Genomic DNA, 57,671 nt, shown 5'->3' with positions numbered 1-57,671 from the left:
AATTAGTATATTTGCCTTATGACTATAGATAACACAACATCCAGAAAGATACATCAAGGTAGAAATATAAAACGTTTTCGTGAAATATTAGGTATAAAACAGGAAGCGTTGGCTTATGATATGGGAGTTTCTCAATCTTCCATATCCGATTATGAATCTAAAGAAATACTGGACGATAAAGTGTTAGAAAAAATAGCTGGATTCTTAAAAGTTCCCACGGAGGCTATTAAAAATTTTGATGAGGAACAAGCGGTGAATATTATCGCAAATACTTATTCTTTTCAAGATTTTAAAGATAATGCTGTTGCTTCAGGATTTAATTATCAACCAAGCTTCAACCCTGTGGATAAAATGGTGGAGCTTTATGAACGTATGCTCCAACAACAAAAGGAAATGATTGATAAGTTGGAGAAGTTGATTGAAAAAAAGTAAAAAACTTTTATTAGAAAGCTAAAAAAAGAAAGCCAACTTATGAAAGATATTTTGGATAGGATGAAATGATTGATTTTACTATGTAGAAAATGGTTTCTAAAATAGATTACACGTAAAAAGGGTTCAAAAAAGAACCCTTTAAAATTACTGTTTTTCTTGCACTATTATTTCCCAATCACCCACAGCATTTACATCTAAATAATAATCTCCTTCCGATTTATAGATTATACTTTCACTTTCTTCTTTTTTATTTGCAGCCATTATTTCCGGTATTTCTCCTTTCTCAAGAATATCAACTCCTTTATCAACTACATATACCGTAAATATTTCCGTTTCTGATCCGGGTGAATATTTGTAAACAAATTTAGCCTCATTTCCTGTTAAATGGAAAACTTCTGATTTTTTTTTCCCATTCCCTTTAAATACAAAAATATCCTTATAAACAAGATTTTTTTGTAGCTCTGTTTGTTTAGTTGATTGGTTTGTCGATTGTTTAATGGCATTTTTAAAAAGAAATAATATTCCAATAACCATTCCTATAAATATGAATATAAATACTATTGCTACGATTGTATAGCTATTATTTTTTTTAACAACTGGTTGGTTTTGATTCATTTTTTAATATTTTAAATAATTGCAAATAAAAAAAGGTGCAGCTTTAATTCTTTCGCCGCTCTTGGGATACCACTCCCATTCCGACACAAAAGATTATCTGCACCAAAAATTGGTGAAACATAATATAGTGTATCGGAAAGTTTGCGATTTAATGTGGTATTTTGAGCGGCAACTTAGATTATTTCAATTTTTTATTTTTACATAGGCAGTGTATTTTTAAATGTTTTTTACAAATATAGAATTTATTGTAATTTATCTTATACTGTATATTCAATAGTTGTTTTTAGTTTTGATGGAAACCTGATAATTATTTCATTTTTTTTGTATTTCTATGGTACGAAAATATTGACTTTTAGGTAAATCATATTATCATCTTATTTAAGCAAGTAAAAGCGTTCGTGTTTATTTCATTGAAATACTTTGATGCTTGTTCTTTTATCCATACATTATAAAAATCTCCAAGTAAAAATTAGGATATAAGTTTAACATCCGGTATTATTAAAATTCAATAGTTAATGTATTTTCTAAGTTTTGAAGTAAAACATTAAATCTTGTAGCTTAATTACTATTTCTTATATTGTATCTAAAAACAAATTCATCTACATATTTTTAAAGTTGTTTTTTTTAATGTAAAATGATATTTTAATATAGATAAGAAACATATTTACATATTCCTCTAAAATATGCTTTACAAATTAGGATTATAAATCAATTTTATTTCTTTATCCTAACCAATTATCAGTATAAATAGATGCAGAGTTTTTTAACTGTTTTTATAAATTCTAGCTTAAAGTGTCTTTAATTATTTTAGCTACTAAATTGCCTTTTCTTTGAATCATTCCCAAGATTGGAGTTTTACCTTTTGTACTTTTCCTTTGTGAATTTTACAACTTTTTTATTTGAATGTTTGTTTTTATTTTTTCCACCTATAAAGGTTTTATCATCTAACTAATTATAATAATTAGAAATACCAAAACTAGCTTTAATTCTAATTAGCAGAAACCAAGCTTTTTGTAAGTTATATTAATATTTATTAGATAGTTGCAGAGAAGCCCCCCTTTTATAAGAAGTAATTAACCATATTGTTAAAAAACATTTTTATAAAGCTATTTTTAGTGCTATCAAACAAAGAATTGATTTTTACGTTAAAATACTTTCCAGTATTTTTGCATCTATTTATTATTTTTACATTTATAAGTTTTTGAAAATGTATCAAAATGACTTATATATAACTCCATTAGCCCAGCGTATATCTTCAAATTAATACAGAGTGTTCAGCAGAAAATGTAAATGTAGTTTATAAGATCTATAATTGAAATAAATTCTTTATTTATCATTATCTTATTATTTTTAATATAATAAATACAAGAATTTAATTATACTAATTAAAATATTTTTAGCATAAATTAGTATATATAGTCATCTAAAATTTAATATTTTCAAGATAATCGTAAACAATATGTGTAGGTAATCCCATTATAGTAAAAAATGATCCGGATATTTTATCAATTTTAGCTATACCAATCCAATCTTGTATACCGTATGAGCCTGATTTATCAAAAGGTTTAAAATTTTCAATGTAATATTCAATCTCATTATCACTCATTTTCATAAAATGAACTTCTGTATAATCAGTAAATACTTGAAAATCATTTTTTGTTTTAAAACCTACTGAAGTATAAACTTTATGGGAATTTCCTGATAACTCGGATAACATTTGTTTTGCTTGTTCGAAATTTTTAGGTTTTTCCAAAGCATGATTATTCATCCAAACAATCGTATCAGCTGTTATAACAACTGTTTTATCTTCAACTTCTCCATAGTATTTTGATTTCTGTTCAGCTAAGTATTCTGTTATTTGATTTTCTTTCAATTGCGAAGAATATGTTTCATCCATATCTAAGTGTATGGTATCGAAAGTATAATTTAAACTTCTTAAAAGTTCTTGCCTTCGAGGCGATTGAGAGGCTAAAATAATTTTAAATGTATTATTCATAGAATTTTAAAATTGTATAAAAAAATTAAAAGACTATCTCTATGAAGATAGTCTTTTAATAAAAAATTATTGCGATAAAGTTGTATATTTTATAAATCTATAGCTTCCCCGTACGCAGCTTCTGTAGCCCCTTTAAATGCTTCAGAAATAGTTGGATGAGGATGTATAGTAGTTAAAATTTCATGAGAGGTAGCTTCCAATCTTCTTACAGCAACTGCTTCAGCAATCATATCTGTAACACCGTTACCTACCATATGGCAACCTAAAAGTTCTCCATATTTAGCATCATATATTACTTTTATAAAACCATCTGTATCCCCGTTTGCAGTAGCTTTACCAGAGGCTACAAATGGAAATTTACCTACTTTAATTTCATAACCCGCTTCTTTTGCCTTTTTCTCTGTCATACCTACAGAAGCAATTTCCGGAGAACAATAAGTACATCCCGGAATATTTCCATAATCAATAGGCTCAACATTTAAACCTTTTATTTTCTCTACACATAAAATTCCTTCAGCAGAAGCTACATGAGCTAAAGCAGGTCCGGGAATTACATCTCCAATGGCATAATATCCTGGAATATTTGTTTTATAAAAATTATCAACAAGTATTCTCCCTTTATCGGTAACAATACCTACTTCTTCTAATCCTATATTTTCAATATTTGCTGTAATACCTACTGCAGATAAAATAATATCAGCTTCAAGTGTTACTTCTCCTTTAGGAGTTTTTACAAATGCTTTAACACCGTTACCTGTAGTGTCGACCCTTTCAACAGAAGAGTTAACCATAACATCTATACCATGTTTTTTTATTGATTTCTCAACGTGCTTAGATACTTCTTCATCTTCAACAGGTACAATATTTGGTAAAAATTCAACAACCGTAACTTTAGCCCCCATAGTTGCATAAAAATAAGCAAATTCAATACCTATCGCACCAGATCCAACAACAATCATGGATTTAGGCATTGTAGGAAGTGTAAGAGCTTCTCTATATCCAATTACTTTTTTACCGTCTTGAGGTAAATTAGGCAAAACCCTTGAACGAGCACCGGTTGCTATAATAATATGTGAAGCCGAATACTCCGTTTTTTTTTCGTTTTTATCAGTAACTTCTATTTTTTTTCCGGGTTTGACTTTGGCATTTCCATTTATAACATCGATTTTATTTTTTTTCATAAGAAAACCGACTCCTTTATTCATTTTATCAGCAACTCCCCTACTTCGTTTTACAACATTAGTAAAATCAAAAGATGTTTCGGTTTTATTTAATCCAAATTCTTCTGCATGGTTTATTTCTTCATATACATGTGCACTTTTAATAAGAGCTTTAGTTGGTATACATCCCCAGTTCAAACAGATTCCTCCTAGATTTTCTCGCTCTACTACAGCGGTTTTAAAACCTAGTTGAGCGGCTCTAATAGCAGCAACATATCCACCTGGTCCGCTACCTATAACTATAATATCATAATTCATTGTACAGATAATTTTGTTAGCAAAAATACTATTTTTTTTCCAAAAAGAATATTAATAAACAATGATGCAAAAAAGAATATAATAATTGTTTAAAATTATAATAAATATTTATAATTTAGCAGCCATATATAAATTTAATATTATAATTTAATTAAAAGTAACTATGGAAGAAAAAAATCAAGTTAACAATGTAGGAAATAAACTTTCCGAAGATCAGGCTAAAATTGCTAAGGAAAAAAAATTACTTGCAGCTATTCTCGCATTTTTCATGGGAAGTTTAGGAGTTCACAAATTTATTTTAGGATATAAAAAGGAGGGTTTTATTATGCTTGGTATTACATTAGGTACTTTATTTTTGGGATCAATTATCACAGGACCTATTGCCTTTATTGAAGCAATTATATACCTAACCAAATCAGATGAAGATTTTTATAACACTTACATTAAAGGTCATAAAGGATGGTTCTAATCTACATTTTAATATAAATCCATTCTTTTGAATAATTTTTAAAAAGTCTTTTTTTATTTTAGAAATTTCTTAATTCTTATTTTTTTAAACAAATCTTTAAATTTATTAAAAGACTTTTTAATATACAATTTTACTGCCGTAGGACTTTATTTGCTCAGTATTCAATTGTTTAAAGTTATTTATAAATATTTTTAATTTAGCAGCTATATAAAAAATTTAATCTTATAATTTAATTAAAGTAACTATGGAAGAAAAAAATCAAGTTAACAATATAGGAAATAAACTTTCCGAAGATCAGCTTAAAATTGCTAGGGAAAAAAAACTGCTAGCAGGTATTTTCGCATTTTTTTTTGGAGGTTTTGGAGTTCACAAATTTATTTTAGGATATAATAAGGAGGGTTTTATTACGCTCGCTATTACAATATGTACTTGTTTTCTTGGAGCAAGTATCACAGGAACTATTGCCCTTATTGAAGGAGTTTTATACCTAACCAAATCAGATGAAGATTTTTATAACACCTACATTAAAGGTCATAAAGGATGGTTCTAATCTACATTTTAATATAAACCTATTCTTTTGAATAATTTTTTAAAATTTTTAAAGAGTCTTTTTTTATTTTAGAAATTTCTTTATTCTTATCTTTTTTAAACAAATCTTTAAATTTATTAAAAGACTTTTTATATACAATTCCGCCGCCGTAGGATTGATTATTTGCACCAGTATTAGATATAATAGATGTTTCTAATCCAAAGGTGGACGGTTTTGAGAAACTATTAATTATTAATGATTTATCATTATTTTTTGATATATCGTAATTAATTTTTGCTCCATACGTCCAAACATCAGCAGCACTTTTTTGCTCTAAAGGCATATTAACAGATCCAACAATGGATAATCTTTGATTCAGTTTAAAGGTCGGATCTAGAGATATTCTATCACTGGTTCTATCTACTCTAGACCCGGCATTAAAATTAGCATCCAATGAAAATACACCGCTTATATTATTTATAGCTGAAGTTAGCTGTTTAAGCACTACATCATAAGCCGATGAAGCATAACTGCTTCCTCCCATTTTGTCGGATAAAAAGCTTCCAAAAACTACAATACCGGCTACTTGATTATATTTTTCTCCTTCATTATTATTCAACTTAGTATTAAGTTGATCTTTAACAGAAGAAGAGGCTTCGGCTTGTATATCAAATGCTAAGCTAGGTTTGGATAAATATCCTGTTAATAAGGCTGATACAGTTACATTTGTTGCAGGAACTGTAGATATCCCCAAATAATCTCCAATATTACTAACCAATCTTGTATAAGAAGCACGTATATTTAAATCTGCTTCCGTTGGACCTCTATTTTCCCATCTTATTGTACTTCCTGGAATAATAGTAAAATCTTTATTAACAAACATATTATAATAATATTTACTATCTCCGGTAATTGTATAAGTTCCGTCCATAGTAATTACTCCGGCTTTTGACATATCGAATTTAATATGTTTAGCATCCCCTCTTACAACTATTTTATCTCCGGTTTCTTGACTGATAATGAGATTTACAACAGATTTGTTATCTGCCGAAACATCTGCACGTATCGACAATCCCGTAGGAGGTTTTGAATCAATTTCTTCGTCTTGCTTATGTTGTTCGGGTATAAACTTTATATATTGAATATCTGTTGCATGTGTAGTACTACTACTATTAATGGTTAAACTACTTCCTTCAAGAGCCATAGCGGTTGCTGAGATGTCAATACCTTTATCAGTAGTTCCTGTGATAGAAAAATTCCCCGAGGCAAAAATAGTTCCGTAAAACAAATCGTTTTCTTTCATAGTTGTATTAAGAACTAAAAGCTTTTCTGAGGTAAAATCAAGGTTCATTCCCCATTCAGAAAAATTCTTGGTCATTAAAGGCCCAAAGACTAATCCTTTGGTTTTTCTTTGAGTATCCATTAATTCAATATTATCAAATAAAAATACTCCATCAGAAATTTGCAAATCCTGATCCTTAGTTAATTGATAATCAACACCTAAAAAATTAACCATAAATCCTACTTTAGACATAGTTAACATTCCTTGATATTTTAGATCTGACACATCACCGGTAATTTGCACATTTCCTGACGCTGTTCCCCTAAAGTTTGAAAAAATACTTTGTAAAAATGTACCTATAGGAGCTATATTCATTTTATTAGCATTCAGGTCAATTTTTAATTGTGACGGTTTGCCATTTTGGTTGAGAATATATCCTTGAGCTAAGAAACGATCTTCGCCTGAATCTTCTAATTTGCTTTGTAACAAATATCGATTAGTTTTCGCATCATAAATAGCCCTCATAGCAAGATTTCCTAAGGTTTGTCCATTAAACTTTAATTTATCAACATAAAGATCAACCAATGGCTTAAGTTCTTTCGAATTTTTGAGAATTTTGGCCGAACCATTTGCAATCCCTTCAAAAGACATATCTTTAAGCAAACTATGTGGCAATATCTTTTCTAAATTAACATCTTTTAAATTTAAATCAAAATTATAATCATTATTAGTAATATAATCGCCAGATAACAATATTTCAGAATTTTCGGAAGTTAACTCAATTTTTTGTAAGGTTAATTTATTAGTTAATAAATTATATTTTGCTATTGCCTCATCGGATTTAAAATTGGGATTTAGTTTCCATTTTGCTTGTACTAAATTAATATTGGATGGTTTAAATCCTATTATTAAATCATTTCCTATTTGAGTTTGATATAAATTTAAATTAAAATTTGTTTGTTTTTCTTTATATTTTCCATAATAAAAATTAGTGGATGCATATAAAGAATCATTTCTATTAAATCCTGTAAAATTTATTCGGTCAATTACTGTATTATTAATACGCAATGTTGATAAAGATCCCATAAATTGTTTTAAAGAATCTTCTGTATTTAGAAAGATATTCGGATTTGTAATCTTAATATTTTTATAATAAATGTATTCCGAAATCATCTGCGCTTGCAACTTGTTACCATTTCCAATATATCTACCCGTTATAGTAGTTCCTGGAGATAAATTAACATCCATCATTAATAAATCAAATAAATCTTTTTGAATATCCAGTATAAAAGAAAATTCTTGATTATCAAAACGTTTTTTAGTTTTGAAATTAGAAACTAGATTACCAATTCCTTTTTTTAACATGTCCGGAATGTCTTCTAATTTATATTTTCCATAGATATTAGCAGTAATCATGTTTGGCGAAAATATATCTAAGTTTCTATTTCCATCTTCAAAACTAGTTTTTATTTGAATATCGTTATAATTTGTTTGTTTACCATTATCATCGAGCACTATTGAATTGATATTAATTTGTCCTATTAAATCATCAATAGAACTAAATTCAATATCGACTTTAACTATTCCCTTAAACGATTTATTTTTATTAACTTGAGAAGCAAAATATCCTAAATTTAATGATTGAATATTTGCGTCGAAAGTAGTTTTTATATTTTTTTTCGAGAAATTTACTTTTCCGTCAAAGTTAAAATGAGCCAGTGAATCATTAGTATTAATTTTACCTTCAAAAACTTTATCTCTTAGATTACCAACAGCTGAAATACTACTTATAGATTTACCATTAATATCAAGACTGTTGATACTTAAATCAAATTGGGTATTCATTTGATCTAAATCAAATCCACTTCCGTCAAACTGAATGTTTGCCGTGATAGGTCCAACTGTAGTTGATTTAATAAATGGAGCTAAATTTAAATGATAGGTTTCAATTTTTCCTTTATATTTCGGATTTTTAGAAGTATAGTCAAATAATTGTGCATCTGCAAAAAGCTCCCCCAATGAACTTATCATATTTCCATGTAAAGTAAGATCTTTTTTATCAATGGAAAAAGATCCGTTATAATTCATTACACCAAATTCAGAAACAATTTCAGGAATTTTTACTTTGATAAATTTAGGAAGCCAAGATTTCAAAGATGTGTATGAAGTTTGAAGGTGAGTTTCTTTTATTTTAATTAAAAAAGATCGAGAAGCATCTGTCGTAACCAAATTTTTTAAAAGTAAATTCGGAGATGAATAAAAGGTTTTATCAACCGATAAAATTGGATTGGTTAAAGTTAAATTATTAAGAGTTCCATTAACTTTGGATGACATATATAATAAAGAATTGGAGTCCCAATCTTTTACGAAATAGCGAATATCTTTACCCGAAATTTTACTTGCTGTCTTCAGATCCATATTCCAGATAACTTGATCTTCAAAATTGTTCATTCCATTTTCTTTTGTATAATTAAAGAATAAAGAACCCAAAAGTAAAGATGAATCCGTTTCAAGTATTAAATTGCTAAATGATAATTCAGTCTCAGAATAATGTACTAAAGCAGAAAATTGACGAATTGTATAATTTTCTTTATGTCTCTTAGCTTTAAAATTAAATTGTTGAACTTGTACCTTTACATCCGAATTAAAAATATCAACTGAAGAAATTTTTAAATTTAACTCAGAAGTATCCAGCCAAACCTGGTCTTCAACAGGTAAATTCTGATTAACGATTGAAAATTTACCTCCTATAATATCTACTCTACCTTTTAATTTAAAATCTTTTTTCTTAGAAGATTTATCAGACTTGAAATTATCAATAAATATTGAAAAATTATCACGAGTTTCATTTTTATATGTGATAACCCTAATTATTGGATCGTTAAAACGCAATTGATCAATTTTTATATCATCAATTCCTTTTATTACTAAATTTTCAACTAAAGAAATTGTATTTACATACCCTTTTAATTCTTTAACGGTAACTAATTCATTATCATGATGATCCTTTATTACGACATTGTGAAGTATCAAATTTCCAAAATAATCTACTTCTATATTTTCAGAAGAAATTTTCGTTTTAAATTCTTTATTTAAATATACTAAAGCCTCTTTTGCTATTTTATCTTTCACATAGGGTAAATTGATAATTAATAGAAAAGATAACAGTATAAAAAACAAAATACATAATGTGTAGGAGATTGCTTTGAATGACTTAAAAAATATTTTTTTAATTAGTAACTTTGCCATAAATGAAAACACCCATTATTTTAGGAATAGAATCGTCATGTGATGATACTTCAGCTGCCATAATTCAAGGAAAAAAAATACTTTCCAATGTGGTATCCACACAAAAAATACACCAAAATTATGGAGGTGTAGTTCCGGAATTGGCATCCCGTGCACATTTACAGAATATTGTACCCGTCATACATCAAGCAATTCAAAAAGCAAATATAAATAAAAAAGCAATTGATGCGATATCTTTTACAAGGGGGCCAGGATTATTAGGCTCGCTGCTTGTAGGAACCAGTTTTGCTAAGTCGCTATCCATGTCATTAAATATACCTCTTATTGAGGTAAATCATATGCAAGGACATATATTTGCTCATTTCATTGAAGATGAATTGAATAATAATATAAGTTTTCCCTTTATATGTCTTACTGTTAGCGGTGGTCATACACAAATTGTTAAAGTAAGTAATTATTTTGAAATGGAAGTTTTGGGAGAAACCTTAGATGATGCTGCAGGTGAAGCTTTTGATAAGATTGGAAAATTAATAGGATTGGAATATCCGGCAGGTCCTATGATAGATAAACTATCTAAAGAAGGTAATCCTAATAAATTTAGATTTCCTTTACCAAAATTAGACGGAATTAAATTTTCTTTCAGTGGAATAAAAACTTCTGTCCTTTATTTTTTACAAAAAGAATTAGCTAAGAATCCGAATTTTATAAAATTAAATCAAAACGATATATGTGCTTCAGTCCAAAAAACTATAATTGTAGCCTTAATAGATAAATTAAAACTTGCCATACAAAAAACAGGAATTAAAAATGTAGCCATTGCCGGGGGGGTTTCTGCAAATTTAGAATTGAGAAAAGAAATAAAGAAATTAGAGTCTGAGTTAGCATGTAAAACTTTTATACCCAAGTTTGAGTATACTACAGATAATGCTGCAATGATTGCCGTTGTGGGAAGTATTAAATATGAACACAATCAATTTACCGATCTTAAGACTATAGCAACGGCTAGATATAAAATTTAAGATCATGAAAGTTAAAAATTTTTATAATTGTCTATTTATTATTATAAATTTATTGATACTAAACTCATGTAAAGAGAATTCCTTACTTTTTAAAGATACTTTTCGTACAAATAAAAATGGTTGGGACACTTTAACTTCAAAAGAAATAAATACAAAGATTGAAAGTGGATATTTGTTGATGAGTAGCAAATTAAAGAATGTTGTTAATTATTCTTTAATTCCTATTTCTGAACTTAATCAAAATGTTGAAATTACTACCTCAATACAAATAAATAATCTTTATGATAAAGATGGGGTCGCAGGAATTATTTTATTTGCAGATCAACAAAAATTCCCAGAAAATTATTTGTTATTTGGCATCAATTCAGAAAATGAAGTTTTAGTTTCTTATGAAAGTAAAAAAGAAGGTATGTCACAAATTTTTTATAAGCAGAAAATACAAAAATATAAAAAAAAGGAAAAGAATAGTTTTTCAATCGTAACAGACAAAAGTTCTATTCAATTCCTTTTAAACGATAAAATTGTAACTACCATCTCAAAAAGGAATGATTTGGGCATCTATTTTGGATATTTAGTACTTAATTCAAGTATTTCCGTAGATAATCTTGAAGTTAAAAAACATTAATCCTTAAATACATTAAATCTCTATTTCTAAACATTTCAATTTTTATACCATTTTTGACGGATAAATTAAAATTTCACTATATTTTATATTTTATAGAAACAATTATAATTAATTGGTGTGATATGACTGATAATATTGCAATGCTTTAGGCATTATCCTATTTAAATCAGCAATTCTATTTTCAGGATTGGGGTGTGTTGATAAAAATTCAGGGGTATTGCTGCCGCCTGTGGACTCAATCATTCTTTGCCAAAATATTGGGGCCTGCCTCGGATCATATCCTGCCATAGCCATTATATATAAGCCCATTTCATCCGCATCAGTTTCTTGTTTACGACCATATCTTAATAGAGTGATGCCACTTGCTACCGGATAATATTGATTAATCACTTGACGCAATGCTTGATTATTTGTCACTCCTCCTAAAACTTGTCCTCCTAATTCAGAGATATAAGACTGAGATATTTTTTCAGCCCCATGCCCCGCTAATGCATGAGCAATTTCATGTCCCAATACAACAGCTAAACCTGTATCGTCCTTACATATAGATAATATACCTGTATAAACAGCAACTTTTCCACCGGGCATACACCAAGCATTAGCAGTTTTAGGATCATCAATCAAAACAAACTGCCATTGATATCCATCTAGAGCGGAGGTCTTTCCGATAGATTTATAATAAGTTTCAGCTGCTTTTCTAATTCTATTACCAACTTCTTCCACTTGTTTTGCTTGAGGAGTTCCAGTAATTATTTTATTAGATGATAAAACTTCTTGATATTGCTGAAATGATGAAGGTAGCAATTGAGAGTTAGATACAAAATTGAGCGATTTTCTTCCGGTTAAAGGATTCGTAGCACAAGCCACTGTTAATAAAGATACTAAAGATAGTAATAAACATTTTTTTGAATTCATAAACTCTGTAATAATTTTTGAAATATAGTAAATTTATTAATTAATGTTCTTAAATTTGCAATGAAAGATTATAATTTAGTAAAATCAAAAAATATGCCTTATTTATTCACATCCGAATCGGTTTCGGAAGGCCATCCAGATAAAGTAGCTGATCAGATATCAGATTCCATATTAGATAATTTTTTAGCTTTTGATCCAGATTCTAAAGTAGCTTGTGAAACTTTAGTTACCACAGGACAAGTTATTTTAGCAGGAGAAATTAAATCCAATACTTATATCGATGTTCAGCAAATTACAAGAAATATTATAAAAAAAATTGGCTATACTAAAAGTGAATATAAGTTTGAAGCTGAATCTTGTGGTATTCTATCCGCATTGCATGAACAATCTCAAGATATCAACCGTGGGGTAGATAAACAAAATAAGGAGGAACAAGGTGCCGGCGATCAGGGAATGATGTTCGGGTATGCAACGAATGAAACAGATAATTATATGCCTTTGGCATTAGATATCTCACATAGTATCTTAAAAGTGCTCGCCAGAATAAGAAAAGAAGGGCAAATTATGACCTATCTACGTCCGGATGCAAAATCTCAAGTTACTATCGAATATGATGATAACAATAAACCTATACGTATCGATACGATAGTTCTTTCTACACAACATGATATGTTCGATCAAGATGAAAAAGTAGTTTTGGAAAAGATTGCTGAAGATATCATTAATATTGTTATTCCTGAAGTTAAGGCTGAAGCTAAAGAAGAAATAAAAGCATTATTTGACGAAAATATCACTTACCATATAAATCCTACAGGCAAATTCGAAATTGGAGGTCCTCATGGAGATACCGGTTTAACCGGCCGTAAAATAATTGTAGATACTTATGGCGGAAAAGGGGCTCATGGCGGAGGGGCTTTTTCAGGAAAAGACCCTTCAAAAGTAGACCGTTCTGCTGCCTATGCTACCCGTCATATAGCCAAAAATCTAGTAGCAGCCGGTGTCGCTGATGAAGTTTTAGTTCAAGTCTCTTATGCAATTGGAATTACTGAACCGTGTGGTGTATATATTAATACATTTGGAAGTTCAAAAGTTAACCTTTCAGATGGAGATATAGCATTAAAAGTTGAAAAGTTATTTGATTTAAGACCTTATGCTATAGAAAAAAGACTAAAATTAAGAAACCCTATCTACGCAGAAACTGCAGCTTATGGCCATATGGGTAGAAAAAATGAAACAGTTATTAAAAAATTTGAGAGAAATCGAGAAAACGGTAAATTAGAAACTAAAGAAATTGAAGTAGAGTTATTTACTTGGGAAAAATTAGATTATTTGGACAAAATTAAGGAAGCTTTTAACCTTTAACTAAAATAGTCATGTCAAAAATACTGGCAATCGATTATGGCGAAAAAAGAACCGGATTAGCAGAAACTGATGATATGCAAATTATTGCCAGTGGCTTGGCAGGAATTATGACCTCTCAATTAATACCGTTTTTAGAAAAATATATTTCAGAAAATTCAGTTGAAAAAATAATTATAGGTTTACCTATACGATTAAATGGCGAACTTTCTGAAATTGAAAATTCAATAAAAAAATTTATTAAAAATATTAATTCTCTTTTTCCAACCATACCTGTTGAAAGAGTTGATGAAAGATTTACATCTAAAATCGCTTCTCATTATATTAGTCAAAGTGGAAAAAATAAAAAAAATAGAGAAAATAAGCATTTATTGGATGAAGTAAGTGCTACATTAATTTTGCAAACCTATTTAGATAAAAAATGAAATTATGATTTTACCTATTTATGGCTACGGGCATCCCGTATTAAGAAAAAAAACGATTGAAATCGATAAAGATTATCCCGATTTGGATCAGTTGATAACTAATATGTATGAAACCATGTATCAAGCACATGGTATTGGATTAGCAGCACCGCAAGTAGGGCTTAATATACGTTTATTTATTATAGATGCAACTCCACTTGCTGAAGATGAAGAATATCTGGATATAAAAGATGAATTAGCTATATGTAAAAAGGTATTTATTAATCCTAAAATATTAAGTAGAGATGGAGAGCTTTGGAAATTTAATGAAGGTTGCTTAAGTATTCCTGATATTAGGGAAGATATTAAAAGATTAGAAAATATAACTATTGAATATTTTGACGAAAACTGGAATAAAAAAACTGAAAATTTTAGTGATGTTCGGGCAAGAATTATACAACATGAATACGATCACATAGAAGGTATTTTGTTTACAGATTTATTATCGCCACTTAAGAAAAAATTAATTAAAGGTAAGTTGGCTAATATAAGTAAAGGAAAAGTGGATACAGAATACAGAATGAAATTTTCAACACATTAAATTAAATAAATTAAAAATATAATTATATTATTGATATGGATCTTACTAAAATCATTGCAATTACTGGGAAATCTGGGTTATTTGAATTGTTAAGTCAAACCAAGGGAGGTTTCATTGTTAAAGATTTAGTTGCTCAAAAAAAATTATCTATAAATGCAAATAGTCAAGTAAGCTTATTGCAAAATATTTCAATTTATACTCATGACTCTGAAGTTTCTTTAATTTCAGTTTTAGTTTCAATTTCAAAAAAACACGAATATAAAGAAATTGAATTTGATAAAAACGATATTGACACTTTAAGATCATTAATGAAAGAAGCCCAACCTGATTATGCAGAAGATAGAGTGTACAATTCTGATCTTAAAAAACTTTTTACCTGGTATAATATTCTTGTTAAAAATGGAAATATTTCCAAAGAAAGTGTGAAAACCTATGAGGATAATTTAGCTAAGTCTGATAATAAATTGTCAGATGAAAATAAGAAAGTTGAACAAGATAATGAAATTAATGAACCTATTAAAGACAAAGACTTAGAAGAAGGTTCAATAGCCACTAAAGCTAAAAAAACAACTAAAAAAAAGTCTGACAGTAAGAAAACAGAACAGTAAAAAATTAACTTTTAAATAATATTATTTATAAAGGTATCATTTTTTGATACCTTTTTTATTAAAAATATAAGTATAAAAAAATCTTTAAGTTTATTTTACTTAAAGATTTTTTATTACTAACATCTAAATTAGTTACATAAACATGTCTTTAATTTTTTCAAAGAATGTTTTATCATTTTTTGAAGGTTTTGGAGAGAAATGTTCATTATCTAACATAGATTCAAAAAATTCTTTTTGTTCCTTAGATAATTTATGAGGGTTAGGAGTCCATACATTGATATGGATAAATAAATCTCCATATCCATAACCTTGAACTTTAGGCAATCCTTTATCTTTTAATCTTAATATCTTTCCTGACTGCGTTCCCGAATCAACAGTAATTTTAACCTTTCCTGTAACCGTTGGAACTTCTTTTTTAGTTCCTAAAACAGCTTCTGGTATAGAGATATATAATTCATAATGTAGATTGTCTCCCTCTCTTTTCAAATTTTCATCTTCAATCTCTTCAATCACGACAATTAGGTCTCCGGGAATACCGCCAAAAGGTGCATCATTCCCTTTACCTCTTACTTGTAGTTGTACGCCTTCTCTTACACCGGCAGGTATCTTAATGGAAACCTCCTCCTCTACTTTTATTAGTCCATGATTGTTAGCTCCTGGAGGTATATGATCCGCTACTTTACCGGTTCCGCCACAAGTATTACATACGGATTGAGTTTGCATTTGACCAAAAGGAGTATTCATTATTCTTCTGGTTTGTCCAGTACCTTTACAAGTAGGACAACTTTTAGAGGTGGCTCCCGGCGCTAATTTGAATCTTTTTACCTTAACTGTTTTTTCTATTCCATTTATAATTTCTTTTAAGGTAAGCGATAAACGTATACGTAAATTAGTACCTTGAATTTGTTGAGGCCTTGAAGAAAATCCACCAAAACCGCCACCAAACGCTCCTCCGAAAATATCACCGAAATGAGAAAAAATATCTTCCATATTCATACCTCCACCAAATCCTCCACTGGCTGCTCCACCTACTCCAGCATGTCCATATTGATCATATCTTGCTCTTTTCTGAGGATCACTTAATACTTCATAAGCTTCTGCAGCTTCTTTGAATTTTTCTTCAGCTTCTTTATCACCAGGGTTCTTATCCGGATGATATTGGAGTGCTTTCTTTCTATAGGCTTTTTTTAATTCAACTTCGGTAACACTCTTCGAAACCTCCAATACTTCGTAATAATCTCTTTTAGACATAAATATAAACCTCTCTTAGTTCTTAATTTCCTATAACAACTTTTGCGTATCTAATTACTTTTTCATGTAATAAGTACCCTTTCTGAACAACATCTATAATTTTACCTTTTAAACTTTCCTCAGGCGAAGGTACTTGAGTAATAGCCTCATGAAAATCAATATTAAAATCATCACCGGCTTTAACATCAATAGTAGTTAATCCTCTATCTTTTAAGGTATTAAATAATTTATTATAAATTAGTTTTACTCCTTCTAAGACAGGCAGATCATCCTCTTTTTTCTCAAGTTCAGTAATAGCTCTATCAAAATCATCTAAAACTGGAAGTAATGACTCTAATATATCTTTATCTGAATATTTAATAAGATCTTGTCTTTCTTTAATTACTCTTTTTTTATAATTATCAAATTCAGCAAATAAACGGATATATCTATCTTTTTCCTTTTCAAGCTTTTCTTCTAAATCAGATTGAGCACTAGCTTCTGACATATTTTCAGAATCTGATACATTTTCTTGATTGTTATCTTGATCTTGTGGCTCTTCAATTAATTCGTTTTCTTCGTTGTCATTATGATTCGACATGATTATATTCTTTAATGGTTACTGATATTTATCAATTTTACTGCCACTTTACAAATACTGTCAAATCGACCTGTTTTCAAATAGATAATTAAATACTTCTTATTAAATTTGCATAAAAAGTAAGCTTTATAGAATGTTGAATAGTTTCGATGTTTTTTCAATTAATTCAGAGGTTGAATTTAATTCTCTCTCCATTCAAATATTTAAATATCAGTATACAAATAATCCTATTTATCGGAAATTTGTTGATTTACTATCTCTTAATTATAAAGAAATTGATAATTACAAGAAAATTCCTTTCTTACCTATCGAATTTTTTAAAACCAATAAGGTAGTTGATGATAATTTTTCTCCAGCATTTTATTTTCAAAGTAGCGGGACAACTTCTGAAAATCTTTCAAAACACTATATAGTTAATGAAAATATTTATAAAAAAAGTATTTTAGAATCTTTTTCTTTGTTTTTTGGAGATCCTTCCGAATATATATATTTAGGATTGCTTCCATCATATCTTGAAAGAAACAATTCTTCTCTCATTTATATGGTTAATCATTTAATGGAACAATCTAAAAAAGAGGAAAACGGTTATTATTTACATAATTTTGATGATCTTTATTTAGTATTAAATCGTCTTGAAAGCGAAGGTAAAAAAGTTATACTTTTTGGTGTTTCTTACGCGTTATTGGATTTTGCAAAGTCTTACCCTTTACATTTAAATCATACACTTATTATTGAAACAGGTGGAATGAAAGGCAGGAAAAAAGAAATTACTAAAGATGAACTTTTATCTGAACTGAAATATGCTTTTCATACAAAAAAAATATTTTCAGAATATAGCATGACAGAATTACTTTCTCAGGCCTATTCTTTGAGTAATAATTTTTATAGATGTCCTCCATGGATGAAAATTTTAATTAGAGATGTGGATGATCCTTTTGAATATGTAGAAAATCATAGAACCGGCGGCGTTAATATAATTGATTTAGCAAATATTCACAGTTGTTCATTTATTTCTACTCAAGATCTTGGTAAAACCCTAGAAAATGAATGTTTTCAAATATTAGGTAGAATGGATAATTCCGATATAAGAGGATGCAGCTTATTGTTATTATAGTTTTTAATATTTAACTTATTTTTATAACTATTAATTTTATTATTATTCGAAAAATATTTAATTTAAAAAAATTATTTTTTGAAAGACTTTAGTGTAATATGTCCTATTACAGAAAATTATTTAATTATATAGTTATTGGTTTTATCCTTTTATTTCTTTGGTTTATTTTACATACCATAGCAATAATTATTGATGGTAACCAAGAAGATACTAGAGATGCAGATGTAGGAGTAATTTTTGGTACAAAAAACAAAAAAGACGGGTCTATGCCCATGTCACTAATACGTAGGTTAAATATTGGGTTAAAATTATATAATGAAGGTCAAGTACAAAAATTGATTGTTTCAGGTGGTCTAGCCTATAAAAATTTTTGTGAAGCCGATCTTATGCAAGAATATTTATTGGAACATGGAGTATTATTATCTGATATAATTTTAGATAATAAAGCTGTGAATACGGAAGAAAATGTGGAAAATTCATTAAAAATTATGAAAGCTAATAATTATAGAAAATTAATTATAATTTCACAATATTATCATATTTCTCGAATTAAGCTCATGTATTATAAATTAGGATTTTATAATTTAGGTTCAGCCAGTTCTCATCATTATAGTAAAAGACATCATTATATTTCACTAGTTAGAGAATTTTTTGCCTATTATTATTATTACTTTTTTAAATAAATTTTTATAAAAAATGTAAATTAAAAATCCTTAATGATTTTATGAATACAAAATTTATTGAAAAAGTAATTGATGATGTAATTGATAAAAATAAGGAATTATCAAAACTAACAATTATCATCCCGGGTAAAAGACCTATCATATTTTTTAAAAGATATCTTATAAAAAAAGGATATGATGGTTTTTTACCTACTTTTTTTACAATTGAAGATTTTATATATAAATTTTCTACTTTAGTCAAAATCGAGCCGATACCGCTTTGGTTAGAAGCCTTTAAAATACAAAAAAAATTTATTAATCCGAACGAAAAGTTGGAAGATTTCTTAAAATGGATACCTACCCTACTTAAGGACTTTAATGATATTGATATTTTTTCTGAAAATCCGCATAAAGTATTAAAACATTTATCTTCAATTGAAAGAATTGAAAATTGGGGCCAAAAACTGGATTCCGATAACGATAAAAAATTATATTATAAAAATCTTAAATTTTGGGAAAATAATTTAACTCTTTACAATGAATTAGTTGCAGCACTTGAACAAAAAGGATTAGGAACTCATGGAATGATACTTAGTTCAGTATTAAAAAATTTAAACACTTTAGATATTCCTAATAATCAAATTTACGTTTTTGTTGGTTTTAATGCTTTAACCCCTAAAGAAGAAAAATTTATAAAACATTTTGTTTCCCATTTCCAAACTTATATTTACTGGGATGCCGATAGTTATTATGTGAATGATATTAATCAAGAAGCCGGAAACTTTTTAAGGAAATATAAAAATTGGAATTATTATGCTACTCGAGATTTTAAATGGGTAGAAAATGATTTTAATAATTCTAAAAATATACAAGTTGTTAGTACCTCACAAGAGGTAGCGCAAGCTAAATATATCGGATCAATCTTAGAAACCATATCAGAAAATGATTTACAGAATACTGCACTTGTATTATGCGATGAAGCAATTTTACCTGCCATTTTAGAAAGTATCCCAAAAAATATTAATCAAATTAATATAACTATGGGATATCCGCTAAAAAATTCATTTTTAGCTTCATTTTTCAAACAAATATTTCGTTTACATATATTTAGAGAAAAAAATAAAACTAAAGGATATTATTATTATGATATTTTGTCTATTCTTCAAAATCCTTTGCTAAACATTACACCAGATGTAAAAGAATTCATTTCCGTAATTAAAAAGAATAATCTTATTTACATCTCCGAAACACTTATTTATGAACGATTAGCTAATAATTATTACAATTTTATATTTAAAACATACGCAAACCCTGTCGACTTAGTACATAAACTATATGAATTTTGTAATGAACAATTTTGGAAAACCGATTCAGATAATCAAATCCTTAAAGAAACCTACTTAAAGTTTAAAAATCTTTTTTCAATTTTGTTAACGCAATTATCTCAAGATGTTTTAATTGATAGTTATTCCCTTCTTCATTCATTTTATCAGCATATAATTACCAATGAAAAAATCGATTTCGTTGGAGAACCCCTTGCAGGTCTTCAAATTATGGGGGTATTAGAAACACGTTTATTGAGTTTTAAGAACGTGATTATGTCTGGTGTAAATGAGGGTATTTTACCGGGAGGAAAAAATGATAATTCATTTATTCCTTTTGATGTGAAAAAAAATTATAATATAAATACATTCTTAGAAAATGATTCCATATATTCTTATCATTTTTATAGATTAATACAACATGCACAAAATGTAACTTTAGTATATAATAATTTTACTGAAGGAATTAATTCGGGTGAAAAAAGTCGATTTATTAGTCAACTAGAATTTGAAACAAAACACAAATTAAAAGAGTCTATTGCATCCTACGGAGGCAATTTAAAACAATCTAAAGAATTAATAATTGAAAAGACTCCTGCTTTAATAGAGTCCATAAATAATTGGTTAAAAAATCCCATTTCACCTACACATTTAACAAGCTATCATTATAATCCCATAAATTTTTATTTTCAAAAAATTTTGAAAATTAAAGAGCAGCAAGATATGGAAGAGGAAATTTCTGCTTTAAATTATGGAAATTTGATTCATCACACATTAGAATCCATATATTCACCGCTGCAAGGAAATAAGCTATGCGAAAATGATTTAGTTTTGGCATTAAAAAATTATTCCGTCAATTTGAATCAATATATTGAAAAAGAATTAAATCCGGATCTATTTAAAAAAGGACAGAATTATTTACAAAAACAACTTGCAAAAAAAACCATTGAAAAAATATTATTACGTGATCTAACCGATATTAAGAACGGTAATGAAATCATTTTAAAAGAAATAGAAAAAGAATTAGTTTCAAGTATTGATATTCCGAGCTTAGGTACCCTTTCATTAAAAGGTTTTGTAGATCGGTGGGATTTATTTAATAATGAAGATCGGATCATAGATTATAAAACTACTTCCATTAGTACTTTAAAATTTAAATCCGATAAATTTGAGAATATACAAGAAGATAAAAATTTTAAATTTTATATTCAGTTAGTTTTCTATGCTTATATGATTTTAAATGAAAAATTGACAGATACCGTAAAAGTAGGAATTTGGAGTTTTAAAAAACCATTTCGAGGTTTAGAAATTTTACAAATAGATTCCGTAGAAAATTTAACGGAGTCTCATACAAAAGCTTTATTTGAAGAAATTAGTAAACTAATTTTAGAAATTGCTGACCCAACCCTTCCATTTGTTGAAAAATATTCAGGTTATAAATTATAATAAAAAATAATATTATTTTCAATTTAATAAACTAATTTTGATTCTATAACTATCCGAAAATGACCGAAAAATTAAAAGATATAAAAAAACAATTTCCGATCTTGGAACAGCAAGTAAATGGTAAAACCTTGGTTTATCTAGATAATGCTGCTACTACACAAAAACCCATTTCTGTAATTAATGCTGAAGAACAATATTATAAAACGATAAATTCTAATGTGCATAGAGGGATACATACACTTAGTCAATTGGCTACCGTAGAAATGGAAGAATCTAGAAAGTCTGTGCAGGAGTTTTTAAATGCTAAAAAAGATTATGAAATTATATTTACTAAAGGTACAACAGATAGTATAAACCTTGTGGCTAACGGAATTGAAAATTTAGTGAATGAAGGCGATGAAATTATCATTTCTAATTTAGAGCATCATTCTAATATTGTTCCTTGGCAATTTTTAGCAGAAAGAAAAAAATTAAGAATTAAGGTAATCCCGGTTGATGATAATGGAGATTTGATAATGGATGAATTTGATCGATTGCTTTCTGATAAAACGAGGATTGTTTCAATAAATCATATTTCCAATGCTTTAGGAGTTGTTAATCCTATTGAGGAAATTATAACAAAAGCTCATAAAGCAGGAGCCTATGTATTAATAGACGGGGCACAAGCTGTCTCTCATAGAAAAATAGATGTTCAAGCATTGGATGTAGATTTTTATGTTTTTTCTTCACATAAGCTATATGGACCTACCGGTGTAGGTATTTTATATGGAAAGGAAAATTTATTGGATTCTATGAAACCTTATCAAGGTGGAGGAGAAATGATCAAAGAAGTCACATTTGAAAAAACTACCTATGCCGATTTACCTTTTAAGTTTGAAGCCGGAACTCCTAATATTGCAGGAAATATTGTACTAAAAAATGCAATTGAATTTATTCAAGCCATCGGTTACAAGACTATAAGCAAACATGAAGATACTATTTTAAAATATGCAAAGGACAAATTATCACAGATTGATGATATAATTATATATGCACAGAAAGCAAAATATTGCTCAGGAGCTTTATCATTTAATCTTAATTTAGATAATGTACATTCTTCAGATGTTGGTTTTATTTTAGATAAACAAGGAATAGCTGTAAGAACCGGGCATCATTGTGCACAGCCAATTATGAAACGTTTTGGTATAAAAGGTACGGTTCGTGCTTCATTTGCTGTATATACTATGAAAGAAGATATTGACAAATTAATTGAAGGTGTTTATTTAACTCAAAAAATGTTAAAATAAAAATAATTAAAAACTCAATAAATTGGAAAGAATTATTGAGTTTTTAAAAGATGATATTTTTCAATATTATTTAGTTTGAATAAATTATAATAGTATAACTATTAATTTATTAAATATTTAATTTTAACAGATTTAATCATTAAATTAATAAAAATGGTATTTAGAATTCTTACCAACTACCACTAGCACCTCCACCACCGAAGCTGCCCCCGCCTCCAAATCCTCCAAATCCTCCACCTCGGGAACCACTGCTACTACCACCCCCAAAAATACTTCCTCCAATAAATCCTCCTAATCCGCCCCAAAAATCATCATCATTATTTCTTCGTTTACCATTACGATCATAATACGTATTGTTTTTATTATTTTTATGCATTAAAATATATAAAAGTATTATAAAAAATATAAAAATAGCAATAACTATTCCGGAAGTTGTCTCATCATCATCACCTTTATTGTCAGCCTTAAATTTTCCTTGCAGAACATTTATAATTTGATCTGTTCCGGAATTAATAGCTTCATAAAAATTATTTAGCTTTAAGTAAGGAATCATATATTGATGTATAATCGTGCTGGATGTATAATCTGTTAATGCATCTTCTACTCCTCTACCGGTTTGTATGGTTAGCTTATGATCATCTGTTACTATTAATAATAAAACTCCGTTATTTTTATACTTTTGACCTATTTGCCATTTTGCTCCCCATTTTGCTCCCACATAATTTATATCATCCCCACCTAATGTCTTAATTAAACAAACAACAATTTCAGTTGAAGTTGAATCACTGTATGAAATTAATTTATTATTTAAGGCATTTCGTTGATCATCTGTAAGAATATTTGCATAGTCGTTAACGGGATAAATTAATTGAGGTTTTTCTGGTATTTTAAATTCAGTTTGACCATATAGGAAAATGTTTACAAATAAACCGAATATTAATAATATAAACTTAACGGGATATTTCATTGGGTAATTCATTTTCTATACTTTTTCCATCAGTTGGAAAAAATTTTTTCAATTTTATTCCTGTTTTTAAAATGGCATTAATTACTCCTTCTTTATATTTTTCCTCTTTGAATGAAATAATTATTTCTTTTATTAATTCATCCCAAAAATTTTGATGTACATGTGAATGAATGCTAACATCACCAATTATTGCAATCTTTTTCTTATTTTCTGAGACATAAAATAAAACCGCATTTCTATCTTTGGTTTTTTCCATACCAAGTTTATTAAATATTGATTGAGCAGTAGCCAAGGCATCTCCGGTTAAATTTTGATCTAAATGAACTCGAATTTCTCCTGTTGACATCGATTCTGCTTGTTTAATTGCATCAATGATCAACTCTTCGTCTTGAGGTGAAAATAACATTGGGGAATTAATATTTCTAATTATTTACCATTTAACAATTGATCAACATTAGGAGCTTTTTCTGCACCTGCATCTGCTTTGAATGTACCTTTTTCTTTAAAATTCCTAAAATTAGCTACAATACTTGCAGGGAATTTTTGAATATAGTTATTATAAGTTGTAACAGATTGGTTAAAATTATCTCTGTCTATTTTTATTCTATTTTCAGTACCTTCTAATTGATTTTGTAATCCTAAAATATTTTGATTAGCTTTTAAATCCGGATATTTTTCTATAGATACTAATAATCTACCTAATGCAGATCCTAATCCAGATTGAGCTTTTTGAAATTCAGCTAATTTTTCTGGAGATAAATTTGATGGATCAATCTGAACTGAGGTTGCTTTTGCTCTTGCTTCAATAACAGAGGTTAAAGTTTCCTTTTCATAATTGGTTGCTTTATTAACAGTTGCAACTAATCCGGGAATTAAATCCGATCTTCTTTGATATGAACTTTCAACTGCTCCCCATTTTAAATTAACATCGTTATTCAATTCAATCATATTATTATTAATGCTTACCCCCCATGCGAATATTCCAATAATAATAATTATTATTAAACCTAGAATTCCTCCTCCGATTAAACATCCTTTTTTCATAATTTCAATTTCAATTTTTTATTTATAAATAATTTATTTTATTATTAGTTAACAAATATTATTCCTAAAAAGTAAGGGAAGATATATCAATACTTCCCCTTATTTTATATATATACTACTTTTAATATCTTTTTATAATGCTGCTTCTATTTTTCTCATTTCTTCCAATTTATCTTTCATTTGTAGTACCCTGTAAGCTTCTTTTAATGCCTGTATTATTCCCTTATCTTTATTGTCGTATCCGTATGCTTTTTCTAAATAAGGCAAAGCTTGTTTAAACATATCTTTTCTTTTTTCTAATAAAGCATCATACTTTTGTTGATCTGCTTTGGTAGAACCTAAAGCTCTCATTTTTTCAACAATCTCTTTATCAGGAGATAATAATAAAGCGGCTAAATTTAGATAGGCTGCAGCATAATCCGGTTTTATACGTAAGGCTTGGTTATAATTTTCTTTTGCTTGAACCATCGTTTGTGGATCCTTACTGTATAATACTCCTAAATTGTAGTAAGAAACATAATCATTAGGATTCTTTTGAACAGATTCTTTTAATTTAGTAATATATTTATCTGTTTGTCCTGTTTGATAATACAATTCTCCAATTTGAGAATTCAAATTAGTATTATTAGGCAGTTTTTTCAATCCTTTTTCTGCGAGAGCCAATGCCTCATTATATTTCTTATCGGAAATTAATATGGAAATCGCATAGTTATATAAATCTGCTTCAACTGAAGGAGATTCTTCTTTTTTAAAATCAGAAAATTCAGAACTTGGTGTGGATTTAAACAAATTATATTGTTCTTCGCTTAAGGAAACTCTTTTTCCATTTTGTAAAGCCGTATAAGTGATTGTCTCACCGGTATAACCATCATTAAGCAGTTCTAAATATAATTCTAAAGCTTTGGTATTTTTTTCAGCTGCATGATAAGATATGGCAGAATAATATTTGAAAATATTATCGGCATTTCCTGCAGCTTTAGTTAAATAATAAGATTCCAAAAAATCATCACCCGCTTTTACATATTGTTTAGTATTATATTCTGAGGTTGCTTTGTTAGAAATTTCTTGTCTTTTTTGTTCTAAAACAGGAATAATTTTCTGTAAATAATTGGTTCCCGATTTAGTTTCTTTTAAACCAGAAAAGCCTTCCGAACTCAATTTTTCTACTTCTGCTTTTGTAAGAACAAAGGCTTTTTCTTTAGTATTTTTATTCTTTAAAGAATATATAGGTCCCTTTTCATACATCGCTAATTTAGAAAAAATTTTAGCGGATTCTAATGTCTTCCCTTGTTCTAATAAAGAATTTCCTTTTACGTATAAATATTTGGCATAAGTATCCGGATCTAAACTGGTAATCTTTTCATCAACAGTTGTCTCTACTTGTTGAATTAATGTTTGAGCTTTAGATTTATTACCCCCTTCGAATGCGTTAAAAGCATCTTTTATTTCTTTTTCTTGACTGAAGGAAATAAGACTCATTAATAAAAATAAGGAAACTGATATTTTTTTCATATAAAGGTTTTTATTCCTGGGTTTCTGTGTTATCATTTTCTTCTGATCCGTCTAAATTGTTTTCCGAATCATCAGAATTAATTGAATTTTCGTTATTTTTTTCTATCTCTGAAGCGGAAACACTCTCGATGTTATTTTCATTTTCATCATATTCTTCCTCATCTACGCCTTCTTCTTTTTCGATTTTAGTGATAGCTGCAATTTCGTCGTTCTTTTTAAGGTTAATGAGTTTAACGCCTTGCGTATTTCTACTCATAACTCTTAATTCTTCTACAGACATTCTAATAGCCACACCCGATTTATTTATAATCATTAAATCATTATCGTCTGTTACTTTCTGAACAGCTATCAGATTTCCTGTCTTTTCAGTAATATTTAAGGTAATGACTCCTTTTCCTCCTCTGTTAGTGATACGATAGGCATCTGCATGGGTACGTTTTCCATAACCTTGTTCAGATACCACTAAAATTGTATCATTTTCCGGATCTGAAATAATCACCATTCCAATTACTTCGTCGTCTTTATCTCCAAGCGTAATACCTCTTACTCCGGAAGCATTTCTACCAATAGGTCTTAATTTTTCCTGTGGAAATCGAATGGCTTTTCCGTATTTGGTAGCAATCATTATTTCATCATTATCTGAAGTTAAATTGGCACTTATCAAGGTATCTCCTTCTTTAACATTAATTGCATTGATTCCATTCGCACGAGGTCTTGAATAAGCTTCTAATGTTGTTTTTTTGATCGTTCCTTTTTGAGTAACCATGACTAAAAATGTATTGCTTGTATATTCCTCATTTTTTAAATCATGGGTTAATATGTAGGCTTTTATTTTATCATCAGATTCAATATTAATTAAATTCTGAATAGGTCTTCCTTTTGCAGTTTTAGAACCCTCCGGCACTTCGAATACCCTCAACCAGAAACATTTACCTTTTTCTGTAAAGAAAAGTATATACTGATGTGCCGTAGCGGATACTACGTATTCAAGGAAATCTTCATCTCTTGTTGAAGCAGCTCTGTTTCCGACACCACCTCTAGATTGAGTTTTATATTCGGAAAGAGATGTTCTTTTAATATATCCCATTTTCGAAATCGTTAACACTACTTTCTCATCTGGAATAATATCTTCAATACTCATTTCTCCCCCCGCAAAATTAATCTCTGTCTTTCTTTCGTCCCCGTACTTTTGTTTGATCTCTTCTAACTCTTCTTTTATAATGGTATATCTTAATCCTTCATCATTTAATATAGTTTTAAGATATTCTATTTCTTTCATAATAGAGTTATACTCATCACGGATTTTATCCAATTCCATACCGGTTAAGCGAGCTAATCTAAGATCTAGAATAGCTTGGGCTTGAATTTCCGTTAAATCAAATTCTTGTATTAAGCCTGTTTTAGCCTCGCTAGGACTTGAGCTTTCTCTAATTATTTTTATAGCTAAATCTAAAGAATCTTGTGTAGCTATTACTTTCATAAATCCTTCTAAAATATGAGCTCTTTCCTGAGCTTTCTTTAGAAGATATTGAGTCCTTCTTACTACAACATCATGTCTATGTTCGACAAAATGGTGAATGATGTCTTTTAAGTTTAGCTGTACCGGTCTACCGTTGACAAGTGCAATATTATTTACACTAAATGAAGTTTGTAAAGCAGTATATTTATATAAAAGATTTAGAACAACATTTGGAATAGCATCATGCTTAAGTTCATATACTATTCTCATTCCAGTTCTATCAGATTCATCTCTAATTTCGGATATGCCGTGTAATTTGTCTTCTTTTATCAATTCGGCAGTACGAGCAATCATATCTGCTTTATTAACTTGATACGGAATTTCGGTAACAACAATAGCTTCTCTACCATGAACTTCTTCGAAATTAGCTTTTCCGCGAAGTACAATTCTTCCTCTTCCTGTTTCAAATGCAGCTCTTACTCCTTCGTATCCATATATGATACCTCCGGTAGGAAAATCAGGAGCTTTGATGTGCTGCATGAGCTCATCAATAGTTATATTTCTATTATCAATATAGGCACATATAGCGCTTATGGATTCGGTGAGATTATGAGGGGCCATATTAGTAGCCATACCAACAGCAATACCTGAAGCTCCATTTACCAACAAAATAGGTATACGAGTAGGCATAACTTTGGGTTCTTCCAAGGTATCGTCAAAGTTAGGCTGAGTATCAACGGTATCTTTATCTATATCAGATAAGATCTCTTCTGAGATCTTTTTTAAACGTGCTTCTGTATATCTCATAGCAGCCGGAGGATCTCCATCCACGGAACCGTAATTTCCTTGTCCGTCTACTAATTGATATCTCATGGACCATTCTTGAGCAAGTCTTACCATAGTATCATATACAGAAGAGTCTCCATGTGGGTGATATTTCCCCATTACTTCTCCCACAATTCTTGCAGATTTTTTGTAAGAACTATTTGCAGTAACTCCTAATTCATACATTCCATATAAAACCCTTCTATGAACGGGTTTTAGGCCATCCCTCACATCGGGCAGAGCTCTGGAAACTATCACAGACATTGAATAATCAATGTAAGATGATTTCATCTCATCTTCAATGTTAATAGGAATTAATTTTTCCCCTTCTCCTATCATAAATGTACTTATTTATTTTTTTCTTTAGTATAAGACCGTAAAGATAATGAATTTTTATCGAACGTGCAATTTGACTCCTTTAGTTAAAGGATCACGCGTTTTTTATCTTGTGAATTTTTATTTTGATTTAAATTTTTTATATAAAAAAGTCTTCTTTAACTATTATTTCTTCTGTTTGAAGTGTTTTTGGTACATCAATTATTCTTTGATTAGAACTGCCTCTAAAAGGCAAATTTTCATTATATAAATTGTTCATATATTTTCCATCTACCAGTACATCTAGAAAAGGTAAAATTTGTGATAATTTTTGGGATTTATTGATTTGTTCAAATGTAAATCCGGTATAACACCAAATATTTTTATGTGTAAAAGTTTTTATTTTTTTTGCTAATTCCGTAAATTCATTTACCTGTATTAAAGGGTCTCCTCCCGTAAAGGTAACATTGGCAAATTCCGAAGCGGAAACAATATCAAGCAACTCTTCAATGGAAAATTCCTGTCCGTTTTCATAATTCCATGATTGTGGATTGTGACATTCTAAACATTTATGAATGCATCCGGCAGCATAAATTGAAGTTCTAAATCCCGGTCCATCCACCGTGGTGTCATAAAGGATATCTAAAACTGATATTTTAGTCATGGATGATCCGATCATTTAATTCTGCCAACTTAGCAAAGTTCCACCTGTCAGTTGTTCCAACCAAATATCCCGTAATCCTTTGTAGACGGTCTATATGTGTACTTCCGCATTTTGGACATTCGTCGAGTTGTGAGGAAGCATTTTCATATCCGCATTGTAAACATCTGTTTCGTGTGTGGTTAACAGAAGAATATCCCATATTATATTTATCCATCATATCTACAACTGTCATAATTGATTGTGGATTGTGTGTGGCATCTCCATCAATTTCAACATAAAAAATATGTCCACCTCTGGTTAATTCATGATAGGGTGCTTCGATTTGTGCTTTTACATGTGCACTGCATTTATAATATACGGGTACATGATTTGAATTGGTATAATATTCTCTGTCTGTTATTCCCGGTATAATTCCGAAATCTTTCTTATCCTTACGAGTGAATTTTCCTGCAATGCCTTCGGCTGGCGTCGCAAGTATACTATAATTATGCTGGTAGGTTTCTGAAAAGATCAAAGATTTATCTCTCATAAATGTCACTATCTCTAAACCTAATTTTTGGGATTTTTCGCTTTCTGCATGATGTTTTCCTATCAACGCTACTAAAGCTTCTGCCAGTCCTATAAAACCAATACCTAACGTTCCTTGATTTATAACTTTTTCAATACTTTCTTCAGATTTTAGTTTTTCTGCACCATTCCATAAAGTTGACATAAGTAAAGGAAATTGCTTTGGTGCTGCGGTTTTTTGAAATTCAAAACGTTGATGTAATTGCATAGCAGCAATGTGCAAGGTATCTTCCAATTTTTTAAAAAATTCATGAATACGTTCTGATTCATTTTCTATCTCACGACTTTCTAATGCTAATCGGACCAAGTTTACTGTTGTAAATGAAAGGTTACCTCTTCCTATCGAAGTTTTTTCTCCGAATCTATTTTCAAAAACTCTAGTACGGCACCCCATAGTTGCCGTTTCATATTGATATCTCGCAGGATCAGTTGATTCCCATTTTTCGTGTTGATTAAATGTAGCATCTAAGTTGAGAAAATTTGGAAAAAAACGACGAGCGCTAACTTTACAAGCTAATTTATACAGATCATAATTGGTGTCTTCCGGTAAATAGCTTACCCCTCTCTTTTTTTTCCATATCTGAATAGGAAATATTGCTGTTCCCCCATTCCCTACTCCTTCGTCTGTACTTTTTAATAATTCTCTTATCACACACCTTCCTTCTGGAGAAGTATCTGTCCCGTAATTAATAGAGCTGAATACCACTTGATTTCCTCCTCTCGAATGTATGGTATTCATATTATGAATGAATGCTTCCATAGATTGGTGCACCCGACTCACGGTTCGATTTATGGCATGTTGTACAATTCTTTGATCGCCCTGTTTATCGTCTAATCCTTCCTTTATATAATCTTTAATTTCATAGTTATATAAATGCTCATAATTTTTTCCGTTAATTTGCTCTAATATTTTGATTTCTTCTATATAACTTTTCCTTACGAAAGGTGCTAAATAAAAATCAAATGCCGGAATTGCCTGACCACCATGCATCTCATTCTGTGCGGTTTCTAATGAAATACAAGCCAGCATACTTGCAGTTTCAATTCTTTTTGCGGGTCTAGATTCTCCATGTCCTGCAAATAAACCGTTTTGTAATATTTTATTTAAAGGGTGTTGTACACAGGTAAGACTTTTAGTGGGATAATAATCTTTATCGTGTACGTGTATATAATTCGATTGTATTGCTTCTTTTGCTTTAGGATCTAAAAGATAATCATCAACAAAAGGTTTAGTAGTCTCACTTGCAAACTTCATCATCATACCTGCAGGAGTATCTGCGTTCATATTTGCATTCTCCCTCGTTATCTCATTTGATTTCGTTTCTATTATTTCTAAAAACATATTACAAGTTTTCGCTTTCCTTGCAACATTTCTTTGATCTCTATAGGATATATATTTTTTTGCAACCTCTTTACGTGGGCTTTTCATTAGCTCCATTTCTACCATATCCTGTATATCTTCAACGGTCATCTCTTTTTTTCCCTGCGAAAATATTTCATCAGTAATTTTTTGTATTAAAAAAGAATCCACTCCGTTTTTTGTGCTTTGCATCGCTTTACTGATTGCATTAAAAATCTTGTTTTTATTAAACTCGACAACACGTCCATCTCTTTTAATAACTGTCTGAATCATTTTATGTTTAATTTAAAATATTATACTGAAATTATGCGTAACATTTAATTAGTATAGAATTTATTTAAGTACTATTAAAAGTTTAGCATGGAAAGCACGAATACAATATTTGACGATTTAATTATTGTATTTAAATACTATAAATAAATATAGTAGAAGATATTTGACTGTCAAATTTCATGTATTCGAAACGTAGCTTATATTTGTATTACAAAGTTAATTTTAATTTAGCATAGCTTTTTTTATTTAAAGATTTTATTTTCAACATAATTATTTCTTATGATATTATTAAAAAAAAATATAATTAGATACTGATAATTAAGATTATTTATTGAAAACAGAATGAGTTGAAATAATAAATATATTGATAGTAATAGATTAATAATAAACTAAATAAAGTTATCAACACCTATTTTTTTTTAGCTAAATTATTTTGTTATATTTGAGATATGAAAAAAATTATTATATTGTTATTCTTATCCCTTTCTTTGACTTCTTATGCTCAGGATAAGAAACTTACGTGCCTCGATTTTAATAAAGGTGAATTTAGAAATGTTAGCCCAAATCCTAATTTAAATTCAATAATTATAAGAATGGGAAATAGGCAATTGGAAATTACCAATGGGGTACAATCTTATAAGAGGATTGAATGGTTAAATGATTGTGATTATGTTTTATTTTTTTCTAAAAAGGAGGCCAAAAAAGATAATTTTAAAAAGTATATAAATAAAAATGGCGGAATAAAAGTAAAAACTGTTAAAATAGAGAACAATGTCTTATATTATAACACATATTATTATGAAAATAAAAAAGAAGTTGTTGAAGAAGGAAGATTAATGAAAACCAGTAATCATGCTTCTTTTAGATAAAATTAGCAATAATGGGATGGAAATGCAATTTTTGGATCGATGTTTAAAATTTCTACTTTTACATAAGACAACAAATAACCGGATCCATAAGAAAAAAACTGGATAAAGGTTGATACTAATGATAGCAATCCAATTTTCAAACTCCTATTTCTATAGCTTGAATCAATTAATATAAGACAACAATAAAAAACTAACGGTAAAATAAACCAATATTCTATAAAAGATAATAGAACAGATATAACCGTAAAAATCATAAATATAGAGGGAAACCAAAATGTAATCTTTTTAAATTTTGGATGTCTTTGGTTTAAAATTGGACGAGCAATTCCAAAATGATAAATTTGATTGGAAAATTTTTTTAATGAGGATCTTCTTTTATGAAAAACTTTACAATCAGGAAAAAAACTTGTGTTATATCCTTTTTCCCATAAAGCAAGGCTTAAATCAGGATCCTCCCCTACTCTCAGCTCTGAAAATCCTTTTACATCATCGAAAGCTTCTTTAGAAATTCCCATATTGAAACTTCGTGGTTGAAATTTATTTACTGATTTTTTATTTCCTCGTATTCCACCGGTAGTAAATAATGAGGTCATGGAATAGGATATAGCTTTTTGTAAATCCGTAAAATTTTTATCGGCAGAATCAGCCCCCCCCCACGCATCTACATAATTACGTTTAAGTTCATTGCGTACATTTTCGATGTAATTTGTGGGAACAATACAATCAGAATCTAAAAAAATATAATAATTACCTGATGCATGTCTTGCCCCATAGTTTCTTGATAAACCGGCTCCAGAATTATTTTTGTAAAAATATTTTATATCTAATTCATTTGCGTAGGAAGAAACTATAGTTTCAAGTTTTTTTTCTGATCCATCATCAACTACAATTATTTCAAAGTTTTTGTCAGTTTGTTTAATCAAACTGTACAATAGTTCTTGGAGTTCTTCTTTTCTATTATATATTGCGATTATGATAGTAATTTTTAAACGTTGATTCCCATGCATTGTTATTTTTTTTAGATTAAACATTAATTCGTTCAATTTCAGCGCCTAAAGCTCTTAATCGATCATCAATGTTTTCATACCCTCTATCTATTTGATAAATATTATGAATTCTACTTGTACCTTTTGCAGACATGGCAGCGATTAATAATGAAATACCGGCTCTAATATCTGGTGAAGTCATAATTGTACCTCGTAAAGGTACTTTATGGTTTAGTCCTATAACGGTAGCCCTGTGCGGGTCGCAAAGAATAATTTGTGCTCCCATATCGATTAATTTATCAACAAAAAACAATCTACTTTCAAACATTTTTTGATGAATAAGAACACTTCCTTTAGCCTGCGTAGCAACCACTAAAATAATGCTTAATAAATCTGGTGTAAATCCAGGCCAAGGCGCATCAGAAATTGTCAAAATCGATCCGTCAATAAAATTTTGTATTTTATAATGTTCTTGTGAGGGAATGTGTAAATCATCTCCTATTTTATCTATTTGAATCCCTAATCTTCTAAAAGTATCCGGAATATTTCCTAAATTTTCCCAACTTGCCTCTTTAATTGTAATCTCTGATCGAGTCATCGCCGCTAATCCGATAATACTTCCAATCTCAATCATATCAGGAAGAACAGTGTGTTCTGCACCGTTAAGTTCAGATACTCCGTAAATAGTCAAAAAATTAGATCCGATGCCTTCAATCTTCGCTCCCATTTTTAAAAGCAACTTACATAACTGTTGTATATACGGCTCGCAAGCGGCATTGTATATTTGCGTTTTTCCTTCAGCTAACACGGCTGCCATAATAATGTTAGCGGTACCCGTAACTGAAGCCTCTTCTAAGAGTAAATAATTTCCTTGTAATTTTTTTGCTTTAACGGAGTAAAATTTTTCCTCTTCGTCGTATTCAAATTCCGCTCCTAAATCAATAAATCCGTTAAAATGAGTATCTAATCTTCTTCTTCCAATTTTATCACCTCCTGGTATAGGAATATATGCCTCTCCAAATCTGCTCAACAAAGGGCCTAATAGCATGATGGAGCCTCTTAACTGTGCTCCGTTTTTTCTAAAATCTTTACTTTTCAGAAATTCAAAATCAATTTCTTCAGAACAAAATGTATAATCTCCTTTAACATTCCTGGTTACTTTAACCCCAACAGTTTTTAAAATTTCAATTAAAATTAATACATCCTGAATTTCCGGAATATTTTTTATCCTAACGGATTTTGAGGTAAGCAAAGTTGCACATATGACTTGAAGAGCTTCATTTTTGGCACCTTGCGGATAAAATTCTCCATGAAGAGGTTTTCCACCACAAATCTGAAAAGTATTCATTATTTATTTTTATTTTTTGAAAAATTATTCTTTTTTTGGTTTCTATAATTATTATTTCTATTTTTATTTTTATATGTCAAATTTGAATTATTTTGTATTGGTATATTCACTAAAGGATCTTTGGAATTTAATTTTAATGCACCATTTGACAATTCTTCTAAATGATTTACTATAACTTCATCTTCTACCTGATCTTTGTTCCATTTCAGATAATTTTTTTTCATTTGATTGGCTATAACATATTTTAATCCTTCCTTTTTATCGCCTTCTTCCCAACTTCGCGCTATTTCAATCATTTTCTTCACATTAGTACCGTAATATCTGTATTTAGATTCATTACTAGGATATCCCATCTTTTTTGGTTTAGTATTCATGTCTGACTTAGTTGGGATAGGATAAGGAGATTCTACTTCTAATTCAAAATTAGCCATTATAAAAAGTTGATCCCATAGTTTATGCTGGAAATCTGGTACATCACGTAGGTGTGGATTTAGATCACCCATTACATCTATAATAGATCTGGCAAATTTATTTCTTTCGTTATCATCTTTTATCGTCATACAATGGTCTACCAATTGTTGTACATGTCTTCCGTATTCAGGAATAATTAATTTTTTTCTTTGAGTATTATACTCCATAATTTTAATTTAAAATTAATATTGCAAATATATATATTATGTAAAATTTTTTAAGGAAAAGCTTATAATCTTATTCCTTCTTTTGTAAGTAAGGTCTTATTACAAACCCTTTATATATTATGAAAAAAGTTATCACAAAGTAATTTAAAATTCTAAAATTCTAAGTTAGATTCCACACGTTTTATACCTTATTATCATAATGGAAAACTATTATTATTTTTCATTATCCGTAAAACTTTTAGTTGAAAAAATTATATTTTTTTAATACACCTTTGGAAATTATTTAAAAAAGGAACGATAGTTTTAGCAGATAAGATGTCTAATTTTACAGATTACAAATGTAATTATATTTCTTGATATTTTGAAATTCTTTGTCATTTATTTATTTGCTTTTTTTATAACAAAGAGTAATTTATTACGAATAAATTTAATCATTATCAGAAAATAGGTTTTTATTATACCAAAATATTAAAAAAATAATAATTGTAAAATTATCTTATTTTTTCTACTTATTACGGAATAAAACTATATAAAATTAAATTAAAAAAACTTTAAAAACATTCATATAATAATTTTAATAAGGTTAATTAAACAAAAATTTTATGAATAAATCTTTCTTTTTTGTGCCATAAATGAAATAATACCCAACAAAATTACTGACATAGCTACTATATAGACCCACAAAGGCACGGGAACTGAATCTCCTTGCGCATAGGAATGTAATCCTGATAAATAATAGTTTACTCCGAAATAGGTCATAAGTATGGATGAGAAAGAAATTATAGACAAAAAATTAAATAAATATTTCCCTCTCCAATTGGGTATTAATCTTAAATGGAGAACTATGGCATAAATTATTATAGAAATAAGTGCCCAAGTTTCTTTAGGATCCCAACTCCAATAACGTCCCCAGCTTTCATTTGCCCATATTCCTCCCAGAAAAGTCCCTATAGTTAATAAAAATATTCCAAGAGTAAGGGATATTTCATTTACAATAGTTAATTCTCTAATTGAACTTTCAACCTTATGAGATATTCTTTTATGGTTTAGGATAAATAATATTAAAACAACAGTACCGATTAAAGCACTTAAGCCAAAAAAACCGTAACTAGAAGTAATTACAGCAACATGTATCATTAACCAATAAGATTTTAAAACAGGAACTAAGGGGGTAATTTGAGGGTTCATTTGATCTCCTCCATGAGCAAATCCCATTAAAATGACAGCCACCAAACATCCAGCTGCTGGAATAAATCCGTTCCTATTTCGATATAATAATAACCCAGCCAATACACTTACCCAACTTATAAACATAACTGCTTCATATCCATTAGACCAAGGCTCATGCCCCGATACGTACCAGCGTATTCCTAATCCAATGCCTTGTATAATTATTGCTAGAATTACAATTACTAATAAAACTTTTTCAAGTCCTGTATAGAATTTATTAGTATCTGTAAATAGTTTTAAAAAAGCAATTAAAAGTAACAATACTCCTAATAGAGCATAGAGAATCATAATTTTGAAGAAAATATTCCAATTATTATATCGGATTTCCCAATCAATTTTTGGTTTTGACGGGATAACTTCTTCCCCCCATTTTAATTGATAGTTTGTTATTTTATGAAGTGCTTCATCCGCTTGATTCCAATTCCCATCTTTTTCAGCTAACAACACGGATCTAAAATATCCACCTATTAAATTTAAAGCGGTTTCATTAGTTTTCATATCTGATGATATCCATGAAGTCCAAGTATGATTTTTATCGTTCGGAATAGGTATAAATTTTAAATACTGTCCGCTTATAATTCCTTGCATCACTTGAAGCTTGTCATTAAGCTCAATTATTTCTTTATCGTAATTAGTACGTTCAGATGGTTTTTTACTAAATGCTCGTCGAAAATCATCTTCCAACACAAAAAAGGGTGATCCGTCGGATTTTGTAATAAAAAGATTCATTAAAGAGGTATATCCTTCTTTATTAGCTTTTGTTATTTTTTTAAGCTGTTCACCTCCTCTATTTCCAACTTTAATAATAGGAACATTTGCCCAATTCATTGGATTCATAGAGATCGAAATAAAAAACTGATTGGCATCTAAATCGTAAAATTTTTCGCTTTTATATAATTTACGTAAAATTTCTAAAGCTAATGTATTTACTGGCTCGATTCTACCTTCGAAAGACTGAACTAAAAGTTCTCCAAATTTATCAGAATGTGATTTTGGAATGTTAATAGTTTTGCTAAAAGTTCTACTGTTAACTTCTTTAGAATTATTTAAATAGGTATGTTGAGAATGATCATGTCCCTGCTTTTCACTTACTTTGTTAATATTTTGAGTAAAAGCGTATTGACTTAAAAGTAGTAAAACTAGGACATGAATTTTTTTATATTCTGCAATTTTTTTTAGCTGAAGGTTCAGTTTTGAAAATCTAGTTCCTTTCCAAAACAATGTCATAAACATTCCTATTATTAAGAGAGCATAGCCTATATATGTGATTGTTGTTCCCCATAAATCGTGATTTACTGATAATATAGTCCCTTTAAGATCTGGATCAAAACTGGATTGAAAGAATCTATATCCTTTATAATTTAATATATGATTCATATAAATATTGTAGGGAATTTCCTTACCATTGTCTATAATCGAAACATGCGATTCATATGAAGATGGACTATTACTACCCGGATAATGCTCCATAGTGAATTTATTTAACTTTAGCGAAAAGGGAGAAGTTTTATATATTCGTGAACCATAACCTATCGAAATAATCAAACCATCAATATTTATTTGTTTTTGAACTCCTGTAATTCCTTTTTTACCATAAAATGAAAATTCTTTAGTCTCATGATCTGTCGTAGCTTTCATGTATACTAAATCTGGATCTTCCAAATTTTTATTTTTATCCCCTTCAAAATAGATTATTTTACCTCTTTGAGGAGGTAAAGGAATTACAAAAGTCACATTTGGAAATTGATATAGGCTTGCATAATGTAAATTCTGTTTTTTATCATTTCCATCTACTGAAAGCTCTTCTTGTGTAGTCATAATCATCCGACGTCCCATCATAGGAGATGAAATTGTAGATTCTTCATCATTAGATGTAATATTGATAGCTCCAGGTATGTTTTTATTAAAACTTATTGTGGAATTTTGCACTTGTTTTGCTGTACCCTCTTCTATATATATTGTCTCTCTTCCACCTTTACCGGAAGAGATCACTTTCAATATTTGTTTTCCAGAACCATTAAGTTGTAAGGAATCTTGAGCTCTTGGAATAAATCCAATGGACTGTAATTTTACTTTTTTTCCTTGAAAATCATAGTTCGCTAAAAACCTTTTTTGAAAGGGCTTAAGTAATAAAGGAATATTTTCTGAAGTAAATGTAAAACCGATATCTTGATAAGCCCTCGTTAAACCCGTATAATCTGATATTTGAACTTTAACATAAGTATCATCCGAAATAATTTCATCATTAACCTCTCCTTCTCTAATATGTATTTGTCCCTCATAACTGATATATCTGGTTATTGCTCCCCCTAAAAACATAAAAATAAAAGATAAATGAAAGGCTAATATAGGCCATTTATTAAAAGACCATAATTTATATTTTTTTATATTGCCGATAAAGTTTAAAATTAAGATAAGCATTATTATTTCAAACCATTTTGAATTATAAATTAATGCTTTCGCTACTGAAGTTCCGTAATCGTTTTCTACAAATGTACCCCACGCCATTGCCAAAGCGTAAATGATAAGCATAACAGCCGTTGTCTTTGTGGAAAACAACAAGTCAAGAATTTTCTTCATTGGTTTTAAGATTATTTTATACAACCTTTCAAAAATACATTAACTTGCTACCATTACAAAATCTTTATATAAATAAAATTTAAATTATAAGGTGATTAAATTGTAATAATTTTTAATTACTCTAATTCTTCTGTAGGAGTTAATTCACCCGATTGAAAAGCCCTTAAAAGAATTGCTTCCACAAAAGCATCATCTCGTATGTGGTAAGGATCAAAAGGCTCCTTTAAGTCTATATCGAATGCAACTGCTTTTGCATTCCACCAAAATGCAGACCAGCCATTTCGCAATTCTTTTATAATTTCATAAACAGTTTTGCCCGTTGAACGGTACATTAATTTTGAAAAAATCTTCCCCTCGGCTTTTGTTAATGATTTGAGTTTTCCCTCAAACTCTTCTGAAAGTTGTTTTTGTCTTTTCCTACTATATTTTTTATAAGCTGATTTATTTGAAATCATATTCAAGGTATCAGATATGTTATTATATTGTTTCAATGCTATAATAAAATAAGGGTATACTCTGAAAACTTTTTTTTTAAGCCAACTATATTGGTCTTTGTCCAATGTATTATTGAACTTTGGCATACCTTGAACGTATATAGGATTTAAAATAACTGAAATACTATCTTCAGTTATTTTATATTCAGAAGCTTCATGAAGCATGATAGAATCAGTATAAAACTGAAATTCTGTTTTTATAGCATTATTGGTCGTAGTTAATGAGTCTCTTTTTTGAGACTGAACTGTATTAAAAATTATAATAAATAAAATAGTGAAAATTCTATGGCTCATAAATTTTATCTCGTCAAAAATTATTCCTAAAATTAGTACATTTGTAAAAAACCAAGTTAGTATGATTAAAACAATTTTAGATGAGAAATCTTTAAATTTTTTAGAAAGATATATAAACACTCCTTCACCTACAGGCGCTGAAAGTAAAGGACAAAAACTATGGATGGATTATGTATCACCATTTGTTGATGAAATTCGAACAGATAATTACGGAACAGCTTACGGAATAATAAATCCGGAGGCAAAATATAAGGTGGTTATTGAAGCTCATGCCGATGAAATATCTTGGTTTGTAAATTATATTACTGAGGATGGTTTACTATATGTAATTCGAAATGGCGGTTCTGATCATATGATTGCTCCCTCAAAAAAAGTTCATATTCATACAAAGAAAGGAATTTTAGATGGAGTTTTTGGTTGGCCGGCTATTCATACAAGAAATTATACAGGTAATGAAGAACCTCCTAAGGTTGAGACTTTATGGGTAGATTGCGGTGCTACTTCTAAAAAGGAAGTTGAAGAATTAGGAATTCATGTAGGATGTATAATCACCTATCCTGATGAATTTTTTATTTTAAATTCCAATTATTTCGTTGGAAGGGCCTTAGATAATAGAGTTGGAGGATTTATGATTGCTCAGGTTGCAAAACTTATCAAAGAAAATAACGATAAACTTGATTTTGGTTTGTATATAACCAATGCAGTACAAGAAGAAGTTGGATTGCGTGGAGCAGAAATGATAACTCAAACTATAAAACCCAATGTAGCTATTGTAACAGATGTTACACACGATACTACCACTCCTATGATTAATAAAATGAAACATGGAGAAATAAAATGTGGTAATGGACCGGTTATTTCTTATGCACCTGCTGTACAAAATAATTTAAGAGAACTCATTATTGAAAGTGCCGAAAAAAATAATATCCCTTTTCAAAGACATGCTTCCAGCAGAGTAACCGGTACGGATACCGATGCTTTTGCATATTCAAATGGAGGGATTCCATCTGCATTAATTTCTCTTCCTCTAAGGTATATGCATACTACTGTGGAGATGGTTCATAAAAAGGATGTTGAAAATACAATACTTATGATGTATCATTCTTTGAAAAGTATAAAAATTAATCAAAATTTTAAATATTTATAATTACAAAGAAGGAGCTAAAATATTAGCTCCTTTAATATTCTTTGTTATTTAAAAAAACTTTTATCGACAATATAATTATACGATAGGTAATTTATAAAAAACAAATTTATCTCTTTATTTAATTAAGAGACATTTAATATATATAATATAGTTAGTTACATAAAGTAAATGGATTTTGATTATTTATTTTAAAATTGTGAGTTAATGAAGTATCTATTATTATAGGTTTTAAGAAAGTCATTCTATAATTAGATAATGTTTTTAATATTTTATCTGCTATATAAAAATAATTCTTAACTTTAAATTCATCACTAAAAAAGCACCCTTCATTAGATGTATTTACCGGTATTTTCTTAACTGTTAAATTTATGTAAGGAATTACATTGATTTTTTTTAGGAGAATTCTATTATAAATAAGATAATATTTACAATATATTTTTTCAAATTCTATTAATAAATAATTACTGATTGTAAATAATATTGTATGAACATCTTTATTATTTCCAATGACAATAAAACTGAAAAAATTTATATTAATAATATAGACATAAATTATCAATAATAAAATCAATAAATAATGATGAATTTTCATGATAATTTTCGTTAGCTCAATAAGATATTTTTAACTTATGCGCAAAATTACATAAAAATTTGTTAAAATTAATATTTTTTTTAATATTTATAATTTAATAAATACAAATACAAAAACAATATATATTATTTAAAAAATTAAATTATTTTATACTATATATATATTTATTAAAAAAATATTTATGTTAATCTATATTAATTTAATTTAGGATTTTTAGGAGAATTAACCCAAATAATATTATTTTTATCTATCTTAATCAATTGATTTTTCCATAAATTGTTATCCCATTTTAGAATATTTAATTCTTTATTTTCATTGATAAGCCAATCATCATTTGCAATTTCTCTTTCCAACTGCTGGGCCTTCCATCCGGAATATCCAATAAAAAATCGTATCTCTTCATGATTAATTAAATTTTCTCTTAAAGCAACTTTCATATCTTCAAAATCACCAGACCAATAATACTTTTCATTTATAGGTATACCTCCATCTATTATATCAGGACGAGAATGAAGAACAAAAAGATGATCTTGACTTACAGGACCTCCAATATAAACATCTATTTCAAAGTCAATATCTGGTATTATCTCAGATAGTTTTTTTGTATAAGCTTTATTAAGTATAAATCCTATTGCACCTTTATCTAATTCATAATCCGTAATATAAACAACACTTTTCGAAAAAAAATAATCCTCACTAATTGGTTTTGAAATTAATAATTTACCTTTGTAATCCATTTTTATCCTTTTATAATTTCTTTAAAAATAAAATTACATATTTTTTTAAAAATGAAAGACCTCTCTAATAAAAGAAAAATTTACAACCAAAGATATCTATCGGAGTCAGATTTAAAAGATAATCCTATGGAATTATTTAGAGATTGGTATTTACTGGCTGAGCAAAGTGATAAAATATCTGAGGTCAACGCAATGGCTCTTTCAACTGTAGAAGATAATATGATTCCAAGAACTCGAAGAGTATTATTAAAGCAATTTAGTTGGGAAGGATTTATATTTTATACTAACTATCACAGTAGGAAAGGAAAAGCTATTGAAACTAATCCAAATGTATGTCTTAATTTTTATTGGGAAGATCTTGAAAAGCAAATTATTGCGAATGGAAAAGCAGAAAAACTGCCTGCTAATTTATCAGATGGATATTTTCATTCAAGACCTCTAGGAAGTCAACTTGGAGCCATTGTATCTCCTCAAAGTGAAATTATACCTAACAGAGAATTTTTGGAAAATCAATTATATAAATTAGAAGAATCTACAAAGGATTTAGATGAAATAAAAAGACCGGATCATTGGGGAGGTTATATTGTTAAACCTTATCAAATTGAATTTTGGCAAGGGAGACCTAACCGCTTACATGATAGAATAGTATATATATTACAAGATTTTGATTGGATTATTCAAAGATATGCTCCTTAAACCTAAACAGGGTAATAATATCTATTAATAATTTATTCAATTCACATAACACTGTGTTTCCAAAATCTTAACTATAAAAATATTTCATTTATTAATTAATGAGGATCAACATCTATATCAATTTTTACTGTACGGAAAGATGATACGCTCATCAGCTTATTAACCGCTTCTCTAATATACTTTTTACTGTTTTTAGTTGATTTTATGGACGGATATTTTAAAAGAATTTTATAAATGTATTGATTATTAATTCTAGGAATTAATCCTTCTTCAGGTCCTAAAATCATAGGTTCTTGAACGTAATTTTTTAAATAATCTCCAACCATTATGGCAGCTTTTTTGACTTTATTATTATTTTTATGTTTAAAAGTTAATTCAACTAGCCTGAAATAAGGTGGATATAAATAATCTTTTCGTTCTCTTAAAATACCTTCTCTCGCTAAATTGTAATTATTTTCTCTTACAAAAAAATAAAAAGGATTTTCAGGGTCAAAAGTTTGGATTATTACTTTACCTTCTTCTCTTCTCCCCGCTCTCCCACTTACCTGAGTTAATAATTGCAATGCTTTTTCCTCTGCTCTAAAATTGGGTATATTTAAAAGTGAATCGGCTCGTATGATACCTACTAATTGCACTTCATCAAAATCAAGTCCTTTTGTTACCATTTGCGTTCCGATGAGTATATCAATTTCTTTAAGTGTCATTTTTTCAAATAATATTTCATAGGCGTGTTTACGCTTCATTGTATCAACATCCATACGGGCTATAGTAGCATCCGGAAATAGATGTTTGATTTCTTCTTCAATTTGTTGTGTACCGATACCTTTAGTTTCCAACGCATGAGAATGACAAGTTGGACATGAATTAGGAAATGCAATGGTATATCCGCAATAATGGCATCTCAAAGTTGAACTTACTTTGTGATAAGTAAGAGAAACATCGCAGTTCGGACAACTGGGTGAATGCCCACAATTATTGCATTCTAAAATGGGTGAAAAGCCACGTCGATTATGAAAAAGAATAACTTGTTTATTATTCTGTAAGCAAATATTTATTTCTTCTTGTAATTTATACGAAATGTTAGGTGAGATCGTAGGCTTACGTAATGATTCTATTTCTATATCGGGAAATTTTATTTTACCAAATCTTTCTTTTAATTCAACTAATCCGAATTTTCCCTGTTCATGATTATAAAAACTTTCCATCGAAGGAGTTGCTGATCCTAATAAAACTTTAGCTTCGTTTGAACGTGCAAGTATTTGTACGCAATCTCTTGCTTGATAATAGGGTTTTACGTCAGTTTGTTTATAAGAATTGTCATGCTCTTCATCAACTATAATTAATCCTAAATTTGATATAGGTAAAAATATTGATGATCTTGCTCCAATAAGAATCCTATATTTATTGTTCAATGTATTTTTCCAAACTTCAACACGTTCATTCTGGCTAAGTTTTGAATGATATATTCCTACATCATCTCCAAATCGTTTCTGTATCTTACTAACTAATTGTGTGGTAATTGATATTTCGGGTAATAATAAAAGTGAATTACGAGAATTTTTAATTTGTTTTTCAATGAGTTGAAAATATAATTCAGTCTTCCCAGATGAAGTAACTCCGTATAACAATACAGTCGAATACGTATTAAATTGATTTTCTATTTCTTTTAATGCTTGCTGTTGAGCGAGCGAAAGTACATAAGAATCTTCAATATGATCGTCATATTCATCTAGACGATCCTTTTGCAGTTGAAATTCTTGTAAATAATTTTTTTCAATAAGTGATTTTACCACAGAAGGAGAGGATTCATCTATCAACTCTTTTTTTTGAATAAAAGTAGCTCTCTGCTGTTGCATTTTTATAAATAATAATAAAGCTTCCCTTTGTTTTTCTGCTCTATTTATATTTACTAATGCATTTTTAAATTTTTCAGAATCTTCAAACTGTGGATTTAATCTAAGATAGGTTACTTTCTTAGGTTTATATTTTTCAATAATTAATTCATCTATTTCTATTAAACGTTTGTCGTATAAAACTTTTATTGAGGGAATAATATATTTTTTAGCAAGAAAAGCTTCAATTTCTTTTAAATTGATTGAAGTTTTTATTTCCAAGCTCTGCATAATGAAAGTTTCCTTTTCATCTAATTCTTCCCAAGGTATATTTTGAGTGGTTTTTCTAATAAATGTTTCGCTTTCCAACTTTAAAGCAGTTGGAAAAGCATTTCTATAAACATCTCCTAAAGCACATATATAATAATCTGCAATCCATTTCCAAAATTCAATTAATTTCGGGGTTACTAAGGGATAATCTTCAAGTAGTGAATAAATTTCTTTGGTTTTATATAGTTCGGGTTTTTTATTGTGAATATTTTCTACTATACCCGTATATAATTTTTTATCACCAAAAGGCACTACAACTCGCTGTCCTATTTGAATATGATTTTGTAACTCTTTAGGTATGTGATAAGTAAAAACACCATCTAATGAAAGAGGAATGATTACATTTGCAAACTCCAATTTTTAGTAATTTAAATAACAAAGATACAGATTTTAAGTTTATCCAAATTTTTCTTTTTAGAATAGTAGCTGAATAAAGATCAATATTTAAAATGAGGTTTATAAATTCTTATTGATCAAAATATTTCGATTAAATCCGGAAAATTTAGTTCTTTTTATTGCTGAATTTTTAAATAAAATTTTAAATGTTTCTTCGCTTATATCTTCCCAGTCACTTTTAGTATAGGTCAATAATTCTGGATGTGGGTCAAATCTTGCTTCCTTATGTGGCTTTGAGAACCTATTCCATGGACATACATCCTGACAAATATCACAGCCGAAAATCCAATTCTTTAATTTCCCGTTAAATTCCTCTCCAATTTGATCTTTTAATTCTATCGTTAGATACGATATACATTTTGTAGAATCAATTACCTTATCGGAAATTATAGCTTGAGTTGGACACGCATCTATACAACGGGTACAGCTTCCACAATGATTTGTTGGAAAAGCTTCATCATATACTAAATCAAGATCACATATGATCTCTCCAAGAAAAAAAAAAGATCCTTTTTGTTTAGATAATAAAAGAGAATTCTTTCCTATCCATCCCAATCCAGACTTTTGAGCCCAGGTTCTTTCCATTACAGGTGCAGAATCTGTAAAAACTCGATATGAAAATTGTCCGACTTTACTTTGTATCTCTTGTACAAGTTCTTGTAATTTCTCACGTATTACAAAATGATAATCTTCTCCATAAGCATATTTAGCGATATGGTAAGATTCTGTATTCTGTAATTTTTGAGGGTAGTAATTATATAAGAAAGAAATCACAGATTTTGCTCCGTCTACAAGCAATCCGGGATTAAGTCTTTTATCGAAATTATTTTCCAAATATTTCATATTCCCATGATATCCTTCTTTGAGCCATTTTTCTAATTTAGGGGCTTCTTCTTCCAAATATCTTGAACGAGATATTCCACAGCTTAAAAATGAAAATTCTTTCGCTTTCTCTTTTATAAAATATGTTAATTGTTCTTTATTCAAATTATTATGGTTATGCGTAAAAACATAATTTCAATAGTTAAATGTATAAAAATTTATAAATATGTAAATAATAAGGATTAGAATCGAACATATCTTTATTGTATGTAATAATTGATCCTAAAAGTTCATAATTTTTATTTGACAAGAAAAATAAAAAAGATTTTAATATATTGAGAAGCAACACATACAGTCTTTTTATTATGTAGCCCCAGGTGACATACTAGATATTTCATCTATATTTAGTGTTATTTTAATCTCCTTTTCTTCTCAAATATCCTAATATTATTCCTCTTCAAACTTCTTCCATTATTCTTCTGTAAAGTTTTTCCTTTGTAGATTTTATAGGGTTGGTTTGTATCAATCTGGGCTTTAGAATCTATAGATTCTTCTAATTCTTTTTTCTCAAAATAATCTTCTTATTGAGCAAACTTTAAAGGGTATCTTTCTCTTAACATTTTTATTTTTTCCTGAGTTTAATCAAGAGAAAGAGAGGGCTGTTAATTGAATAATAAAACTTTTTAAAGCATTACCTTAACATCTGATAATCTAACAGATTTTTTCACTATATAACACGGCAAATGGTACCTAGCCTACTTTCCCATTAACCAATCCTGACACGCTATACAATAGTATTAATGAAATCGGCTTTCTTGCAGGCATAAAAGATAATCTCAGCTATTATATGGTATGGCATAATTAAATTTGTTTTTATCTGTAAATAATCGATTTGAAAAATTATTTAAGCCGAAATATAACTATTTAGAAATCTGTTTTGTCACTATATAAAGAGTAACTTATACTTTGCATGGTACAAAATGTATGTATACATAAATAGTTCGCGATTATTTTATCTGTTTTGTTAATTCAGATGAATATATTCTCACAAGAAGGGAAATAAAATCAACAGGTAATTGCGATTACTTGTGCTGATTCTGCTCCAAATGCTTTAGAATTATTCGTTTTCATATATAATTTGATAAAAAATTTAATATTCAAATTTATTTTAATGTACTCATATCAATTACATATCGGAACTTAACTTTACCATCAAGAACATTTTTATAGGCTTCATTTACGAGTTTTCCTTCAGCTTTAATTATTTGTACTTGGGGATAAATATTATTTCTTATTGAATAATCGACCATTTCTTGCGTCTCTTTGATTCCTCCAATTTGTGATCCAAATATTTTACGATTACCTTGCCAAATAAATTTGTCAAGACTGATTGTTGGCATATTAGCAAAAGCTGGTAATCCTACTATTCCCATCTGTCCGTCATATTTCAACATTTTTAAATACATATTCATATCATATTGAGTAGGAATGGTACTAAGGATAAAATCAAATGAGTTGTTTAAATTTTTCATATCTTCTGTATTGTTTACATTCACATAACGTTTAGCGCCCATACGAATGGCATCTTGACGTTTGTCTTCTGTTATATCAAAAACTGTAACATCCGCACCAAGTGCAACAGCATATTGTACTGCCATATGTCCGAGTCCACCAAATCCTGCAATGCCTACTTTATCTCCATTTTTAACTTCTGCATACTTAATGGGTGAATAGGTTGTAATTCCTGCACAAAGCAAAGGAGCAACCTTTTCCATTTGTGCATTTGCTGGTATTTTAATAGCAAAATCTTCAGCTACTACATAATCTTTCGAATACCCTCCTTGCGTATGTTCATTGTTATTATATCTGTCAATACCATGATATGTCATTATTGGTCCTTGTTCGCAATATTGTTCGTGATCATGTTTGCAGGCTTCACAAATTCGGCAAGATCCTATCATACAGCCTATACCTGCATAATCTCCTATTTTAAATTTTGTTACATTCTTCCCAACTTTTACTACTCTTCCTAAAATTTCATGTCCGGGAACCATTGGAAACTCTTCCTTTCCCCAATCAGAATGTACATGGTGCAAATCGCTATGACAAATACCTGCATATAATATTTTTATATGTATATCATTATCTCCAATAGCATGACGTGAAAATTTGTATGGTTTAAAAACTCCGTTTTTTTCAAATACGGCAAGACCTTTGGTTGATATATGTTTTGTATTTTGAGCATTAACAGAAGTTAATATTACAAGTAATCCGATTATAGCAAATATTATATTTTTTTTCATTGTTTTTATTATTTTAAGTAATATTTCATTAAAACAGTTTATAGCATTCAGTATTCTTGGATAATCTACATACGGTATTAATTGATTCATAAGATAAACAAGCGTTTGCCTATATTTTCCACATTATTATTGGCCTTAATATGTCCTTTCTTTATTTGAGATTCTATTCCTCCTAAAGCATAATGAAAGAAATAATTGCCATCTCTCGTATTTTCATATCTAATCTGTTTGTTGATATGTAATAGCCAAAGCAATTAGCAGAAAGGTATCTCTGTATATGTAATAAATCTTTTAGAAATTTTTTATACATAGTATCAACTGCTTCTGCTCGAATAATTTCATTTTATAATTATAAAATTTGATACAAAAAATTACTCCGAATCTTATTTTATTATAAACCTGTTCTTTTTTCAAGTTCTTTAGGATAACGTTCTCCTTCTATTTTAATTTTTGATAGTGCAGCATTTATATTATGCAAGTTATCGGCACTTAGTTGAATTTCAGCTGCATTGTTATTTTCCTTCATGCGATCTTCTTTGGTTGTACCAGGTATGGGTACAATCCATGGTTTCTGAGCTAATAACCATGCTAATGAAATTTGTGCAGGAGTTGCATTTTTTTCTTGCGCAACTTGCTCTAGTAAATCTATAAGTTTCTGATTAGCTTCAAGGTTTTTTGTGGTGAAGCGAGGAACGATGTTACGAAAATCTCCCTTTTCAAAAGTTGCATTTTTTTTAATTTTACCAGTAAGGAAACCTTTTCATAACGGGCTGAATGGTACAAGTCCAATACCTAATTCTTCAAGTGTTGGAATTAGTTGTTCTTCGGGTTTCCTCCACCATAAAGAATATTCACTTTCTACTGCTGTTACCGGTTGTACGGCATGTGCTTTTCTAATGGTTTCTACTCCTGCTTCTGATAATCCCCAATGTTTTATTTTACCTTCTTTTATGAGTAATTTTATTGTTTCGGCAACTTCTTCTATTGGTGTATTTACATCTACACGGTGTTGGTAATATAAGTCTATATAATCAGTTTTTAATCTCTTCAACGACCCTTCTACAGATTTACGTATATGTGCAGGGTTACTATCCTGAATTTGTTTTCCATCTTCTAATTTAATACCGAACTTAGTTGCTATCACTACTTTATCACGTATTGGAGATAAAGCTTCTCCTACTAGTTCTTCATTTGTATATGGGCCATATATTTCTGCTGTATCAAAGAAAGTAACACCATTATCGTAGGTGGCTTTTAAGAGTGAAATACCTTCTTGTTTATTCAATGTGTTTGCATATGCATAATTTAGTCCCATACAACCGAATCCGATTGCTGAAACCTCAAGCCCACTTTTCCCTAATATTCGCTTTTTCATTTTTTTATGTTTTTAAGTTTAGATTTTATTTTTTAACAGTTGGTTTGCTAATTCCTAGATTTTCATTTTTATATAATTCAGTATTTTCTATAATTTTTGCGATAAATGCCGCAATGCTTCTTCTAGAAATAGATGTTCCTGTTTCAGGTTCACCTTTATAAGTAATGGTATAATCCACTTCATCTACATTGGTAAACCAATCAGGACGTAAAATGGTATATATCAATCCTGACTTTTCAATTATATCCGCAAGTTTCCTGTATGGTTTTAGCACAGATTTCAATGGTGAATCGTAAATACCGATAGAACTAATGGCTATAATCCTATTTACATTATTTTCTTGCATGGCTCTTACAATATTTTTAGTCATTGGCTCCAAATCGCCCGCAAGATTGAGATATACAATATCCTGTCCGGATATTGCTTTTCTTACATCTTCATAGTTCATAGCGTCTCCTTCAATCACAATGACGTTTTCTGAATTGTGCAACTTTTGTCTGTTTCTCATAAACAGAGTAAGGGAGATTCCATCTATTGAAGATATTGCATTAATAACAAATTTTGCAAGGCTTCCTGTTGCTCCAATAATAATTACTTTTTTCATATATGTTTATTTATTCGGAAAGTGAAAGCAGATCATCAGATAATCTTGCTCCTTGAATTTCTATTTTTGAAAGACCATTTTCTATTTCTCCCAAATCTTCTTTTGTAAGATCAACATTTACAGATTGTATATTATCGTTGATATATTCTATTTTATCCATTCCCGGAATGGGAACAATAAACGGTTTTTGTTTTAACAACCAAGCTAGCGCAATTTGAACTGTAGTAACTCCTTTTTTGTTCGCAATATTATTTAACAGATCAACTAAAGGCATGTTAGCTCTTATAGCTTTGGGTGTAAACCGCGGAAAAGTTGCACGCAAGTCCGTTTCTGCATCAAATGTGACATCAGCTGTGATCTTACCTGTAAGAAATCCTGTACCTAATGGTCCCCAAGGTACAAATCCGATACCTAACTCTTCGCATAGGGTAATAACTTCCAATTCCGGTTCTCTTGTCCAAATAGAATATTGATTTTGAACTGCTGTTACGGGATAAATCTTATGTGCTCTTTTGATGGTTTTAGCATTTGCTTCCGATAAACCGAAATATTTTACTTTTCCTTGTTTTATCAGTTCAGATACAGTTTCTGCAACATCCTCAATAGGTACGTTCGGATCTACACGGTGCTGATATAACAAATCAATATAATCGGTTTGTAACCTTTTTAGCGATTCGTTTACTACTTTTCGAATATGTTTAGGTTGACTGTTTACTCCTGTTTCTGATATCATACCAAATTTGGTAGCAAGAATAACCTCTTTTCGGATTGGTTTTAAAGCTTTTCCTACTAATTCTTCATTCGTAAACGGACCATACGCTTCAGCTGTATCAAAAAATGTAATTCCCTCCTCAAAGGCTGTACGAATTATTCTTATAGCTTCATTACTATCTACAGGCTTTCCCGTACCAAAACTTAGGTTCATACACCCCATCCCTAAGGCCGATACTTCAAGGTCACCTAATTTTCTCTTTTTCATTTTATATTTTATTAATTAGAATTTTTTTGTATAGTTTTATTTTCTATTGTAAATTTCTGAAGTATAAGTAAAGATATTATTATACCAATTACTGCATTCTATACCATTAATACTGATTGTGAATTGTAAGACTTTTTAATAGCTATTTATTACATAAATTTATGCCATAAAGACAATAGAATTATGGATAAGATTGTTAAACTAGATACTGTTAGCCACTATAATAAAATGCGTGGGGTTGAAACTTTTCACCCACTTATTACTGTCATTGATTTAAGTCAGGCACAACCAATGCCCGCCCAAACTTTTCATTTCGGTTTATATGCCGTTTTTTTAAAAGAATTGAAGTGCGGTGAGCTAAAGTATGGACGTTGTAATTACGACTTCGAAGAAGGTACCCTCGTCTTTATCGCACCCGGTCAGGTAATGAGTGTACAACCTAGTGTAAAGACATTTGAGCCTAAGGGATGGGCTATTTTGTTTCATCCGGATCTAATTAAAGGAACAGCTTTAGGAAAATGCATTCACGATTACTCTTTCTTCTCTTACAATGTTAATGAGGCCTTACATTTGTCTGAAAGAGAGAGAAAGATTGTTTTAGATTGTTTTTCAAATATACAATACGAAATGGAACGAGATATTGATAAACATAGTAGAAAACTAATTGCATCTAACATTGAATTATTTTTAAACTATTGTACTCGTTTTTATGATCGTCAGTTTATCACAAGAGATAATTCGAACAAAGGCATTTTGGAGAGGTTTGAAAAATTATTAAAAGACTACTTTGTTTCTGAAAAGCCGCAAAATATTGGATTACCATCAGTTGGATATTGTGCCGAAATATTAAATCTATCTCCCAACTATTTTGGAGATTTGATAAAAAAAGAAACCGGTATATCTGCTCAGGAATTTATCCAAAATAAAGTGATAGACGAAGCGAAGGAACGAATATTTAACATGGATAAATCAATAAGTCAAATTGCTTATGGGCTTGGATTTAAGTATCCTCAACATTTCAGCCGCCTTTTTAAGCAAAAAGTTGGGATATCACCATTAGAATATCGAAGCATGAATCATAACTAAAGTCTGTTTTAAATTTTCTTAAGTATCTTATATTATTAAAAAGCGACTTATTTTTGTGAATTTTAAAAATAATATTTGTCTTACTAAAATTGGTGATAATACCTTTTCTATTTTATAAGTACTTTGTAATATAACATTCTACCCCTTTATCTATCTTTTTTCATTTTAGTTAGGTAATTTTTTTATTTAAGAACGATAGTACTTATTGCCTAGGCACAACTTTTCTAATATATATTCAGTAGTTCTTTGTAAATCTATAGAACAATGTTTTTTCAAAATAAAGTTCATGTAAAATAATTTTAATTTCTTGTTCCATTTCTTCTTTTTTCCAATATACAATGAAATTTACCTTATCACTTCATATTTTTTTCATTTATATTTCAATTTTCCCAAATAGCCTTGCCAGATAATTAATCATTTTTCCATTCCATATTTGGATTACGTTTTTGATGATTAAAAAAATATAATAAACTAAAATAAGTTGTATTAAAATCCACAACTATAGATTTTGGAAATAGTCCTGCCTGACCACCTGTTACTACTTCTATTTCTTCTTCGCTATTAGGAAAATCTTTATTAATTAGATTATAGAAATCTTCATTATCTCCTTCTATATAAGTAACTACAAATTTATCATTTCCACCACCTATCATTAAGGCATTATCTTTACCATTTGCAACTAATTGAGTAATAGTTTTTCCATTTAATAATTTTAGATTATTAAAAACATCTTCATCAGATTTTACAAGAGTTTCATCCCCTTTATTAATATTATTTTCCCATTTATCTATACTGAATATCATAATAACTTTTATTATTGGATGAAATATTCATTAAAAGTTTTCATAGATTCTATTTAAACTTATCTGGATATCTTTCTTTCATTTTATTCAAAAATTCTTTAGTAAAAGGGGCTCTTATAGGACTTCTCAAATGACTTATTAAGTATTTTAAGGCATTACCTTCCCATTTTCCTGACGCATTTAATTCTATTAATAGTTTTAAAAATTTATCATATTCTTTCCATTTACTTAAGTTTCTTTTGTTTAATGAAATACCATTATATTTATATAAGGGATTATTTTTATCATCTGTTAGATAAAACACATTAATTAGATTATCCGGATGCCCAATATTTTCTAAACTCAAATCTTCTCCTGTTATATAATCCACATTATTTTGAGATTGATATTTTTCAAATTCTTTCATCCTATCTAACACTTTTTGTTTTAGAGGATGCTCCTCAAAACATTCTTTATGGACTATAGCATCATTAAATATAGCTAGAGGTTTATTCTCATTAGGTTCTATTCCATAAAAAAACAATGCATCCTCTTTATTCACTTCTTTATTGCATAATCTACAATACAATTTTTGTCCTTCTATTAATATCATAATTTTTATGAAAAAACAATTAAATAGCTCTTAATTCAACTTTATTTAACTCTAAATCAATATTCTTAAGTTTCTCTAATTTTGTAGTTGTTTGCAATGGGATTTCGTCTAAGTTTTTTGATTAACTTAATAACGATAATTCTTTTAAGCTCTCTAATTTTTCATGAATTCGACCATTAAGATAAATTTCCCATTTATTATTAGCTAATAAATTATTATTATATTCATTCCTTTTAACTGCAAGAGTAGTTAAACCATTTTCTAAATAAAATATTCTTAGAATTCTCATAATCTAATCCCATATCTTTAAGTTTTTCTAAAATTTGAACATCCTTATCACATAAACCAAGCATTCTTTGATGTCTAATCATAAAATCTTTGACATGACCTTCAGCAGCTTTACTCGGATTTTCTCCTAATAAAATACTCATCAGATCTTCTGCAACTAAATAATCAAGCATTCTTTTAGCTTCAGAACCTTCTGTTGCAATTTCTATTCTTCTTTTCTTTTTTGCCATAAGTTTTAATAATTCATTTGAAGCTTTTTTTAATCTAAATTCATAACTTATATGTTAGTCAATTTGTATTTTTATATTATATTTCCCCAAATATTTTTATCAAAAAAATCTTCTATTTTTTCTTCCTCATCATCATCCGGTTCAAAGGAACAAATAAAATTGACATCATTTAAATGTTTAATAAAATCAGAGTCTATTTCAAGATTAGGATATTTCTTTAAATAATAAGGGAAATAATTAGGCCAAATCCATTCTCCATCTGTTTGGTAACCTATATCAGGCAGAGGTAATCCTTCATCATCATCTAAGAATACAAGTGGATCGGCAAAATAATGACCTGATTCCAAATAATTAATTATTTTATCTAAATTAGAATAAGCTCTTGGTGCGCTTATCATAGTTTTTAAATCTTCTGAACCTTTATAAGTTTTGTCATATAATGTTAAAAATCCTACTGTTTTCATTTATATTTAAACTTACCAAATATTACTAAAGAAATAATCACTCACTTTTCTTATTTGATTCTCATCTGGTTCTATATAGATAAAATCTTTTTTATTTAAATAATCTAAAAATCCTTTATCTATCTCATAATTAGGGTATTTTTGAAGATAATAAGCAAAATAATTTGGCCAAATCCATTCTCCATCTGTTTGATAGCCTAAACCAAACATTGGTTTTCCTTCGTCGTCATCCAATAATAATTGAGTATCAGCAAAGTCATGTCCTAATTTTAAATACTCTATTATTTTGTCTAAATAGGTATATACTCGTGTACTTTTTATCAAATCATTTAAGTCTTGTGCTTCCTCACAATGGTCATGTAATGTTAAAAATCCTATTGTTTTCATTTATATTTAAACTTACCAAATATTGCGAGAAAAATAATCACTTGCCTTTCTTCTTTGACTTTCATTAGGCTCTGTATAAAGAAAAGATTTTTCATTTAAATATTCTATAAATTCTTTATCTATCTCATAATTAGGGTATTTTTTTAAATAATAAGGGAAATAATTAGGCCAAATCCATTCTCCATCTGTTTGGTAACCTATATCAGGCAGAGGTAATCCTTCATCATCATCTAAGAATACAAGTGGATCGGCAAAATAATGACCTGATTCTAAATATTGTATTATTTTATCTAAATTAGAATAAGCTCTTGGTGTACTTATCATAGTTTTTAAATCTTTTGAACCTTTATAAGATTCATCATGTATCGTTAAAAATCCTATTGTTTTCATATATCAATTATTATTCAGGATAAAATATTCTAAAATGTCCATTACCTTTGACAATTATTACTCCTGCATCATCAACAGCCACTAAATCCGTAGGAGCAACTACTTTAGATTTAGATAAATTTGCCAGTTGCTGTGCTGCACCATCTAATTCTTTTCCCGTACTACAAGATATTAATCTTATAGGTGTTCCTTGTTTATATCCGTTATTGATTAACCTTGTGTACAATTGTGTTGCATCAATCAATTCTCCTTTTACTGGTTCAAACATATATGGATAACCATGTGTCAAAACATCATAGTAATGAGGAGAAGGATGATTTAACAACCTTTCTTTATTTCTTAAAGTACGAACATCATCACCCCAACTAATAAATCCTTTTCCACCCATCCAATCTCGTCTCCCCGTCTTTACCAATCCTAAAGCTCCTGCTTTGAGCTTACTCATCCAGTTAGAGGCAGTTGCTGCTAACTGTGCCAACCGTTCAGCTCCGATTAAGGCTTTTGCCCCTGTGGTTGCTCCTTTAAGGACTAATCCTGCTCCTTTGGTTCCTGCTAAGGCTTCTACTACTGCATATTGAAGTTGTCCATAACTTTCTCCAACCTCACCCATATTCCCCCTCTTTACATCTTCCCAAGCCTTTCCTGCGGTTTTCTTTACTCCATCTACCAAATCATCTTTGGTTTGTTTAAAGTCTGTACCAAAAACATTGTCTAAAGATTGTAAAGTTGTATCACCCATCAACATCCCTGTCACCGGACTGGAATAAGCTGCTCCTATAACTGCCAGTTTTCCCATTCCTTTCCATGTATCTGCCTTCCACATATCAGAGGTAAGGAAATTCCAAGTACCTTCCATCCCTTTTTTAAATCCCCGTCCTACTCCTTCGGTAAACTTGTTATCATCCGCACAAAACAAATCTATCACTTTTCCAAAAGGGGTAGTTAAAACTG

50 protein-coding genes and 1 pseudogene are annotated in these 57,671 nt (G+C 29.2%); 17 read left to right on the top strand and 34 right to left on the bottom strand.

All coding sequences use genetic code 11. The features are described from left to right. The first annotated feature begins 18 nt into the window (after positions 1–18). Positions 19–432, top strand: a complete 414-nt coding sequence (locus Q0T35_RS06290) for a helix-turn-helix transcriptional regulator (RefSeq protein ID WP_295841388.1) — start codon at positions 19–21, stop codon at positions 430–432. Positions 433–576: 144 nt separating this feature from the next. Here the strand turns inward: Q0T35_RS06290 and Q0T35_RS06285 are convergent, their stop codons facing one another. The 3 genes from Q0T35_RS06285 to lpdA form a co-directional block, all read right to left on the bottom strand. After that, positions 577–1,047: a hypothetical protein gene (locus Q0T35_RS06285; RefSeq protein ID WP_295841387.1), complete on the bottom strand. Its 471-nt coding sequence runs from the start codon at positions 1,045–1,047 to the stop codon at positions 577–579. Positions 1,048–2,470: 1,423 nt separating this feature from the next. Then, positions 2,471–3,043, bottom strand: coding sequence for a Maf family nucleotide pyrophosphatase (locus Q0T35_RS06280; RefSeq protein ID WP_295841384.1), 573 nt, complete (start codon positions 3,041–3,043; stop codon positions 2,471–2,473). An 89-nt stretch (positions 3,044–3,132) separates the two neighbouring features. Next, entirely contained in the window at positions 3,133–4,521 is a 1,389-nt protein-coding gene (lpdA, locus tag Q0T35_RS06275) for a dihydrolipoyl dehydrogenase (protein WP_295841382.1), read from the bottom strand. Positions 4,522–4,684: 163 nt separating this feature from the next. Here lpdA and Q0T35_RS06270 point away from each other — a divergent pair, with 163 nt between their 5' ends. Continuing rightward, complete coding sequence (locus tag Q0T35_RS06270; protein ID WP_295841381.1) at positions 4,685–4,990, top strand: TM2 domain-containing protein; 306 nt, start codon at positions 4,685–4,687, stop codon at positions 4,988–4,990. Positions 4,991–5,234: 244 nt separating this feature from the next. Next, positions 5,235–5,540, top strand: coding sequence for an NINE protein (locus Q0T35_RS06265; protein ID WP_295841380.1), 306 nt, complete (start codon positions 5,235–5,237; stop codon positions 5,538–5,540). A gap of 19 nt (positions 5,541–5,559) precedes the next feature. Here the strand turns inward: Q0T35_RS06265 and Q0T35_RS06260 are convergent, their stop codons facing one another. Further along, a complete protein-coding gene (locus tag Q0T35_RS06260) occupies positions 5,560–9,933 on the bottom strand; it encodes a hypothetical protein (protein WP_295841379.1) in 4,374 nt (1,457 codons plus the stop codon). Positions 9,934–10,052: 119 nt separating this feature from the next. Here Q0T35_RS06260 and tsaD point away from each other — a divergent pair, with 119 nt between their 5' ends. Further along, positions 10,053–11,069: a tRNA (adenosine(37)-N6)-threonylcarbamoyltransferase complex transferase subunit TsaD gene (gene tsaD, locus Q0T35_RS06255; RefSeq protein ID WP_295841377.1), complete on the top strand. Its 1,017-nt coding sequence runs from the start codon at positions 10,053–10,055 to the stop codon at positions 11,067–11,069. A 4-nt stretch (positions 11,070–11,073) separates the two neighbouring features. Continuing rightward, positions 11,074–11,694, top strand: coding sequence for a hypothetical protein (locus tag Q0T35_RS06250; protein WP_295841375.1), 621 nt, complete (start codon positions 11,074–11,076; stop codon positions 11,692–11,694). Between the two features lie 108 nt (positions 11,695–11,802). On the opposite strand, the gene Q0T35_RS06245 is transcribed toward Q0T35_RS06250, so the two are convergent. Further along, positions 11,803–12,609: a M48 family metallopeptidase gene (locus Q0T35_RS06245; protein ID WP_295841374.1), complete on the bottom strand. Its 807-nt coding sequence runs from the start codon at positions 12,607–12,609 to the stop codon at positions 11,803–11,805. 93 nt (positions 12,610–12,702) lie between these two features. Here Q0T35_RS06245 and metK point away from each other — a divergent pair, with 93 nt between their 5' ends. From metK to Q0T35_RS06225, 4 genes are read left to right on the top strand one after another with little or no spacing between them, the layout of a single operon-like run. Continuing rightward, positions 12,703–13,971, top strand: coding sequence for a methionine adenosyltransferase (gene metK, locus Q0T35_RS06240; RefSeq protein ID WP_295841413.1), 1,269 nt, complete (start codon positions 12,703–12,705; stop codon positions 13,969–13,971). Between the two features lie 11 nt (positions 13,972–13,982). After that, positions 13,983–14,393, top strand: coding sequence for a Holliday junction resolvase RuvX (gene ruvX / locus Q0T35_RS06235; protein WP_293919280.1), 411 nt, complete (start codon positions 13,983–13,985; stop codon positions 14,391–14,393). Positions 14,394–14,397: 4 nt separating this feature from the next. Then, a complete protein-coding gene (gene def / locus Q0T35_RS06230; protein WP_295811784.1) occupies positions 14,398–14,973 on the top strand; it encodes a peptide deformylase in 576 nt (191 codons plus the stop codon). A 35-nt stretch (positions 14,974–15,008) separates the two neighbouring features. Next, positions 15,009–15,581 carry a DUF5606 domain-containing protein gene (locus tag Q0T35_RS06225; protein ID WP_295841373.1) on the top strand — a complete coding sequence of 191 codons (573 nt, stop codon included), beginning with the start codon at positions 15,009–15,011 and terminating at the stop codon, positions 15,579–15,581. Between the two features lie 132 nt (positions 15,582–15,713). Here the strand turns inward: Q0T35_RS06225 and dnaJ are convergent, their stop codons facing one another. Next, complete coding sequence (dnaJ, locus tag Q0T35_RS06220) at positions 15,714–16,832, bottom strand: molecular chaperone DnaJ (RefSeq protein WP_293919277.1); 1,119 nt, start codon at positions 16,830–16,832, stop codon at positions 15,714–15,716. 22 nt (positions 16,833–16,854) lie between these two features. Then, positions 16,855–17,412: a nucleotide exchange factor GrpE gene (locus Q0T35_RS06215; protein WP_293919276.1), complete on the bottom strand. Its 558-nt coding sequence runs from the start codon at positions 17,410–17,412 to the stop codon at positions 16,855–16,857. A 133-nt stretch (positions 17,413–17,545) separates the two neighbouring features. On the opposite strand from Q0T35_RS06215, the gene Q0T35_RS06210 reads away from it, so the two are divergent. The 4 genes from Q0T35_RS06210 (at position 17,546) to Q0T35_RS06195 (ending at position 23,242) form a co-directional block, all read left to right on the top strand. Continuing rightward, on the top strand, positions 17,546–18,526 hold the full coding sequence (locus Q0T35_RS06210; RefSeq protein ID WP_295841371.1) for an acyl transferase: 981 nt from the start codon (positions 17,546–17,548) through the stop codon (positions 18,524–18,526). Between the two features lie 98 nt (positions 18,527–18,624). Next, positions 18,625–19,209, top strand: coding sequence for a YdcF family protein (locus Q0T35_RS06205; RefSeq protein WP_295811790.1), 585 nt, complete (start codon positions 18,625–18,627; stop codon positions 19,207–19,209). A 41-nt stretch (positions 19,210–19,250) separates the two neighbouring features. Further along, on the top strand, positions 19,251–21,956 hold the full coding sequence (locus tag Q0T35_RS06200) for a PD-(D/E)XK nuclease family protein (protein ID WP_295841370.1): 2,706 nt from the start codon (positions 19,251–19,253) through the stop codon (positions 21,954–21,956). Between the two features lie 59 nt (positions 21,957–22,015). Further along, complete coding sequence (locus Q0T35_RS06195; RefSeq protein WP_295841368.1) at positions 22,016–23,242, top strand: cysteine desulfurase; 1,227 nt, start codon at positions 22,016–22,018, stop codon at positions 23,240–23,242. A 169-nt stretch (positions 23,243–23,411) separates the two neighbouring features. Here the strand turns inward: Q0T35_RS06195 and Q0T35_RS06190 are convergent, their stop codons facing one another. The 7 genes from Q0T35_RS06190 to Q0T35_RS06160 form a co-directional block, all read right to left on the bottom strand. Next, complete coding sequence (locus tag Q0T35_RS06190; protein WP_295841366.1) at positions 23,412–24,221, bottom strand: TPM domain-containing protein; 810 nt, start codon at positions 24,219–24,221, stop codon at positions 23,412–23,414. Then, complete coding sequence (locus Q0T35_RS06185; RefSeq protein WP_295841365.1) at positions 24,193–24,615, bottom strand: TPM domain-containing protein; 423 nt, start codon at positions 24,613–24,615, stop codon at positions 24,193–24,195. The genes Q0T35_RS06190 and Q0T35_RS06185 overlap by 29 nt, the downstream gene beginning before the upstream one ends. A 20-nt stretch (positions 24,616–24,635) precedes the next feature. Continuing rightward, the gene (locus tag Q0T35_RS06180; protein ID WP_293918017.1) at positions 24,636–25,253 is read right to left on the bottom strand and encodes a LemA family protein; all 618 of its coding nucleotides are present in this window, start codon (positions 25,251–25,253) and stop codon (positions 24,636–24,638) included. 132 nt (positions 25,254–25,385) lie between these two features. Continuing rightward, entirely contained in the window at positions 25,386–26,765 is a 1,380-nt protein-coding gene (locus Q0T35_RS06175; protein ID WP_295841364.1) for a hypothetical protein, read from the bottom strand. A 10-nt stretch (positions 26,766–26,775) separates the two neighbouring features. Further along, positions 26,776–29,388: a DNA gyrase subunit A gene (gene gyrA, locus Q0T35_RS06170; protein ID WP_295841362.1), complete on the bottom strand. Its 2,613-nt coding sequence runs from the start codon at positions 29,386–29,388 to the stop codon at positions 26,776–26,778. 136 nt (positions 29,389–29,524) lie between these two features. Next, entirely contained in the window at positions 29,525–30,028 is a 504-nt protein-coding gene (gene nrdG, locus Q0T35_RS06165; RefSeq protein ID WP_295841360.1) for an anaerobic ribonucleoside-triphosphate reductase activating protein, read from the bottom strand. Then, positions 30,021–32,228, bottom strand: a complete 2,208-nt coding sequence (locus tag Q0T35_RS06160) for an anaerobic ribonucleoside triphosphate reductase (protein ID WP_293918021.1) — start codon at positions 32,226–32,228, stop codon at positions 30,021–30,023. Before Q0T35_RS06160 ends, nrdG begins: the two co-directional genes overlap by 8 nt. Before the next feature lie 449 nt (positions 32,229–32,677). Here Q0T35_RS06160 and Q0T35_RS06155 point away from each other — a divergent pair, with 449 nt between their 5' ends. Further along, positions 32,678–33,097, top strand: coding sequence for a hypothetical protein (locus Q0T35_RS06155; protein ID WP_293918022.1), 420 nt, complete (start codon positions 32,678–32,680; stop codon positions 33,095–33,097). Positions 33,098–33,099: 2 nt separating this feature from the next. Here the strand turns inward: Q0T35_RS06155 and Q0T35_RS06150 are convergent, their stop codons facing one another. The 5 genes from Q0T35_RS06150 to Q0T35_RS06130 form a co-directional block, all read right to left on the bottom strand. Continuing rightward, entirely contained in the window at positions 33,100–34,104 is a 1,005-nt protein-coding gene (locus tag Q0T35_RS06150) for a glycosyltransferase (protein ID WP_293918023.1), read from the bottom strand. A 16-nt stretch (positions 34,105–34,120) separates the two neighbouring features. Beyond that, positions 34,121–35,434, bottom strand: coding sequence for a UDP-N-acetylglucosamine 1-carboxyvinyltransferase (murA, locus tag Q0T35_RS06145; RefSeq protein WP_295841412.1), 1,314 nt, complete (start codon positions 35,432–35,434; stop codon positions 34,121–34,123). Further along, a complete protein-coding gene (locus Q0T35_RS06140) occupies positions 35,431–36,069 on the bottom strand; it encodes a DUF4290 domain-containing protein (protein WP_293918024.1) in 639 nt (212 codons plus the stop codon). The genes murA and Q0T35_RS06140 overlap by 4 nt, the downstream gene beginning before the upstream one ends. A 600-nt stretch (positions 36,070–36,669) precedes the next feature. Continuing rightward, positions 36,670–39,879, bottom strand: a complete 3,210-nt coding sequence (ccsB, locus tag Q0T35_RS06135) for a c-type cytochrome biogenesis protein CcsB (RefSeq protein WP_295841359.1) — start codon at positions 39,877–39,879, stop codon at positions 36,670–36,672. A 116-nt stretch (positions 39,880–39,995) separates the two neighbouring features. After that, complete coding sequence (locus tag Q0T35_RS06130) at positions 39,996–40,667, bottom strand: DUF4294 domain-containing protein (RefSeq protein WP_295841358.1); 672 nt, start codon at positions 40,665–40,667, stop codon at positions 39,996–39,998. Between the two features lie 61 nt (positions 40,668–40,728). Between Q0T35_RS06130 and Q0T35_RS06125 the strand changes: the two genes are divergently transcribed. Continuing rightward, on the top strand, positions 40,729–41,814 hold the full coding sequence (locus tag Q0T35_RS06125) for a M42 family metallopeptidase (RefSeq protein WP_293919366.1): 1,086 nt from the start codon (positions 40,729–40,731) through the stop codon (positions 41,812–41,814). A gap of 786 nt (positions 41,815–42,600) precedes the next feature. Here the strand turns inward: Q0T35_RS06125 and Q0T35_RS06120 are convergent. Beyond that, positions 42,601–43,143, bottom strand: a complete 543-nt coding sequence (locus Q0T35_RS06120) for a YqgE/AlgH family protein (protein ID WP_295811819.1) — start codon at positions 43,141–43,143, stop codon at positions 42,601–42,603. 51 nt (positions 43,144–43,194) lie between these two features. Between Q0T35_RS06120 and pdxH the strand changes: the two genes are divergently transcribed. Then, positions 43,195–43,839, top strand: coding sequence for a pyridoxamine 5'-phosphate oxidase (pdxH, locus tag Q0T35_RS06115; protein WP_295841356.1), 645 nt, complete (start codon positions 43,195–43,197; stop codon positions 43,837–43,839). Between the two features lie 95 nt (positions 43,840–43,934). Here the strand turns inward: pdxH and priA are convergent, their stop codons facing one another. The 7 genes and pseudogenes from priA to Q0T35_RS06080 all read right to left on the bottom strand — a co-directional run bounded on the left by priA (position 43,935) and on the right by Q0T35_RS06080 (position 52,480). After that, a complete protein-coding gene (priA, locus tag Q0T35_RS06110) occupies positions 43,935–46,358 on the bottom strand; it encodes a primosomal protein N' (protein WP_295841355.1) in 2,424 nt (807 codons plus the stop codon). A 99-nt stretch (positions 46,359–46,457) separates the two neighbouring features. Next, a complete protein-coding gene (gene queG / locus Q0T35_RS06105) occupies positions 46,458–47,384 on the bottom strand; it encodes a tRNA epoxyqueuosine(34) reductase QueG (protein ID WP_293918995.1) in 927 nt (308 codons plus the stop codon). A gap of 998 nt (positions 47,385–48,382) precedes the next feature. After that, positions 48,383–49,522: an NAD(P)-dependent alcohol dehydrogenase gene (locus tag Q0T35_RS06100; RefSeq protein ID WP_295841353.1), complete on the bottom strand. Its 1,140-nt coding sequence runs from the start codon at positions 49,520–49,522 to the stop codon at positions 48,383–48,385. Between the two features lie 86 nt (positions 49,523–49,608). Beyond that, on the bottom strand, positions 49,609–49,776 hold the full coding sequence (locus Q0T35_RS06095) for a hypothetical protein (RefSeq protein WP_295841351.1): 168 nt from the start codon (positions 49,774–49,776) through the stop codon (positions 49,609–49,611). A gap of 137 nt (positions 49,777–49,913) precedes the next feature. Continuing rightward, positions 49,914–50,897: pseudogene (locus Q0T35_RS06090) on the bottom strand (aldo/keto reductase). Between the two features lie 25 nt (positions 50,898–50,922). Further along, on the bottom strand, positions 50,923–51,501 hold the full coding sequence (locus tag Q0T35_RS06085) for an NAD(P)H-binding protein (RefSeq protein ID WP_295841349.1): 579 nt from the start codon (positions 51,499–51,501) through the stop codon (positions 50,923–50,925). Positions 51,502–51,511: 10 nt separating this feature from the next. Continuing rightward, positions 51,512–52,480, bottom strand: coding sequence for an aldo/keto reductase (locus Q0T35_RS06080; RefSeq protein WP_295841348.1), 969 nt, complete (start codon positions 52,478–52,480; stop codon positions 51,512–51,514). 183 nt (positions 52,481–52,663) lie between these two features. Between Q0T35_RS06080 and Q0T35_RS06075 the strand changes: the two genes are divergently transcribed. Further along, positions 52,664–53,566 carry a helix-turn-helix domain-containing protein gene (locus Q0T35_RS06075; RefSeq protein WP_295841346.1) on the top strand — a complete coding sequence of 301 codons (903 nt, stop codon included), beginning with the start codon at positions 52,664–52,666 and terminating at the stop codon, positions 53,564–53,566. Positions 53,567–53,976: 410 nt separating this feature from the next. Here Q0T35_RS06075 and Q0T35_RS06070 read toward each other — a convergent pair whose 3' ends face one another. The 7 genes from Q0T35_RS06070 to Q0T35_RS06040 all read right to left on the bottom strand — a co-directional run. Continuing rightward, the gene (locus Q0T35_RS06070) at positions 53,977–54,369 is read right to left on the bottom strand and encodes an Imm1 family immunity protein (RefSeq protein WP_295811847.1); all 393 of its coding nucleotides are present in this window, start codon (positions 54,367–54,369) and stop codon (positions 53,977–53,979) included. Positions 54,370–54,418: 49 nt separating this feature from the next. Beyond that, positions 54,419–54,961, bottom strand: coding sequence for a hypothetical protein (locus tag Q0T35_RS06065; protein WP_295811850.1), 543 nt, complete (start codon positions 54,959–54,961; stop codon positions 54,419–54,421). Positions 54,962–55,194: 233 nt separating this feature from the next. Beyond that, complete coding sequence (locus Q0T35_RS06060) at positions 55,195–55,479, bottom strand: hypothetical protein (protein ID WP_295841344.1); 285 nt, start codon at positions 55,477–55,479, stop codon at positions 55,195–55,197. 71 nt (positions 55,480–55,550) lie between these two features. Beyond that, positions 55,551–55,943 carry a hypothetical protein gene (locus Q0T35_RS06055; RefSeq protein WP_295841343.1) on the bottom strand — a complete coding sequence of 131 codons (393 nt, stop codon included), beginning with the start codon at positions 55,941–55,943 and terminating at the stop codon, positions 55,551–55,553. Between the two features lie 12 nt (positions 55,944–55,955). After that, positions 55,956–56,330 carry a hypothetical protein gene (locus Q0T35_RS06050; RefSeq protein ID WP_295841342.1) on the bottom strand — a complete coding sequence of 125 codons (375 nt, stop codon included), beginning with the start codon at positions 56,328–56,330 and terminating at the stop codon, positions 55,956–55,958. A gap of 12 nt (positions 56,331–56,342) precedes the next feature. Next, complete coding sequence (locus Q0T35_RS06045; protein ID WP_295841341.1) at positions 56,343–56,720, bottom strand: hypothetical protein; 378 nt, start codon at positions 56,718–56,720, stop codon at positions 56,343–56,345. A 10-nt stretch (positions 56,721–56,730) separates the two neighbouring features. After that, positions 56,731–57,671 (bottom strand): hypothetical protein (locus tag Q0T35_RS06040; RefSeq protein ID WP_295841340.1); only part of this gene is annotated, 941 nt, incomplete at its 5' end.

The organism is uncultured Apibacter sp. (assembly GCF_946479295.1).
Lineage (GTDB): Bacteria > Bacteroidota > Bacteroidia > Flavobacteriales > Weeksellaceae > Apibacter.
This window is presented reverse-complemented; position numbering and strand designations above follow the sequence as displayed.

Bases quoted from the DNA above. Each gene is read 5' to 3' on its own strand.
- gyrA (WP_295841362.1), bottom strand. From the start codon at position 29,388: ATGATAGGAGAAGGGGAAAAATTAATTCCTATTAACATTGAAGATGAG.
- Q0T35_RS06065 (WP_295811850.1), bottom strand. From the start codon at position 54,961: ATGATATTAATAGAAGGACAAAAATTGTATTGTAGATTATGCAATAAA.
- Q0T35_RS06055 (WP_295841343.1), bottom strand. From the start codon at position 55,943: ATGAAAACAGTAGGATTTTTAACATTATATGACAAAACTTATAAAGGT.
- Q0T35_RS06245 (WP_295841374.1), bottom strand. From the start codon at position 12,609: ATGAATTCAAAAAAATGTTTATTACTATCTTTAGTATCTTTATTAACA.
- Q0T35_RS06180 (WP_293918017.1), bottom strand. From the start codon at position 25,253: ATGAAAAAAGGATGTTTAATCGGAGGAGGAATTCTAGGTTTAATAATA.
- Q0T35_RS06190 (WP_295841366.1), bottom strand. From the start codon at position 24,221: ATGAATTACCCAATGAAATATCCCGTTAAGTTTATATTATTAATATTC.
- Q0T35_RS06155 (WP_293918022.1), top strand. From the start codon at position 32,678: ATGAAAAAAATTATTATATTGTTATTCTTATCCCTTTCTTTGACTTCT.
- Q0T35_RS06195 (WP_295841368.1), top strand. From the start codon at position 22,016: ATGACCGAAAAATTAAAAGATATAAAAAAACAATTTCCGATCTTGGAA.
- Q0T35_RS06130 (WP_295841358.1), bottom strand. From the start codon at position 40,667: ATGAGCCATAGAATTTTCACTATTTTATTTATTATAATTTTTAATACA.
- Q0T35_RS06060 (WP_295841344.1), bottom strand. From the start codon at position 55,479: ATGGCAAAAAAGAAAAGAAGAATAGAAATTGCAACAGAAGGTTCTGAA.
- Q0T35_RS06290 (WP_295841388.1), top strand. From the start codon at position 19: ATGACTATAGATAACACAACATCCAGAAAGATACATCAAGGTAGAAAT.
- Q0T35_RS06125 (WP_293919366.1), top strand. From the start codon at position 40,729: ATGATTAAAACAATTTTAGATGAGAAATCTTTAAATTTTTTAGAAAGA.
- Q0T35_RS06210 (WP_295841371.1), top strand. From the start codon at position 17,546: ATGTTGAATAGTTTCGATGTTTTTTCAATTAATTCAGAGGTTGAATTT.
- Q0T35_RS06140 (WP_293918024.1), bottom strand. From the start codon at position 36,069: ATGGAGTATAATACTCAAAGAAAAAAATTAATTATTCCTGAATACGGA.
- Q0T35_RS06265 (WP_295841380.1), top strand. From the start codon at position 5,235: ATGGAAGAAAAAAATCAAGTTAACAATATAGGAAATAAACTTTCCGAA.
- Q0T35_RS06085 (WP_295841349.1), bottom strand. From the start codon at position 51,501: ATGAAAAAAGTAATTATTATTGGAGCAACAGGAAGCCTTGCAAAATTT.
- Q0T35_RS06150 (WP_293918023.1), bottom strand. From the start codon at position 34,104: ATGCATGGGAATCAACGTTTAAAAATTACTATCATAATCGCAATATAT.
- nrdG (WP_295841360.1), bottom strand. From the start codon at position 30,028: ATGACTAAAATATCAGTTTTAGATATCCTTTATGACACCACGGTGGAT.
- def (WP_295811784.1), top strand. From the start codon at position 14,398: ATGATTTTACCTATTTATGGCTACGGGCATCCCGTATTAAGAAAAAAA.
- Q0T35_RS06215 (WP_293919276.1), bottom strand. From the start codon at position 17,412: ATGTCGAATCATAATGACAACGAAGAAAACGAATTAATTGAAGAGCCA.
- Q0T35_RS06100 (WP_295841353.1), bottom strand. From the start codon at position 49,522: ATGAAAAAAAATATAATATTTGCTATAATCGGATTACTTGTAATATTA.
- Q0T35_RS06120 (WP_295811819.1), bottom strand. From the start codon at position 43,143: ATGGATTACAAAGGTAAATTATTAATTTCAAAACCAATTAGTGAGGAT.
- Q0T35_RS06045 (WP_295841341.1), bottom strand. From the start codon at position 56,720: ATGAAAACAATAGGATTTTTAACGATACATGATGAATCTTATAAAGGT.
- Q0T35_RS06200 (WP_295841370.1), top strand. From the start codon at position 19,251: ATGAATACAAAATTTATTGAAAAAGTAATTGATGATGTAATTGATAAA.
- Q0T35_RS06080 (WP_295841348.1), bottom strand. From the start codon at position 52,480: ATGAAAAAGAGAAAATTAGGTGACCTTGAAGTATCGGCCTTAGGGATG.
- ccsB (WP_295841359.1), bottom strand. From the start codon at position 39,879: ATGAAGAAAATTCTTGACTTGTTGTTTTCCACAAAGACAACGGCTGTT.
- ruvX (WP_293919280.1), top strand. From the start codon at position 13,983: ATGTCAAAAATACTGGCAATCGATTATGGCGAAAAAAGAACCGGATTA.
- Q0T35_RS06285 (WP_295841387.1), bottom strand. From the start codon at position 1,047: ATGAATCAAAACCAACCAGTTGTTAAAAAAAATAATAGCTATACAATC.
- Q0T35_RS06250 (WP_295841375.1), top strand. From the start codon at position 11,074: ATGAAAGTTAAAAATTTTTATAATTGTCTATTTATTATTATAAATTTA.
- metK (WP_295841413.1), top strand. From the start codon at position 12,703: ATGCCTTATTTATTCACATCCGAATCGGTTTCGGAAGGCCATCCAGAT.
- Q0T35_RS06070 (WP_295811847.1), bottom strand. From the start codon at position 54,369: ATGATATTCAGTATAGATAAATGGGAAAATAATATTAATAAAGGGGAT.
- Q0T35_RS06175 (WP_295841364.1), bottom strand. From the start codon at position 26,765: ATGAAAAAAATATCAGTTTCCTTATTTTTATTAATGAGTCTTATTTCC.
- Q0T35_RS06280 (WP_295841384.1), bottom strand. From the start codon at position 3,043: ATGAATAATACATTTAAAATTATTTTAGCCTCTCAATCGCCTCGAAGG.
- tsaD (WP_295841377.1), top strand. From the start codon at position 10,053: ATGAAAACACCCATTATTTTAGGAATAGAATCGTCATGTGATGATACT.
- Q0T35_RS06270 (WP_295841381.1), top strand. From the start codon at position 4,685: ATGGAAGAAAAAAATCAAGTTAACAATGTAGGAAATAAACTTTCCGAA.
- Q0T35_RS06160 (WP_293918021.1), bottom strand. From the start codon at position 32,228: ATGATTCAGACAGTTATTAAAAGAGATGGACGTGTTGTCGAGTTTAAT.
- Q0T35_RS06225 (WP_295841373.1), top strand. From the start codon at position 15,009: ATGGATCTTACTAAAATCATTGCAATTACTGGGAAATCTGGGTTATTT.
- pdxH (WP_295841356.1), top strand. From the start codon at position 43,195: ATGAAAGACCTCTCTAATAAAAGAAAAATTTACAACCAAAGATATCTA.
- lpdA (WP_295841382.1), bottom strand. From the start codon at position 4,521: ATGAATTATGATATTATAGTTATAGGTAGCGGACCAGGTGGATATGTT.
- dnaJ (WP_293919277.1), bottom strand. From the start codon at position 16,832: ATGTCTAAAAGAGATTATTACGAAGTATTGGAGGTTTCGAAGAGTGTT.
- Q0T35_RS06050 (WP_295841342.1), bottom strand. From the start codon at position 56,330: ATGAAAACAATAGGATTTTTAACATTACATGACCATTGTGAGGAAGCA.
- Q0T35_RS06185 (WP_295841365.1), bottom strand. From the start codon at position 24,615: ATGTTATTTTCACCTCAAGACGAAGAGTTGATCATTGATGCAATTAAA.
- Q0T35_RS06205 (WP_295811790.1), top strand. From the start codon at position 18,625: ATGTCCTATTACAGAAAATTATTTAATTATATAGTTATTGGTTTTATC.
- Q0T35_RS06075 (WP_295841346.1), top strand. From the start codon at position 52,664: ATGGATAAGATTGTTAAACTAGATACTGTTAGCCACTATAATAAAATG.